Source organism: Roseovarius mucosus DSM 17069 (assembly GCF_000768555.3).
In the GTDB taxonomy this organism is placed as follows: domain Bacteria; phylum Pseudomonadota; class Alphaproteobacteria; order Rhodobacterales; family Rhodobacteraceae; genus Roseovarius; species Roseovarius mucosus.
Genome location: NZ_KN293975.1, coordinates 725,887 through 781,756, shown reverse-complemented (window position 1 = coordinate 781,756; position 55,870 = coordinate 725,887). Strand labels below are relative to the sequence as shown.

The following is a 55,870-nucleotide window of genomic DNA, read 5'->3' as shown; positions in this document are numbered from 1 at the left end:
GCGACCGCTATACACTGGCAGGGCGCGCGCAGTTCGGATCGGTCGCAGGCCCATCGGTAGGCGAAATTCCAGCTGACATGCTGTTTTACTCCGGTGGGGCAGGCACTGTGCGCGGGCAGGATTACCAATCTCTCGGCGTCGACATTGCCCCCGGTGTCACGGTTGGCGGGCGCGCTTTTGTTGGCTTCTCGGGTGAATTCCGCGCCACTGTCACTGACAACATTCAGGCCGTCGCCTTTGCCGACACGGGATTTGTCGGTCAGGATGCCCTTGGCACGGGCCGCGGAGATTGGCACAGCGGTGCCGGGATTGGTGCGCGCTACTTTACCCCAGTGGGTCCAATTCGCGTGGATATCGCCACGCCCCTAGGCGACAAGGCCGGGGAAGACCTCGAAATTTATATCGGCATTGGGCAGGCGTTCTGATGGCCCGACTGTTCTTCATCCTTTCACTGGTGCTGACTGCGTTTGCGACCCCGCTCTTGGCGCAATCCGCTGATGAGGACCGCGGCTATCTGCAGGCCCTTCTTGAAGACAACCTGTCCGGTGCAGGGCGCGAAGTGCGGATCACCGGCTTTGCCGGGGCGCTGTCGTCGCGGGCCACAATCGAGGAACTGACCATCGCCGACCGCGATGGCATCTGGCTCACGCTGCGCGAGGTGGCACTCGATTGGACGCGCACGGCGCTTTTGCGCGGCCGGGTCGAGGTCAACCGCCTGACCGCACGAGAAATCATTGTGGCACGCGCCCCGATCGCCGAAGAACCGCTCTCGCCAGAGATGGCAGAGGCCACGCCATTCCGCCTGCCAGAGCTTCCGGTCTCGGTCAATATCGGCGAAATCAGCGCCGAGACGCTCACGCTTGGCGCGCCCCTGTTGGGCGAAGAAATCGCCCTGCGCCTGCTCGGTCGGCTGTCACTGGGCAGTGGCGAAGGTGCGGCAGAAATAGACGTGACCCGGCTTGACGGGCGCGGCGCGGTCACGCTCGACGCAAGTTTTGTCAATGCGACAGAGGTTCTGGCACTTGATCTGTCGTTGCAAGAGGACGCAGGCGGCATCGCTGCCACATTGCTGCAACTGCCGGATCGGCCCGCGCTTGCGCTCGGGATCAGCGGCACGGCCCCTTTGAATGACTATACGGCCGAAATCCGCCTCGCCTCGGACGGCACACCCCGTCTGACCGGGCAAGTCACGATCCGCGACGCAGCCGCAGATGAGACGACAGCCAAGGTCTTTGGCGCGACCCTTTCTGGCGATCTCACCCCCCTCATTGCCGCCGACTACCGCCCCTTCTTTGGCACGCAAAGCGCGCTCAAAATGACCGGCACGCGCCAACAGAACGGGGCTCTGGAGATCGCGGATTTCACGCTTACGGCGGCACAAATTTCCCTCTCCGGTGCCCTGACGCTCGATGCGGCGGGTTGGCCACAGCAGTTCAGGCTCAACGGGAAATTGGGGGATGGCGAAACCCGCGTGCGTTTGCCGATCAGCGGCCCGGCAATCCATATCCGGGGCGCCACGATTGACGCCGCCTTTGATGCCGCGCGCGGCGACCGTTGGCGCGCACGGCTGGGTCTGACCGGGTTCGAGCGTCCCGACATCGCTCTTTCCACAGCGACCCTCTCAGGCCGTGGTGCCTTGGAACGCACCGCGCCACGCGGTGTCACCGCGCTGATGGAATTCGACCTGGGCGGGATGCGCATTGACGATCCAGCATTGTCCGAGGCCGTCGGAACAGAGATTGGCGGGCTCGCCTCTCTCGATTTTACCGAGGGTCGCCCGCTTGTCCTGAGGGCGCTCCGCCTTACATCAGGCGCAGCGCAGCTCATGGGCAACGGGCGAATCTCTGCCTTTGCTGACGGCTTTCCCGTCTCTGGTACCGCCACGCTGGAGGCACCCAATCTCAAACGCTTTGCTGCCCTCACCGGACAGAATATCGCAGGTGCCGCCAAGGCCACCATGACAGGATCCGGCAGCCTGCTTGGGGGTGACTTCGACATCACGCTCGATGCCGAAACAGATCAACTGGCAGTCGGCATCGCCGAGGTTGACCCCCTGATCGCAAGCGCGGGCACGCTTTCTCTCGCGGCACGCCGCGACACAACAGGCATCGCGCTCGACCGACTTCAGGTCGAGAACGAGGTTATTCGCGCCACGGCATCGGGGCGTTTGAACGGGAACAGCGGCGCGCTCAGCCTTGCAGCGCGGTTGACTGATCTCGCGCTCGCCGATCCGCGTCTGTCCGGCCCGGCGGAACTCAGCAGCAATGTTGCGTGGCAAACCGGCGGTGACGTGACACTAACCGGGCTTGACGCTGCATTCATGGGCACCCGCTTGCGCGCCGACGCATCGCTCTCGCCCGAGGCGGCGGGTTTGCCAGTCAGTGGCGAACTTCGGGCCGAGATCACCGATCTGGCGCGTTTCAACGCTCTGGTTGGTCAGCCCCTGCGCGGCGCACTTGACCTCAGGGTCGCGGGTAAAGCCAAGGATCGCGGGCAGGATGTGGAGATCAATACAGCGATTGACGGGCGTGACCTGCGGACCGGAATTGCGGACCTTGACAAGCTCATCGCCGGACGGCTCAAGCTCACGGCCGCCGGTGCGAGGCGTCTTGACCGGATCGAAATTGACACGGTCGAGCTTGAGACACCACAACTCACTCTCTCAGCAGGATCGCCCCGCCCCGACGCCCCCGTGGATTTCAATGTGCGTCTGAACAATCTCGGGCTCTTCGCCCCGGATTTTGCAGGTCCGGTGACGGCTACGGGGCGCGCCAGCCTGTCCGGAGATTTTGCACAACGGGTGGCCGTGACACTCTCAGCCGAAGGTCCGGGGGGCACGACGGCGCAGGTCTCGGGCGATATCGTAGATCACGGTGCGCGGCTTGATCTGAGCGCCAGCGGCGCGCTCCCCTTGGCGCTTGCCAATAGCTATATCCGGCCAAATGCGATTCAGGGCACGGCGCGCTATGATCTGCGGATCAACGGGGCCCCTGCCCTGCCTTCTGTTTCGGGCACGATCAGCACCTCTGACACACGTATCGCCCTGCCCGCAACCGGCCTGACGGTCGAAACCCTGAGCGGCACCGCAACCCTCGGTCAAAGCCGCGTGCAGACAGACTTCACCGCCCGGATGCGCGATGGTGGTGAGATACGAGTGACGGGGCCGATTGGCCTGACACCCGGTTTCTCGGGTGATCTGGAGGTTGGGCTTGACGGTCTCGTGCTGACCGACCAGTTGATCTACACCACCACGGTAAATGGCAACATCGGCGTTAATGGCCCCCTGACGGGCGGCGCACGGATCGGCGGGGCACTGACACTCGAGGAAACCAATATCCGCATCCCGTCTGGATTGGGGGCGTCTTCGGTCTCGCTGCCGGATCTTCAGCATCGGAACGAACCGGCCGCGGTACGCCAAACCCGCGCGCGCGCTGGCCTGATCCAGACCGAAACCGCGGGGCGCGCACGGCCCTATGCGCTCAATCTGTCGATCAGCGCGCCTAACAGGATTTTTGTTCGTGGGCGCGGGCTTGATGCCGAACTGGGCGGCAACTTGCGCCTAGCGGGAACCACCGATGCCGTTGCCCCAGACGGGTTTTTTGAACTGATCCGCGGACGGATCGACATCCTTGGTCAAAGGCTTACGATGACCGAGGGGCGCATTACCATGCAAGGCTCGCTCGATCCATTTCTACGATTTGTGGCCACCACCGATGCGGGCGATGTTGCCGTTCAGGTCATCGTCGAAGGCTTGGCAAGCGCGCCCGAGGTGCGTTTTGCCTCTGATCCCGATCTGCCACAGGAAGAGGTCGTCTCGCGCCTGATCTTTGGCCGTGGCCTCGACAATATCTCAGCGTTTCAGGCTGCACAGATGGCCTCGGCAGTGGCGACACTGTCGGGCAACAGCAACGCCGACGTGGTCGGCAAGCTGCGCGGTGCCATCGGCCTCTCGGATCTGGACGTCACCCAAACCGAAGATGGCGGCACAGAGGTCAGTGCCGGCGCGTATATCTCGGACAAGGTCTATACCGAGGTCACAGCCGACAGCGACGGGAAGCAACGCATAAATCTCAACTTTGATCTCAGCGACAGTGTCACGCTCAAGGGCGGGGCCTCTAACGATGGCTCCTCTGGGGTCGGCGTGTTCTTTGAGCGCGATTATTGAGCGAAAACCAAAACCCTTTCGCAGATTGCTAAGAATTCGTGCATAAAAGACTGACCTAAGGCCTCGGCGCTTGGAACAATTCGTGCAGCGGTCGGGCAAAAGGGAGGATCGCATGCGTTATATTCCACTGTTGCTTAGCATTTTGCTCGTGCCTGTTGGCGGGCTGCTGGCTGTCTGGTTGCCTTTTTGGGGCGGATTGCTAGCGGGGCTTGCAGGCGTGGCCGCGTTTATCGGTCTTTACGATCTGTTCCAGACCAAACGCGCCGTGCTCAAAAACTACCCGCTCTCAGCACGGCTGCGCTTTCTCTTCGAGCATTTCCGCCCCGAAATCCGGCAATATTTCCTAGAAAGCGACCACGACGAGACCCCATTCTCCCGCGAGCAGCGCGCGCTGGTCTATCGCCGCTCCAAGGGGATTGAGGGCCTACGCCCCTTTGGTACCTTGCGCAATGTCAATGCCGTGGGCCACGAGTGGATCAATCATTCCATGTCACCAAGCCATCTTGGCGACATTTCCTTTCGTCACCTTATCGGCGGCCCGGACTGCGCCCAACCCTACGACAGCTCTGCGCTCAACATCTCGGGCATGTCTTATGGCGCGCTCTCGCCCACGGCGATCGAGGCGCTGAACTGGGGCGCGAAACTGGGTGGCTTTGCGCATACCACCGGCGAAGGCTCCATCTCTCGGTTTCATCGCAAACATGGCGGCGATCTGATCTGGCAGATTGGTTCGGGTTATTTCGGATGCCGCACGGCCAATGGCGCATTTGACCCCGAGATGTTTGCCACAAATGCCGCCAACGATCAGGTCAAGATGATCGAGATCAAGCTGAGCCAAGGGGCCAAGCCCGGACACGGTGGCATCCTGCCGGGGGCCAAAGTGACAGAGGCGATTGCAGAGGCGCGCGGCGTCCGCGTAGGTCAGGACTGCATCAGCCCCGCCGCCCACTCCGAATTTTCCTCGCCCGAGGGGCTCTGTCGGTTCATAGCCCGCCTGCGCCAACTCTCAGGCGGAAAGCCTGTGGGACTCAAGCTCTGCGTGGGCCATCCCTGGGAAGTGTTCGCCATGGTCAAGGCCTTTCATGAAACCGGAATTACGCCAGATTTCATCACCATTGACGGGGCCGAAGGCGGCACGGGCGCAGCCCCGGTAGAATTCGCCGATCACAAGGGGGCCCCCATCCGCGAGGGGCTGATGCTGGTGCACAACAGCCTCGTCGGTGTGGGACTGCGCGACCGCATCCGGCTGATCGCCTCGGGCAAAATCATCAGCGCCTTTGACATGTGCCGCATGTTCGCCCTTGGCGCCGATGGCTGTAACATCGCGCGCGGATTCATGTTCGCGGTAGGTTGCATTCAGGCGCAGGTTTGTCATTCCGGCAAATGCCCCACGGGCGTCACCTCGCAGGATCCCGGGCGTTACCGTGCGATCGTCGTTACGGAAAAGCATCTGCGCGTCGCCAATTATCACCGCAACACACTCTTTGCGCTAAAGGAAGCGGTGGAATCCTCTGGTCTCCAGCGCCCACAGGAATTCACCCCGCATCACCTGATGATCCGCGTCAACAGCCGCGAAGTGCGCTCCGCCGCCAGCCAATATCTCTGGCTGCAACCGGGCGAATTGCTCAGCGGTCATGTCACTCATCCGGCCTTTGCGAAATACTGGGACCACGCCCGACCCGACACCTTCGCCTTCGCTCCCTGAGCCAGGACACCGGACAGGCAATATTTTCAGATACTGGTCAGGGAAAGCGAATGGTGCCCAAGGTGGGATTCGAACCCACACACCCGTAAAGGCGGCGGATTTTGAATCCGCTGCGTCTACCGTTCCGCCACTTGGGCACTGTTCTTTCTCTAGCCAAGCATACGACCGGCGTCCAGTGGCGAAAAGGACTCTCTTGGTGGAAATTGCACAAGAAATCTCTCGGGCCTTGACCCCGGCCAATTGGCGTGGTGTCTCGCGTCAGGCAACCCGAGAGACACCGATGATCCGCGCGCTTTATGACTGGACGATCCGCATGGCCGATCACCGCCATGCGCTTTGGGCCTTGGCGGCGGTGTCTTTTATCGAAAGCTCTATCTTTCCAATCCCGCCCGATGTGCTGATGATCCCGATGATCCTCGCCCGCCCGTCGCGCGCATGGTTGATCGCGGTCGTTGCCCTCGTCTCCTCGGTTCTGGGAGGGCTCTTGGGCTATGCCATCGGTGCCTTTGCCTTTCAGGAGATCGGCCAGCCGATCCTCGCAGCCCTCGGCAAGGGCGACGCGATGGCCGAATTCAGCGGGCGGTTCAACGATTTCGGGTTCTGGGCTGTGCTGACCGCCGGCATCACGCCCTTTCCCTACAAGGTCATCACCATTATGTCCGGCTGGACCGCGATGCCGCTTGGTGTATTCATCGCTAGCTCAATTCTCGCACGCGGCATCCGCTTCTTTCTGGTCGCGGCCCTTCTGTGGAAGTTCGGGGCCCCGGTGCGCGATTTCATTGAGCGCCGTCTTGGCCTCGTGACCATCGCCTTTGTGGTCCTGCTCTTTGGCGGCTTTTACGCGACGAGGTTCCTTTGATGAAACTAAGCCAGAAGCACCTAATTCTCCTCGCCGCAGGCGGGTCCGCAGCCCTTATGCTGGGGGCGCTTGGGTTTCAGCACTTGGGCGGCATGGCCCCGTGCAAGCTCTGCATCTGGCAACGATGGCCGCATGTGCTCGCAATCGGTTTCGGCGCTGTAGCCCTCATTGCCCTGCCCCGCCTGTTCAGCCTTGCAGGTCTCTTGGCGGCCCTGACCACTGCGGCTCTTGGTGGTTATCACACCGGGGTCGAGCGTGGCTGGTGGCAAGGTCCGACCAGTTGTTCGTCCTCCGGCACGGACGGGATCAGCGCCGATGCGCTCTTTGAACAGATCATGGCGGCCCCCTTGGTCCGCTGCGATCAGGTGCCTTGGGAAATGCTTGGCCTGTCAATGGCCAGTTGGAACATGCTCATGTCGCTGGGGTTGGCCGCACTCTGGCAGATGGCCTTGCGCGCGCGTTGAAGCTGCTTCAAGCCCCCGACTTCCAGGTATTGAGAAGCAGACTTGTCTCGGACTGGGCTATCCCTTCGAACCGCCGGATTTGCGCCAGAACTTTGTCGAGTTCCTCTAGCGTCTCGGTGCCAATCTCGACGATCACATCCCACCGGCCATTGGTGGTGTGCGTCGCGCGCACGGCACTCAACCCGTTGAGCTGACGCAAGATCCGGTCGGTACCGCGCCCTTCGATCCCCAGCATCATGAGGCCCCGCACCGGATCACGGGCCGCGTCGCCGCGCAGCACGACGGTAAAGCCAACAATCGCCCCGCTGGCACGCAGCCGCTCGATCCGCGCACGCACTGTGGTACGCGACATGCCAAGCCCGATCGCCAGATCTGACAGAGAGGCGCGCGCGTCATGCCGCAGCATGGAAATCAACCTCTGATCGGCATCATCCATTTCGCAAAATCCTTAATCCAATTTGCGCAATTACTGCCCCATTTGCGCAAAATAGCCGCTTCAAATCAACCCAATTCGGCGGCATCCTGCTTCTGAAGCGTAAAGTGAGAGCATCCGATGACCCCACAAACCATTCTTCTGATCGGTGCCCCGGTGGATAGCGGCAAGGACCGGCGCGGCTGCCTGATGGGGCCCGATGCCTATCGCACGGCCGCGCTGGCCGAGGCGCTTGGTGATCTCGGGCACAGCTTGCGCGATCTTGGCAATCTCTGCCCTGCTTCGGTCGCCGCCGATCCCGCCCTGCCCGCGCATGTTCATGCACCCGCGGAAACGGCGGGCTGGACGGCCTCCTTGATGCAGGCCGCGGAAACGGCCATGCAAGAGGGGCTGCCGATCTTTCTGGGGGGCGATCACAGCCTGTCGCTCGGCTCTGTCGCGGGTGTGGCCCGTCATGCCGCCGCCATGGGGCGCCCTCAATTCGTGCTCTGGCTCGATGCCCATAGCGATTTTCACACGCCGCAGACCACGGCCTCGGGCAATCTGCACGGCACGCCGCTTGGCTATGTCACGGGTCGTGCTGGTTTTCATGGCTTTCCCCCGGTGGCCCATCCGGTGCCCGAAGAGAATATCTGTATCCTTGGCCTGCGCTCTGTGGACCGGGCGGAACGCGAGGCGCTTCAGGCCAGCCGCATCCGCTATCACGACATGCGGGTGATCGACGAAGAGGGGATTTCCCGCCCTCTCGGGGCCTTTCTCGACCGTGTTGCTGCGGCGGGGGGCGCGCTGCATGTCAGCCTTGATGTCGATTTCATAGACCCAATCTTTGCCCCCGCCGTGGGCACCACGGTGCCAGGCGGCGTGACAATCCGCGAGGCGCATCTGACGATGGAGATGATCTGCGACAGCGGGCTCATGACCTCGCTCGATCTCGTGGAACTCAACCCGTTTCTGGACGAACGCGGACGCACCGCACAGGTGATGGTCGATCTCGCGGCGTCGGCCCTTGGCCGCCGTGTCTTTGACCGCCCGACCCAAGCCTATAGCTGAGGACTCAATCATGACGCTTGCCCCCTCTCACAAGGCGTTGGTGCCTTTTGTCTCTGTCGACGACATGATGAAGCTGGTGCATCACATCGGGATAGAGCCGATGTTGCGCGGGCTGGCCGACTATATCGAGGCCGATTTCCGCCGGTGGGAACTGTTCGACAAGACCCCCCGCATCGCCAGCCATTCCAAGGAAGGCGTGATCGAACTCATGCCCACTTCGGATGGCGAGGTCTATGGTTTCAAATATGTGAACGGCCATCCCAAGAATACCCGTGAGGGGCTGCAGACCGTCACCGCCTTTGGCCTCTTGGCCAATGTGGGCAACGGCTATCCGGTGCTGCTCTCGGAAATGACTGTGCTGACGGCCCTGCGCACGGCAGCCACCTCGGCGATGGTTGCCAAATATCTGGCCCCCAAAGGCGCGGATACCATGGCGATGATCGGCAATGGCGCGCAGTCCGAGTTTCAGACGCTGGCGATGAAGGCAATCTGCGGCCTCAAATCCGTGCGCCTCTATGACATCGATCCAGCCGCCACCGCCAAGGCCGCCCGCAATCTGCAAGGGCTTGGGCTGGAGGTGATCCCCTGCACCACCCCAGAAGAGAGCATGGAAGGCGCCCAGATCATCACCACCTGCACGGCGGACAAGCAATATGCCACCATTCTGACCGACAACATGGTTGGCGCAGGCGTGCATATCAACGCCATCGGTGGCGACTGTCCGGGCAAGACGGAACTGGCCCCCGGTGTGCTGCACCGCGCGAGCATCTTCGTCGAATATCCCGAACAGACCCGGATCGAGGGGGAAATTCAGCAGCTTGCCCCGGATCACCCCGTTACCGAGATGTGGCAGGTGATCAACGGCACCGCGAAGGGCCGGACCAGCAACGATCAAATCACGCTCTTCGACAGCGTGGGCTTTGCGATCGAGGATTTCTCGGCCTTGCGCTATGTGCGCGACCATATCGCGGGAACCGAGCTTTTCCTGGACCTCGACCTTCTGGCTGATCCGGACGATCCCCGCGACCTCTTCGGCATGCTGCAACGCGCAGCCAGACCCTGAGCGGGCGCGCCTCAGCGCCCTTTGAAGAGCCCGCCCAATATACCGCGCACGATTCGGCGCCCCGTGGTGCCGGTCAACTCCTTCATCACCGCCGAGGCAAGCGCCCCCCCGAGACTTTCGGGTTCGCGCACGCGGCGGCTCTGGCCCGAAGACGTCCCTGCACTATACCGCCGCGCCGCCTTGAATTCACGGGCGCGCTCTGCCTCCGCCTCTTCGGCTGCGGCGGCTGCAGCAATCTTGGCCTCAGCCTCTTCTGCCTCTTTGGCCGCAGCCTCGGCGCGGGCGGCAAGGATTTCATGGGCGGACTGGCGATCAATCGCCACCTCGTATTTGCCCGCCACGGGCGACCCCGCAATCACCGCGCGCCGTGTGGCGGCATCGCAAGGGCCAAGCTGTGTCGCAGGCGGACGAATGAGCGTGCGTTCCACCACGCCCGGCACACCCTTGTTCTGCAACATCGAGGTTACGGCCTCGCCCACGCCCACATCGCGGATCGCCTCGACCGTATCAAAGCGCGGATTGGGTCGATAGGTCTCGGCAGCGCGGCTGAGCGCCTTTTGGTCCCGCGCGGTAAAGGCGCGCAGCGCGTGCTGAAACCGGTTGCCAAGCTGACCCAGAATATCCTCGGGCACGTCATCGGGGTTCTGAGTGATGAAATAAACGCCAACCCCCTTGGAGCGGATCAGCCGCGCCACCTGCTCGACCTTGTCCACAAGAGCCTTGGGCGCATCGTCGAACAAGAGATGCGCCTCGTCAAAGAAGAACACGAGCTTGGGTTTCTCGACATCACCCACCTCGGGCAAGGTCTCGAACAGCTCGCTCAAGAGCCAGAGCAGGAACGTCGCATAGAGACGGGGCGAGTTGATCAACCGGTCCGCAGCGAGGATGTTGACATAACCGCGCCCCTCGGGCGTCACACGCATCAAATCCTCAAGCGCCAGGGCAGGCTCGCCAAAGAAATGCGCGCCCCCCTGATTTTCCAGCACCAGAAGCGCACGTTGAATGGCCCCGACCGAAGATGTCCCGACATTGCCATAGCGCAAGGACAGATCCGCGCTGTTCTGGCCCACCCATGTCAGCAGCGCTTGCAGGTCCTTGAGATCGAGCAGTGGCAGCCCCTCTTCATCGGCCACGCGAAACGCGATGTTGAGCACGCCTTCTTGCGCGTCCGACAGGCCCATCAGCCGCGACAACAACAGTGGCCCCATTTCGGACAGCGTGGTGCGCACCGGATGCCCTTGCTCGCCGAAGAGATCCCAGAAGATTACCGGGAAGGTATCGTAGCGAAACCCGTCAAAGCCGATTTTCTGCGCGCGTTCCATGAAAGGTGCATGCAGTTTGTGGTCGGGGCTACCCGCCACCGCCATGCCCGATACGTCGCCCTTGATATCCGACAGGATGACCGGCACGCCGGCGTCCGAAAACCCCTCGGCCAGAACTTGCAGTGTAACCGTCTTGCCGGTGCCCGTGGCCCCAGCGACAAGACCATGACGATTGCCGTATTTCAGCAAGAGTTCCTGAGGCTCAGCATACTCCACGCCACCGCCACCCACAAAAATCGAAGTCTGCACCCCTACACCCCCTGTCCAGAAAAGGTTACGGGCCGACCATACTTAATTAACCCTTTCATGCCAGTCTGAATCCATGCCCGAAACCGATTGTCCTCTGGTTGCGGGTGACTTCCTCATTGTCAGACTGGCCGCGCCTCTTGGGTGCGGCCTTTTTTCGCATTTTTGCGACCTTCCCTGTTGACGCATGCGCGCTTCTGGCCTAGCGTCCGGTTCAATAACTAAGTCGGCCAGTCCGACGGGGAGAAACGCAGGAAGAGGCCGCAAGGCCTCTTTCTTTTTGTGTTGACCCTTTTGTGCTGATCGCACAATCACGGCATATTACAAGATGGCGTAAAGCTGCTGGCAAGTCGGCGTAGATGCGGTTTTGATCCTGACTCTCCCGGCACACCATGCTAAAGCGCGCCAGAAACATAGACCGATATGGGGAAATGATGCCTAAACTATTGACCAGCTTTTCGATCATGGCGTTCCTCGCAATGGGCGGTGCCCTGAGCGCGCAGGAGGCAACACAACCGGCCCCCGAAGCCCCGGCAGAAACAGCGCAGCCGGAAACCGGGACCCCCGCCGTCGGCCTCGACATTGGGCGCCCTGTGCAAGAGGATCCAGCCTACATCAAGTCCACCCATGACGATTGGCAGATCAAGTGCTTTCGCACCGGCGTGGAAGGCCAGGAAGACCTATGCCAGATGTACCAACTTCTGACCGAGAGCGCCGGCAACCCGGTGGCAGAATTCAGCATTTATCGCCTGCCTGAAGGTGGACCGGTCATTGCCGGGGCCACGATTGCCGCCCCGCTCGGCACACTTTTGACCGAAGAGATCAAGCTGGCGGTCGATGGTGGCAATGCCAAGAGCTATGCCTATTCGTTCTGCACCATGGCGGGCTGTTTCGCGCGCATTGGTCTGACGCAAGAGGACGTCAACAACATGAAGCGCGGTGTGAAGGTGACGATTGAAATCGTCCCTGCCCAAGCCCCCGATCAAAGAGTCAAGATCGACGCATCGCTCAAGGGCTTTACCGCAGCCTTCGAAGAAGCCTCGGTTCTTCAGCAATAAACGCACGATATGCCAAACATGAACGCCGCCCCATTGGGCGGCGTTTTGCGTACCACATCTCAGCCAAAGCGCTTGAGCGCGAGCACCGCATTGAGACCACCAAAGGCAAAGGCATTGCTCAACGCCACGTTCACCCGCGCCTCACGCGCCACGTTAGGCACCACGTCGAGCGCGCATTCCGGGTCCGGTTCCTCATAGCCAATGGTCGGCGCAATGATCCCGTCACGCAGCGCCATGATACAGGCCAATAGCTCGACCGCCCCCGTGCCACCAATCAGATGCGCATGCATGGATTTGGTAGACGAAATCATAAGCCGATCGGCATGATGGCCAAACACATCCGCAACGGCAGCACTTTCCGTCTTGTCATTGGCCGCTGTGCCAGTGCCATGGGCGTTGATATACCCCACGTCCTCGCGGTTGACCCTCGCATCGTTGAGAGCACCGGTTATGGCCCTGGCCGCCCCCTGTTTCGATGGCATCACAATATCCGACGCGTCCGATGTCATCGCAAAGCCCGCGACCTCGGCCAAAATCTCGGCTCCGCGTTTCTTGGCGTGCTCCAACTCTTCAAAGACGAAGATCGCCGCCCCCTCGCCCTGAACCATACCGTTGCGATTTGCGGAAAACGGGCGGCAGGCATCGCGGCTCATGACGCGCAACCCTTCCCACGCCTTGACGCCGCCAAAGCACAGCATTGACTCCGATCCGCCCGTGACCATCACCGGCGTAATCCCGCCATGCACCATCTGAAACGCCTGCGCCATCGCGTGATTGGACGAGGCACAGGCAGTGGACACGGTAAAGGTCGGCCCCTTGAGGTTGAACTCCATCGACAAATGCGAGGCCGCGGCGTTGTTCATCAACTTGGGCACGACAAAGGGGTGCACCCGGTTCTTGCCCTCTTCGTAGACAGAGCGGTAATTTTCGTCGAGCGTGGTCATGCCCCCGCCTGAATTGCCAAGGATCACCCCTGCCCGCGCCGCCAATTCACCCGTAAACTCTAATCCCGCCTGCGCTATCGCCTGACGCGCTGCGATCAAGGTGAACTGGGTAAAGCGGTCATAGAGCGCCAGTTGCTGACGGTTGAACTGCGCTTCGGGGTCGTAATTCTTGACCTGTCCACCGATGCGAATCGACAGACGCTCGACATCCTGAAACTCCAGATCGGAAATGCCGCATCGCCCTTCGCGCATCGCCTCAAGGGTGCTGGGCACATCGGCGCCAAGCGCGTTGATCGTGCCCGCGCCGGTAATGACCACGCGTTTCACGTTTGCGCCGCCACCAGCCGCTCGATGCCAGCAATGATCGAGCGCACCGAGGAAATGTCGAAATCGCTCTCTGACGGATTGTTGGCATTGAAGGGCACGGAGATGTCAAACGCCTCTTCGATGGCAAAGATGCTCTCGACCAGCCCAAGGCTGTCGATCCCCAGATCCTCGGGGGTGCTGTCGAGGGTGACATCCGCTGGTTCGAGCACAGCCTGTTCGGCGATAATGGCGATCACACGGTCCTGAATGCTGCTCATGGCAAGGTCTTTCATTCTGACGCCCGAGAACCGGGCGGATGCTGATCTTCTGCGTCGATTTTGTAACAGTTTATTTAAGAACGGTCCCGCGCCCAGACAATCTTTTCTAGATAGCCGCGCAGTGTGCCGCATCTGAAACCTTGCGCTACCACAGGCGGGCGCATGGCAAAAGGCCCGCACCTCTCGGCGCGGGCCATGAACCGACGAACAACTAAGACTTCAGCCCCGCGGCGCGTCCAATGACACCCCTGCCTTTTCCAACGCCTCCCATATCCGCGCATCACGCCCATAGACATCGCCACGATACTGCGGGCGCCCCTGTGCCTGGGTAAAGGCCGTCCGATAAATGATATGCACCGGCACATGCTGTTCGAGCTGCACATAGGTTTCGCGCCTTGTGTCCAGCACGGATTGAAAGAATGCCTTGGGATCGCTTTCCTGCCGCGCCAAGAGCGCATAGGCAAAATCGAACGGCTGATGCAGGCGGATACAGCCATGGCTGAAATCGCGCTTTTCCAAATCGAACAGGGCCTTTTGCGGGGTGTCGTGCAGATAGATGTTGTACTTGTTGGGGAACATGAATTTCACCAGCCCAAGCGCATTGCGCTCTGATGGCGGTTGCTTGATCGCAAAGGGGAAATTCCGTGCATTATACGCGCCGAAATTGACTGCCCCCCGGCTCACCTCGCGGCCGTTGCGATTGTAGAGCTTGAGATGCGACGCCGCCCCCGGATTGCGCTGCATCTGCGGCAGGTATTCATTGACCGCGATGGAATAGGGCACATGCCAGGTCGGGTTGATGACCATATGCTCCATCTCGTCCGAGAATTCGGGGCTGCGACGGTTCTGGTCATTCTTGCCGATCACGGCGCGGGTGGCGAATGTGACCTCGTCATTGTCAAGGATCCGCGCGCTGAAATCCGTGAGATTGACAAGGATATGCCGCTCCCCCCGCTCTTCGCTCAGCCAGCGTTCCCGCTCCATCGCGACGATGACCGATTTCAGCCGATCTAGAGCGGGCGTGTTGAGCGCACCGAGCGTCGTCGTTCCCGCAACGCCATCCTGCTCAAGCCCGTGATCGGCCTGGAATGCCTGGACGGCCTGTTGCAGCCGCATGTCATAGGTCTGCGCCGCACTGCGCGCGAGATAACCCATTGCAATCAAACGGTTGCGCAAGGCAATGACTGCCGGGCCACCGTCACCGGGGCGCAGTTTTTCCGCCGTCACCGTGGGACCCCAGCCGCCATCGGCGATCAGTTTTTCCAGACGCAGTTTTTGTTTGAGCAGTCGGGCATACTCATTGCTCTGAGGCGCAAGATTGCGCATCGTGCGAGCAGGGTCGCCGGACAGGATCTCAGTCAAAAGCGCCCCCGCCTCGCGCCGCGCAACCTCACGCTTGATGTCACTGACGACCTCTGAGGGCACCAGAACCCCCGATTGCAAATCCCGCGCATAACGCAAATAGGCGCGGCTCAGCGCCACCTCGACCTGTCCAAGATCGCGCTGCGACCGCGCAGCACGCATCGCCGTCATTACTCCATCGAGATCATAGCGCTGCGTGGGCAGACCATGCACCCCTGCCCGCGCCAAGACCTGAACCAAGGCCTGACGCCGCGCAAGGTGCTCTGCACCCTCACCGGTCCAGACCGGGCGATACGTCTGTTCCTGATAGAAGGCCGCCAGATCACGATCCTGGGCCGCCGCCTCTGCCACGGCCTGCCGAAACGCCGCCTCTTGCGCCGCAGCTGGCACAGTCCATGCATACAACACGCTGACTACCGTCAACACAACCGGAACAATGCGGAAAATTTTACGGATGCAGGGATGGCCAAGCGCCAAAGTCATTCTTCTACCTCTAGGTCGCGGGATCGCGTTCAGAAAATTATATGCAGGATATCTTGTCCTTCTCAATTTTTTCCTAAGGATTCCCTGTCACATTCGACGACAAGCGCGTGACTGCGGCGAAAATACAGCGGCGACCGCGCATTCCGGCCACATTGGGGAAATTATGCGCGAAATCCCGCCGAAAGGACTTGAATATTGAACGACACGGAAAATCAGGGCTTGGTCATTGATTCCCGCTGTGCCATAAATTCCGCACATCTTGGGGATGATCGACAATGTTGCGGGACAGCAACAACAGGTAGGCTACGGGACAGGCGTTTGAAACAATGACAGAAATCAGTTCAACTGGCATCTCGCGGCGTGGCGTACTGCTGGCGTTCGCGGCAACAGCCGTGGCAGCGGCCCCCACTTTTTCCAATGCGGCCGGGTTTCTACGTGGCGCGGGCGATATCCGCCGCATCCGTCTGGTTTCGCCACGAACCGGTGAGCGGCTTGATACGATCTACTGGATTGAGGGCGACTACCTCAAGGAAGCGGTACGCGAGATTTCGCTATTCATGCGCGACTGGCGCACAAATCAGGTGCGTGACATCGATATTCGCACGATCGACATCATGGCAGCCAGTCACAATCTTCTTGACGCATCCGAGCCTTACACCCTTTTGAGTGGCTATCGCAGTCCGCAGACCAACGCCATGTTGCGCAGCCGATCCAGCGGCGTTGCCCGTAATTCACGGCATATGGTTGGCGAGGCTGCCGATCTGCGCCTTGGCAGCCGCTCAGTCAGCCAGATTTACCGCGCGGGCGTGGCCTGTGGCGGCGGCGGCGTCGGGCGCTACTCCGGTAGCAACTTCGTGCATATGGATTGTGGCCCGGTCCGCACCTGGGGCCGTTAGACACGACGTTCTGACACTGCTCAGACGAAAAACCGGCCCCTCAGGCCGGTTTTCTTTTTGATGGAACCGTCCGCAAATCGCGCTCAGGCGAATTTCGCGTTCCGCGCTGCCTGCAACCGGGCAAAATCATCCCCGGCATGATAGCTGGACCGCGTGAGCGGTGACGCCGAAACCATCAGGAACCCCTTGCCATAGGCTGCCTTTTCATAGGCGGCAAACTCGTCCGGATGCACGAAACGGTCGACCGCATGATGCTTGGGCGTTGGCTGCAAATACTGGCCGATGGTCAGGAAATCTATCCCTGCAGCGCGCATGTCGTCCATCACCTGATGCACAGCCTGCCGATCCTCGCCAAGGCCCACCATGATCCCCGATTTGGTAAACATCGTCGGGTCCATTTCCTTGACCCGCTGCAAGAGACGCAGGGAATGGAAATACCGCGCACCGGGACGCACCGTCGGATAGAGACCCGGCACAGTTTCGAGATTATGATTGAACACATCGGGTTTGGCCGCCACGACGGTTTCCAGCGCGCCTTCATCACAATGCAGGAAATCGGGCGTCAGAATCTCGATCGTCGTCCCGGGTGCACGGTGCCGGATCGCGCGGATGGTCTGGGCAAAATGCTCGGCCCCGCCATCGGCAAGGTCGTCGCGGTCGACGCTGGTCACGACCACGTGCTTCAGGCCCAATTTGCACACGGCATCGGCGACGCGCCCCGGCTCGAACGCATCGAGAGTTTGCGGCTTACCGGTCGCCACATTACAAAAGGTGCAGCCGCGTGTGCAAATCTCGCCCATGATCATCATGGTGGCATGCCCCTGGCTCCAACATTCGCCCGCATTGGGACAGCCCGCCTCCTCACAAACCGTCACCAGCTTGTGCTCGCGCATGATCCGATGCGTTTCGAAATAGGCTTTGCTGGTCGGCGCCTTGACCCTGATCCAGTCCGGCTTGCGCGGCTGGGCGTTATCGGGGCGATGCGCCTTTTCTGGATGACGTTGGTCCGGAAGTTTGAGATCGCGCACGAATTTTTCCCCGCGAATGATTTGGTAAGGCTTGGCTAGTATAAGTCATAGCGATGGAGAGTGCCAGTCACGCAGCGTTACATCCCGACGTCTGCGTCATGGGTAAAGAGTGTCCATCGCGCTTAGTGAGTGTCCCTGTAAATGTCGGCCTGCGCCGTTTGCGGTGCAGGCCGCGTTGCAACGGCGGCGTCGGGCACCTCCGCGCGTGCAAGAGCAATGAGCGCGGCCCCAACCGTTTCCAGAACCTCGGCCAGTTTCTCGAACCAGACCTCGTCTTGCGTGCTCTGACGACGCACCAGCACGATCTGGCGGGCGGGCTCTGGCGGGTCGAAGCGGCGCAGATTTATACCCGGTGCGGCCCGCACTTCGGTTGCCGCCGCAATCTCGGGCATGAGCGTCAGGCCAAATCCCGCCGCCACCAGCCGCGACAACGTGCCAAGGGATGAGGCACCCATGTCGATCTGCGCATGGCCCCGGCCCCGGCCGCAGACCTCCAGCGCCTGATCGGTCAGACAGTGCCCCTCTTCCAGCAACAAAAGCGGGCTATGGACCAGCGAAGTGGGGCGCAGCGCCTCGGCCCCTTGCCCGAGCACGGCCAGCCGCACCGCCGTTCCCGCCAGCAAGAACCGATCCTCAAAGAGCAACCGCTCGCGCAGCCCCTCGGCCCCGACTGGCCGCGCCAGAATCGCGGCGTCAAGCTGCCCGCTCTGAATATCCGCGATCAACTGGTCGGTCTTGGCCTCACGCACCTGCACATCGAGCGAAATGTCGCGACTGCGCAGCGCCTCAAGCACGCCGGGCAGGATATAGGGCGCGATGGTCGGAATGATTCCCAAGGAAAGCCGCCCTGCCAACCCACCCTGCCACCGCGCTGCCTCGGTCAGCGCCTGCATCTCGTCCAGAACCCGCTGCGCATGGGCCAGAATCAGACGGCCAAACGGGGTCAACACGACATCGCGCGCGCGGCGTTCCACCAGTTTTTGACCGAGCGTTGTTTCCAACTCCTTGATCTGAACAGATAGCGCCGGCTGCGAAATATTGACCACCTCTGCCGCACGCCCGAAATTGCGTTGTTCGGCGAGCGCCTTGAAATAGCCAATCTGTCTCAGAGTGATGTTCATATCCCCAGCTTATGGCTAACCACCCCAAGAACAACCCTGAATTATCGCATGACAGGTTTGCAGCCCGCGCGCCCATCCGCCGTCAGCCGATCAAGCCGCCCGCCTCTCCCAGCTTCTCGTAATGTCGCTTGAGCCGTTGCAGCGCGATGCGTAACACGATCTTGCCTGACCGCGCCGACCACCCCATTTTCTTCTCGGCGCGCTCCAGCCCTTCCATGTAGCAGCAGCAGCGCAGCACCACATCCCCCAACCCCGGCCCCAACTCACGCAGCGCCTCCAGAACGCGCAGGCGGGCCGCCTCGGCATCATATCCCCGAGAGACGGAGGGGCTGGCTTGGTCGTCGACATGGCTTAGGAAATGATCCCAGTTCTGCGTGACCCGCGGCGCCATCTGGGCCAGTTCGAAATCCTCTCTCAGCCGTTCACCCGCGCGCACAAGGTCCGACGTCAAGAACCGGCTACCGTCCTTGTCGCGGCGCCGGGCCAGCGCCACGAGCGGCGAGTCGACCATTCCATAACGCGCGCGCCGCCCACTTGCCCCCGAGGCGGGGCGCGACACAGCGCGCCCTGGCACCATCACCGGCCCGTCCCCGAACCCGCTTGCCTGATTTTCCGCCTCTGCCAGCATCAGGCTCAGCGCGTTGCGGCCCGTTGCGGTGATATGGTAGCGCGCGATGCGCCCCGGCGAGTCACAGGCCACCCAGCCTTTGAGCGCCATTGCCTCTGCCACTTGGCGCTCGACCACCGCCGTGCGCAGGGTTTGACCGATGCCGGTGTCACGCACCACCACGGCCTTGTCCATATCAGCAGAGACAGCCAACAGAGCCCCCGCCTCGCACAGGCGGCGCAGAACGCGCCGCGCCTCTGACTTCAACCGGAGTTCAGTCAGTTCAAGCGTTTGATCGTGTCGCGGGATGGTCTGGGATGTCATCGGAGCCTCCTTGGCAGGAGAACCGGGCATCTTGTCATGGTTGACCCTCTGGCCAAGCCGCCGCAGCGCCTCGTCCACCAAGAGATCATCGCGGCGGGTCTCATAGGCGCGGATCTGGCGCATCACGGTCGAAGCATGCCGCCCCGCGTGCCGCGCCAAGGCCCGGATCGGCGTGCCAGATTCGGTATGGGCCAGATAATGCAGTGCCGCTTCGGGTACCCAGGATGGCACGTCATGCAAAATGGTCTTGAATGCATGCCCCTCGTGCATCGCCCGTCCCCCAAACTTTCGGCCATCCGGCACCAGATCGCAACCTGGCAACTTACCCACAGAGTTATCCACAACTTAAGAGTGCAAAGATTACCGGTTCGTTAATTGTTTCCAGAAATGCAACCTTCATTGACAAATCGTAAACAAATCCAAAGCCCTGCGCGCGCCGCAGCGCCCCAAAACGCAACAGCCATCCAACCTGTGCGACGAAGTATATGCACGATCACAGGAGCCTCTCATGCATGATATTCTCGGAACCCTCCGGGCGCTGCGCCGCCCCCCGCTGCTGATCCGCGCCGCGCGCATCGGCCTGCAAGACTATCGCCGCGAGGTGCATTTGCGGCGCTTGCTCCGCGATGGCCCCCTCCCTCAGAGCGCCACGGCGCTGATCCGCCTGCTGGAGACCGAAGCCGCTCTGGATGAGGAACGCCGCCTTGCCAATTCGGCCTATTCTCCCGCGCGCCACGTTGAGGTGCTGATCGCAATGATGGGCGAGGCTCGGGATGTGGCAATCGCCCCGTCCCTGATCGGGACCTGACAAAAAAGCGCGCCGCAAACAGGTGCGGCGCGCTCTTTTTCACATCAAGTCTTGGGTCTTTTAGCTAAAGGCATCCGGCATTTCGGCCTTGCGCTTGGCGACATAGGCCGCAAGCGCTTCGGCAATCGCGGGATCAAGCGGCGGCTGCTGATAATCCGCCAAGAGCTTGTGAACCCGCGCATTGGCCAGAACCATCGTGTCGCGCTCGCCCTCATCCGCCCAGGTCTCGAACGGCTTGTAATCCAGCAAGTCAGACCGCCAGAAGGCGGATTTGAAATTCGCCTGCGTATGCGCGCAGCCGAGATAATGCCCGCCCGGTCCGACCTCGCGGATGGCATCCATCGCCTGTGCCTCTTCATCAACCTGCACGCCGCGCGCCAGATGGTGAAGCGTGCCCAACTGATCGGCATCCATCACGAATTTCTCGAACGAGGACACCAGCCCCCCCTCCAGCCAACCGCAGGAATGCAGCATGAAGTTGACGCCCGACAACAGGCCCACGTTGAGGCTGTTGGCCGTCTCATAGGCGGCTTGCGCATCCGGCAGTTTCGAGCCGTTGAACGACCCTGAGGACCGGAACGGCAGCCCCAGACGCCGCGCCAATTGACCCGCACCATAGGTGATATGTGCGGCCTCCGGCGTGCCGAATGTCGGCGCACCCGAATTCATGTCGATCGAGGTCACAAAAGCGCCAAAGATCATCGGCGCGCCGGGGCGCACAAGCTGGCTATAGGCAATGCCCGCCAGAACCTCGGCCAGAACCTGCGTCAGAGTGCCCGCCACCGAAACCGGTGCCATGGCCCCGCCCACGATAAAGGGCGACAGGATGCAGGCCTGATTGTTGGCAGCATAGATTTCCAGCGACCCCATCATGACATCGTCAAACGTCATCGGCGAGTTCACGTTGATGAGCGACGTCATGACAGTGTTGTTCTGCACGAACTCCTCTCCAAAGAGGATGTTGCACATATCGACGCTGTCTTGCGCGCGGCTAGGCTCTGTCACCGATCCCATAAAGGGCTTATCCGACAGGGTCATATGCGCCAGCAGCATATCAAGATGGCGTTTATTCACCGGAATATCGGTGGGCTCACACACCGTGCCGCCAGAATGGTGCAACCATTTCGACATATAGCCCAGCTTCACGAACTTGCGAAAATCCTCCATCGTGGCATAGCGGCGGCCGCCTTCCATGTCGCGCACGAAGGGTGGACCATAGACCGGTGCCAGAACCAGCGACTTGCCACCGATTTCCACCGTGCGCTCGGGGTTGCGCGCATGCTGGATGATCCGCGACGGGGCGGTCGCGCAGAGTTGCCGCGCCAGACCGCGCGGAATACGCACGCGCTCGCCCTGCACATCGGCACCCGCTGCGCGCCAACGCTCCAGCGCCGCCGGGTTCTGCACAAAGTTCACGCCAACCTCTGCCAGCACCGTTTCGGCATTGGCTTCGATTATCTCTAGCGCCTCTTCGGTCAGGACCTCGAAATTGGGAATGTTGCGCTCGATATAGCGCGCGGTCTCGATGCTGACGGCGGTGCGTTCGGCGCGGCGCGCGGCCCCGCCGCCGCCCCGGGACCGTCTGCTGCTCAGTGCTGCTTCTGACATGGATGCACCCTTCGTGTGTGGTCAATTGCAATAGCCAAGGCTCCCGCCTCAGGGCAGGTCTACTGTGGTCATACCTGTTTGCCCGCCGCCTTCAGGCGAAGATTCCGGCGATTGCGGGGAAAAAGCGACACGCGTCGCAGATCAATTCCCCCCAGAACGCGATTGATTTCGACACACAGAAAAGTGAATGTCTGAATATATTCACAAACCCTAATGGTTTAGCCTGAGCCTGATCTTTCCAGCACCAACACTTCTGGTCTGGAAAAGCGCGGGACAAACTGACAGATGCGGTTAAACTGCACTGCATCGCGAGGGATTGTATGATGAAAATAGGTTTCGGCCATTTGGCCAAGGTGTGTGCCCTGATCAGTGTGGCAACGCTCGCCAGCCCCGCCACGGCCACCAACGGCTATTTCGCAAACGGATATGGCGGCCAGTCCAAGGGCATGGCCGGGGCAGGTGTCGCGGTACCCACGGGCGTTCTGGGCATGGCACAGAACCCGGCGACGGGCGTCAAGGTGGGCAATCAGGCCGGCTTTTGCCTGACCACGTTTTCACCCAACCGCGACGTGGAAATCGCGCCGGGTGGCCCGCTGACCCCCGGCACTCACAAGAGCCAGAATGACGTCTTCTTCATCCCCTGCGGCGGCGCCAACTGGAAGCTCGATGACCGCTCATCGCTTGGTGCCTTCGTCTTTGCCAATGGCGGCATGAACACGGAATACGACACGAATTTTCTTGCCGGTCTCGGTGCCGGATCCGCACCGCTTGGGGTCAATCTCGAACAGGCGTTCATCACCCTGAACTACGCCCGCAAGGTGAATGACCGCCTGTCCTTCGGAATTGCCCCCATTCTTGCGGTCCAACGGTTCAAGGCGCAGGGCTTGCAGGCTTTTTCGGGCCTCTCGGTCAGCCCCGGCGATGTGACCAATCGCGGTCATGACTGGTCCACCGGCTTTGGCGTGAACCTTGGCCTTCTCTACGAGGCCAGCCCCGAGTGGACCATCGGCGCGGCCTACCGCAATGAAATCCAGATGTCCAAGTTCAGCCGCTACAAGGGCCTTTTTGCCGAGGGCGAATTCGACGTGCCCGCCATGTTGACCCTTGGCGCGGCCTATACCCCTGCTTCTGCGCCGCAATGGACGATCACGGGCGAGTATCAGCGCATTTTTTATGGCAATGTAAAATCCATCGCCAACCCGAGCGCGCCTCCGAATGGCCCTCTTGGCGCGCCGAATGGTGTAGGCTTTGGCTGGCAGGATATTGATGTCTGGCGTCTCGCCGCCATCTGGCGGACATCGGACAAGCTTACGCTGCGCACCGGCGTCAGCTATTCGACCGAGTTCATCAAGAACGATGGCGACGTAGTGATCAACACCATCGCACCCGCAACACCGCAATGGCATCTCTCTGCGGGCGGCACATACAAGATCGACGAGCGGTGGTCGTTCACCTTTTCCTACACCCACGCATTTTCCAACAGCTTCTCCGGGGCCAACCCCGCGCTGACGGGTGTGGCACAACCGGTGAAAATCCGCATGCACCAGCACGAGATTGCAACCGGCCTCAGCTATCGCTGGTAAGGCGCGCTGCTTTCGCTTGCACAGGCGCGGGACGCCAATTACTAGGCAGGACATGAGCCAGATATCCCATGACCGCCTCCTCATCATCGACTTTGGCAGCCAGGTGACGCAGCTGATCGCGCGGCGCCTGCGCGAGCTGAATGTCTATTGCGAAATACACCCTTATCAAAAGGTGACGGATGCCTTTTTGAGGGAAATGGCGCCGCGCGCGATCATCTTTTCCGGCGGCCCTGACAGCGTGATGCGCGAGGGCAGCCCGCGCCCGCCACGCGCAGCCTATGATCTTGGCGTACCGATCCTGGGCATCTGCTATGGCCAACAGGTGATGATGCAGGATCTGGGCGGCAAGGTGGAAGCCGGAGAGCACGCCACCGCCGAGTTCGGGCGGGCCTATGTGACCCCCACCGGGGTTGCCAGCGGCTTTGTCGAGGGCTGGTTCGACGCCGGCGCGCGTGAGCAGGTCTGGATGAGCCATGGCGATCATGTCTCTGAAATCGCTCCCGGATTCGAGGTTTTGGGCACTTCGCCCGGCGCCCCCTTCGCGATCACCGCCGATCAGGCCCGCCGCTTTTACGCGGTGCAGTTTCACCCAGAGGTGCACCACACCCCGAACGGGGCGCGGCTGTATGAGAATTTCGTGCGTCTGGCCGGTTTTAAAGGCGACTGGACGATGGGCGCCTATCGCGAAGAGGCGATTGCCAAAATCCGCGCCCAGGTGGGCGACAAGCGGGTGATCTGCGGCCTCTCGGGCGGGGTGGACAGCTCGGTTGCCGCCGTGCTGATCCACGAGGCCATCGGCGATCAGCTGACTTGCGTCTTTGTCGATCACGGTCTGCTGCGACAGGGCGAGGCCGAAGAGGTCGTGGCCATGTTCCGCGACAATTACAATATCCCCCTCATCCACGCTGATGAGGCCGATCTTTTCCTGGGTGAGCTTGAGGGCGTAAGTGACCCGGAAATAAAGAGAAAAACCATCGGCCGCCTGTTCATTGACGTATTCCAGAAATACGCCGGGCAAATCGAGGGGGCCGAGTTTCTTGCCCAGGGCACGCTTTACCCCGATGTGATCGAAAGCGTCAGTTTTTCCGGCGGTCCCTCAGTGACCATCAAGTCGCATCACAACGTCGGCGGCCTGCCCGAGAAAATGGGCCTGAAACTGGTCGAGCCGTTGCGCGAGCTTTTCAAGGACGAGGTCCGCGCCTTGGGCCGCGAGCTTGGCCTGCCCCAGAGCTTCATCGGCCGTCATCCTTTCCCCGGCCCCGGTTTGGCGATCCGCTGCCCCGGCGAGATCACCCGCGAAAAGCTCGAGATCCTGCGCAAGGCCGATGCGGTCTATATCGACCAGATTCGCAAACACGGGCTTTACGATGAAATCTGGCAGGCCTTTGTCGCAATCCTGCCGGTGCGCACCGTGGGTGTCATGGGCGACGGGCGCACCTATGATTTCGCCTGCGCGCTGCGCGCGGTGACGAGCGTTGATGGGATGACGGCGGATTACTACCCCTTCACCCACGACTTTCTGGGCGAAACCGCAACGCGCATCATCAACGAGGTCAAGGGCATCAACCGTGTGACTTATGACATCACCTCGAAGCCTCCGGGAACAATCGAGTGGGAGTGATCCGGCTCACCGGCACGCTCACTTGCGCGCTCGAAGAGGTCGAAACCGTGCGCGCCGCCCTGCCCGAGCATATCCGCCTCAGTCGCGCCGAACCGGGTTGCCTCGCGTTTGACGTGACCGAAACCGCCCCCGGAGAATTCAGCGTGTCCGAGCGGTTTGTAGACCGCAGCGCCTTTGATGCGCATCAGACCCGCACACGCGCCAGCGACTGGTGGCGCTTCACCGCTGATATGCCCCGCCACTTCGAGATTTCCGAGGAATGAGTCTGGCGGCACCAGCCCCCGCACCACAGGCCCTGCGCGCAGGGCTCTGGATGCTGGGCGCAGTCGCTTCTTTCTCCTCCATGGCGGTCGCGGGGCGCGCGGTCAGTTTTGAACTCGATACGTTCGAAATCATGATGTATCGCAGCATCGTGGGCTTTGTTCTCGTGCTTGGCGTCGCCCGCCTGACCGGCCAGATTGGCACCATCACCACGCGCAGCCCGCGCACGCATATCATTCGCAATCTGTGCCATTTCACCGGCCAGAACCTGTGGTTCTACGCCATCACCGTCATTCCACTGGCCCAGGTCTTTGCCCTCGAATTCACTGCACCCCTCTGGGTTCTGATCCTCTCGCCTCTTGTCCTCGGCGAACGTCTGACCGGCACCCGCGCGCTCGCCGCCGTCATCGGCTTTGCCGGTATCCTCATCGTCGCCCGCCCCAGCCCCGAGACCCTCAACATGGGCACGATCGCGGCTGCGGCTGCGGCCATCGGCTTTGCCGGCTCGATCCTGATGACCAAGCGCCTGACCCGCACCGAAACCCTCACCTGCATCCTCTTCTGGATGACTCTCCTGCAAATCGGCCTCGGTCTGGCCTGCGCCGGGTATGACGGCGACATCGCTTTGCCCTCGCTCACCTCTGCCCCATGGCTGGTGCTGATCGGCTGCGCGGGACTCGTGGCGCATTTCTGTTTGACCACGGCACTCTCGCTCGCCCCCGCCACCCTGGTCACGCCGGTAGATTTTTTGCGCCTGCCCGTGATCGCGATCATCGGTGTTTTGGTGTATGCGGAACCTGTTGACGCATTTGTGATCTTGGGTGCGCTTGTAATCTTTGGCGCGAATTATCTCAATCTTTGGCGCGAAACGCGCAAAAGCGCCTGAATACGCACTTTTTTCCCTTATAAGGTGTGTCCCCCACGCCACCCGCCGCCACGTCTCAATTCGTGACGCCGCGTCAAAGATTGACCAGATTCGGCGTAACGGTAATGTGACGTCAATAACTCTGGAGGAGAGGGACATCATGAAGACAACCTGGCTTGCGGCGACAGTGATCGCCGCCACCGCATCAACAGCCTTTGGCGGCGAAATCGAACGTCGGGGCGATCCCTCGATGATCCTGTTCGAAAAGGGTAAGAACTATCTCGAGTTTTCGGCCGCGACCGTCGATCCCTCTGTTTCGGGGACCGCGCTTCCGGGCATCCCAACAGCGCCCACAGGCAATATCCAGAACCGCTATCAGTCCTTTGCAGGCGGCTACAAGCACGAACTGAATGACCGGATTGCGCTCGCTTTCGTCGTCGACGAGCCGGTCGGCGCTTCGGTCAACTACCGTACGCCCCCGGCGGCTTTGGGCGGCGCTTTCTTCGGCGGCTCGAATGCAGAGGTCAGTTCCATTGCCTTCACGGCACTTGCAAAATACAAGGCCACCGAGCGTTTCAGCATCTATGGTGGTCTGCGTTATATCGGCCTCTCGGGGAACCTGACCGTGATCTCTCCTGCCACACTGGGCAGCGCGGTTCCTGCCCCAAACAATCCCTATACACTGGGTGTGAGCAAGGATTTTCAGGTCGGCTATCTATTGGGTGCCGCCTATGAAATCCCCGACATCGCGCTGCGCGTTGCCCTGACCTACGAATCCAAGACCGAGCACGACTTCAAGGACAACACCGGCGCAGGCTTCAAGGTGGAAATTCCGCAGGCGTTCACCCTGCATGCCCAGTCGGGCATTGCCAAGGACACGCTGCTCTTCGGCTCCGTCAAATGGCGGGAATGGTCGAAATTCGCTGTGCAGCCGGGTGACTTTTTCTCGGTGGCCACCGGCGTTCCGGTCAACGTGCCCATCGCCAGCGGCCCGAGCGACATCTGGACCTATGAGCTGGGTCTCGGTCGGCGGTTCAACGAGAACTGGAGCGGCGCGCTCATCCTTGGCTATGAAAAAGACGAGGGCGACGTTGTAGGTAACCTCTCTGGCAAGGACGGCTATTTCAGCTACGGGCTTGCGGCCACATATGAAACCGAAGCATGGGAAATCACCGCGGGTATCAAGTATTTCGACATCGGCGATGCCAATTCGAGCGTGACCGCCTTCTCTGGCAGCGATGCCATTGCCATCGGCACCAAGGTTGCCTTCCGCTTCTAAGCGATCTGACCAAGCAAATTCAGGCCCCACCCCTCATCCGGGCGGGGCTTTTGCATGATTGCATTTGACCCCGCGCCACGCGCTTTGTACCAAGCCCGCGAGAGGGAGCGGTGATGATCTATACTTCAGCACAAGACTGGCGCGAGGCCACAAACAAACGGGTGCTGTTCTATGGCATGTCCGGGCTTGGCAAGACGCATCTGTCGAACATGTTGCGCGACGCCGGGGACTGGTTTCATTATTCCATCGACTACCGCATCGGCACACGCTACATGGGCGAACTCATCGCGGACAACGCCAAGGCACATGCGATGCAGGTGCCCTTTTTGCGCGACCTCCTGCTCAGCGACTCGATCTATATCGGCTCCAACATCACCTTTAACAATCTCACTCCGGTTTCGACCTACCTGGGCAAGCCGGGGAACCCGGCCAAGGGCGGTCTGCCCATCGACGAATATCGCATCCGGCAGGAACAGTTCCGGCAGGCGGAAATTCACGCTCTTATGGATACCGCCTACTTCATCCGCCGAGCGGGTGCCCTTTATGGCTATCCTCATTTCATCTGCGACACCGGCGGTTCGATCTGTGAATGGGTGGACGGGGACGATCCCGCCGATCCGATCCTGACCGAACTTTCCGAGCATTGCCTGCTCATCCATATCGAAGGGTCCGAGGCGCATACCGCCGAACTCATTCGCCGTTTTGATCGCGCCCCCAAACCGATGGCCTATCAGCCCGAGTTTCTTGACGCGGCATGGACGGAATATCTAAGCGAAAACAAATGCCAAGAGAGCGAAGTTGATCCTGACAGTTTCATTCGCTGGACCTATGCGCGCGCGCTCGCCCATCGTCAGCCGCGCTATGAGGCGATGGTTAAATGGGGCGTGAGCGTGAGCGCCAATGAGGTAGCGGCGGTCAAGACCGCGCAAGACTTCGAAGGGTTGATCGCCACCGCCCTTGAGCGCCGCGCCGCCACGCCTATCTAAGGCCAGACAATCAAGGAAACCCGCCCTATGCCCATCAAGATCCCCGCAGACCTGCCCGCCTATGACGTGCTGACGCGTGAAGGGGTAATGGTGGTGGATCCGGATCAGGCCGCGCGGCAGGATATTCGCCCCCTGCGCATCGGCCTCCTCAACCTCATGCCGAAAAAGATCCAGACCGAAAACCAGTTCGCCCGGTTGATCGGGGCCACGCCGCTGCAGATCGACTTCGACCTGATCCGCATGAGCGAGCATCAGACCAAGAACACCGCCGCCGAGCATATGGAGAGCTTTTATCGCCCTTTTGACGAGGTCGCCGCCTCTGGCGACAAATACGATGGCCTCATCATCACCGGCGCGCCAATCGAGCATCTCGATTTCGACGCCGTGACCTATTGGGCAGAGCTGGAGCGCGTGTTCGCCTGGACCCAGTCCCATGTGCATTCCACCTTTGGCGTATGCTGGGGCGGCATGGCCATGATCAACCATTTCCACGGGGTTAAGAAGCACATGCTGCCCGCCAAGGCCTTTGGGTGCTTTAGGCACCGCAACATGGCACCCGCCTCGCCTTATCTGCGTGGGTTTTCCGACGATTGCGTGATCCCCGTCAGCCGCTGGACCGAAATGAAGCGCGCCGAGATCGATGCTGTGCCAGGCCTCAGGATCCTTCTCGACAGCGACGAGGTTGGCCCCTGCCTGGTCGAAGATACCACGCGCCGTGCGCTCTACATCTTCAACCACTTCGAATATGACAGCGACACGCTCAAACAGGAATATGACCGCGACGTGGCCAATGGCACGCCCATCAATGTGCCCTGCAATTACTACCCCGGCGACGATCCCGCACGCCCGCCGCAAAACCGCTGGCGCAGCCACGCGCATCTTCTCTATGGCAACTGGGTGAACCAGATCTATCAAACGACCCCTTTCGACATGAATGCCATTGGCGGTTAAATCCCTGATCCTGCTCGCGGCCTGCCTGACCGCGCTCTGGGGCTGGACCCAGCATCGCGCGCGCAGCCATGAGGCACGCGCCGAGGCGGCCTTTCCCCCCGAGGGCCAGATCATCACGGTCCAAGGCCACCCCGTGCATGCGGTGGTGATGGGCAAGGGCCCCGATCTCGTGCTCATTCACGGGGCCTCTGGAAACACCCGCGACCTGACCTTTGATCTTGCCCCGCGTCTGGCGCAGGACTACCGCGTGATCGTCCTGGACCGTCCCGGTCTCGGATATACTCCGCGGATCAACCGCACCGGTGCCACGATCACCCAGCAAGCGGCGCTCCTGCAAGAGGCGGCGGCGCAATTGGGAGCCGACAAACCGATCGTGCTGGGACACAGCTATGGGGGCGCCGTGGCGCTTGCATGGGCTGTGACGCAGCCCGATCACATCGCGGCCCTGGTGAACATCGCCGGTGCTGCGGAGCCCTGGGATACGGGCCTTTCCACCTACTACCGCGTGCTCTCGCATCCCGTGCTGGGGCCGCTTGTGATCCCGCTCCTCACCGCCTTTGTCCCCGACAGCCGCGTCGAAAAGGCTGTGCAAGAGATTTTTGCGCCGCAAGAACCGCCCGCCGGTTACATGGATCATATCGGCGCGGGCCTGACACTCCGCCGCCATTCCTTGCGCGCCAATGCCCTGCAACGCGCCAACCTTCTGGGTGAGATCGAGGCGCTGCACACGCGTTACGCCGAGATTAGCGTGCCCGTTGAAATCGTGCATGGCACCGCCGATACCACCGTAGGTGTCTCGATCCACTCCGAACCGCTTGCGGCGCAGGTCAAAGACGCGCATTTGACCGTTCTCGACGGCGTCGGCCATATGCCGCATCACAGCGCCCCCGAGGCGGTCGTTTCCGCTATAAATCGCGCTGCAACCCGCGCCGGATTGCGCCCCGCCGATTGAGCCGCCATACTGGCCCGAAACCATTGCGAGAGGCCCCATGGACCTGCCCTTTGACGGCGCAATCAGCGCCTTTTTCGAAACCGAAGCCCCCGATGCGATCCGCAAGGAAATCCGCCGCGCCGACAAGGATGACATCTTGGGCGGCGATTTCCCCTATTCCGAGGGGCTTTCGAAAAAGACCTACGAGAAAGAGATCGCAAAGCTGCAAATCGAACTGGTCAAGCTTCAGCATTGGGCCAAGGAAAGCGGCGCGCGCATTGCCATCCTCTTTGAGGGACGTGACGCGGCGGGAAAAGGTGGCACGATCAAGCGGTTCCGTGAATATCTCAACCCGCGCGGCGCGCGCGTCGTGGCGCTCAGCAAACCCTCAGACGTCGAAGCAACGCAATGGTATTTCCAGCGCTATATCGACCATTTGCCCTCGGGTGGCGAAATCGTCTTCTATGACCGAAGCTGGTACAACCGCGCCGTGGTGGAAAAGGTCTTTGGCTTTTGCACTGACGCACAGCGCGAGCACTTTTTTGCCCAAGTGCCGGATTTCGAGCGGATGCTCATTGATGAGGGCATTCATCTCTTCAAGATCTGGCTCAATGTCGGGCGCGCCGAACAACTCCGCCGCTTTCTCGACCGCGAACAGGATCTGCTCAAGCAATGGAAACTCAGCTGGATTGATGTCGAAGGTCTCAAGAAATGGGACAGCTACACCGCCGCCATCGCCGAAACCCTGACCCGCAGCCATACTGATCACGCGCCTTGGACCGTGGTGCGCTCGGATGACAAACGGCGCGCCCGGATCGAGGCCATCCGCCATGTCCTCAGCCAACTGGACTATGCCCGCAAGGACGTCCGCGCGGTGGGCGTCTGTGATGCGGGCATCGTTGGCGGCCCTGAAGTCTGGCATGGGTAAACAGGGCTATCACCACGGCAATTTGCGGCAGGCTCTGGTCGAGGCCACGCTGGCCCTTATTGCCGAAAAAGGACCGCAGGGCTTTACCATGGCCGAGGCCGCCAAGCTGGCCGGCGTGTCGACCGCCGCCCCCTACCGGCATTTTTCAGGCCGCGAGGCTCTGATTGCCGAGGCCGCCCGCCAAGGCTTTGAAATCTTTGTCACCCGGATGGAAGCCGCGTTCAACGATGCCCGCCCCAATCCGCTGACGGCTTTCATGGCGACGGGGCGTGCCTATCTGGCCTTTGCCCGCTCGAATGCGGGGCATTATGTGGCGATGTTCGAATCCGGTCTCTCGGTCAACACCAACCCGGAACTGGCCGACGCGGCGGGACGCGCGCAAGCGATCCTCACCCGCGCCGCGGCCGCCCTCTCTGCGCATTTGCCACCCGACCGCCGCCCGCCTGCGGCGATGTTCGCGGCCCATGTTTGGGCGATGAGCCACGGGGTGGTCGAACTTTACGCACGCGGTGCTCCGGGCGCGCGCGCGCCCTTCCCTCCCGAAGACCTGCTCGAATCCGGGATCAGCGTCTATCTGCGCGGTCTGGGCCTCATTCCACCTGACAGCGGCTCCTGATTCAAAAAATCCGAATACACCTCTTGCATGGCAAAATTGGCACCCCACTTATGTAAATGTAAGTAACATTTACAACTGAGAAGGAGACCACATGTCCGCCATCGCCACCTGGCCTTCACAGGCCGAATCTTGGCTTGATCGCCAAGGCAAACCCGCTTGGATCATCGCGATGATCCTTGGTTTCATCGTCTTTTGGCCAATCGGCCTCGCCCTACTCGGCTATATGATTTGGAGCAACCGCATGACCTGTCGCAGCGCAACACCCCGCTTTCAACGCCGCCACGCCACGCGCAACACCGGCAACGCCGCCTTTGACGCCTACAAGGCCGACACGCTGCGCCGGCTCGAAGAAGAGCAAGAGCAATTCGAAGCCTTCCTGCAACGCCTGCGCGATGCACGCGACAAGGCCGAATTCGATCAGTTCATCGACGAACGCCGCAACCCCACACCGGCGCAGCCCACCGCCTGAAACCTCTGTCACATACGAAAGGGCCGCCCAGTGGGCGGCCCTTTGAGTGTATAATCCGAAATGGATCAGCGCTTCGAGAACTGGAAGCTGCGGCGAGCCTTGGCCTTACCGTATTTCTTCCGTTCCACGACGCGGCTGTCACGGGTCAGGAACCCGGCCGCCTTGAGCGCGCCGCGCAGGCTGGGATCATAAAGCTGAAGTGCCTTGGACACACCATGCTTGACCGCACCGGCCTGACCCGACAAACCACCACCGGCAACCGTTGCCATCACGTCGAACTGGCCTTCGGTGCCAGAAACCGTGAACGGCTGCTTCAGGATCATCTGAAGCACGGGACGCGCGAAATACTCGTTCATCGGCTTGCCATTGACCACAACCTTGCCCGAACCGGGCTTGATCCAAACGCGGGCAACCGCATCTTTCCGCTTGCCCGTGGCATAGGACCGGCCAAGCGCATCGCGCACCGGCTCACGCGGAGCTTCCATCGCCACGGCTGCGGCGCTCACACCGCCAGCGACGGCTTCGAGACCTTCGAGGGATTTGATTTCGTCAGCCATCAGTAAGCCACCCGCGTATTCTTGGAGTTCATGGATTTGACGTCCAGCACCTCGGGGCTCTGCGCCTCGTGGGGGTGCTCGCCGCCTGCATAGACGCGCAGGTTGGTCATCTGCGTGCGGCTCAGGCGATTGCCCGGCAGCATGCGCTTGACCGCCTGCATCACGACGCGCTCGGGGTATTTACCCTCGAGGATCTCGCCGGTGGTGCGGGATTTGATGCCGCCCGGATGGCCAGTGTGCCAATAGTTGGGCTTGTTACGCTTGTTGCCGGTCAGCTGAACCTTGTCGGCATTGATGACGATCACGTTGTCACCCATGTCCATGTGAGGGGTAAAGCTGGCCTTGTGTTTGCCGCGCAGACGCATGGCGATGATCGAGGCAAGACGGCCCAGAACAACGCCCTCGGCGTCGATCAGGATCCATTTCTTGTCGATATCTGCCGGGGTAGCAGAGAATGTTTTCATGTCAGGCAGAACCTTGTGCTTGGTCTTTGGTCTTGATCAGTTTTGGCCACCCAGCGGGCGCCTCTGATGCGATGGACGGGTTATAATCAGTTCGATGCACAGGTCAACCGCCATATGTTCAAATTATACCTTAGAAAACAATGCCTTAAAAAATAGGTATTATGTTACCCCATGCAATTCGCGCCTCGCCCGTCGTAAAATACCTTCGGGGTGATCCGAAGGGCAGACCGGCCGCCGCCCGCGCCCTCACTTGGGGGGGATCGAATAGGTCAAACTCGCGCGTGCCACCGGCGCGCTCAGCCCGTCGGAATAGATCAGCACATCGCCCACCGCCAGCACCCGCCCCAGCTTGAGCAACCGGCACTCGGCAATCAGATCCACCCCAGCCGCCGGTTTGCGCATGAAATCAATGCTGCAATTGGTGGTCACGGCCAGCCCCTGCGGCCCAATCATCGCAAGAATCGCCAGATAGACCGACACATCGGCCAGAGCAAAGATCGACGGCCCCGAGACCGTGCCACCGGGCCGCAAATGCCGCTCTCCCACGAGGAGCCGCGTGCGCACCCGCATGGCGCCCACCTCTTCAATCGCAAACTCGCCCGAGACCTGCGGAAATTCCCGGTCCAGAAATTCCATCAGGTCTTCGGCGGTCATCTTGACGCTCATGCTTTGCTCCCTGCCTCGTTCCACGCTAGAATGGCCCTAACGCACAAAAGGTTACAAGATGGCAATTCTCGACCGCACCGACGAGGGCGCAATCGCCCGGCTTACGCTCAATTCACCCGAAAATCTCAACGCGCTTTCGGATGCGATGCTGGCGGCCCTTCAGGCCGAATTCGACCGGCTGGCACAGGATCGCAGCATACGCGTGATCACGATCCTGGGCGCCGGCAAGGCGTTTTGCGCGGGCCACGATCTCAAGGAGATGACAGCCGGGCGACAGGCAGAGGATGGCGGGCGCGCCTATTTCGCAGATCTCTTCGCACGCTGCGCCCGGATGATGACCACGATCCGCGCCCTGCCTCAGCCCGTCATTGCCGCCCCGCATGGCATCGCCACGGCAGCGGGCTGTCAACTGGTGGCCAGTTGCGACATGGCCGTGGCGGCGCATGGCACGCGCTTTGGCGTCAATGGCGTCAACATCGGCCTTTTCTGCTCCACCCCGATGGTGGCGCTCAGCCGCAATATACCGCGCAAACAGGCCTTCGAGATGCTGACCACAGGGCACTTTATCGACACCACCCGTGCCGCAGAGCTTGGCCTCATCAACCGGGCCGTTCCGGCCGAGGATCTGGAGACCGAGACCATGGCCCTCGCCCAGACCGTCGCGGCCAAACTCGGCTCTGCCGTGCGCATCGGCAAACGCGCCTTTTACGAGCAACTCGAAATGGGGTTGGAGGCGGCCTATGCCCATACCGGCGCAGTGATGGTCGAGAACATGCTCGACCGCGACACCGCCGAAGGCATCGCCGCCTTCATCGACAAACGCGCGCCCGATTGGGATCAGTGACGCCCCTTTCCAAACCAGACTCAATGGCCTAGATCGCAGCTCATGGACAAGACATTGCATATCATCGGCGGCGGCATGGCCGGGTCAGAGGCGGCGTGGCAAGCCGCCAACATGGGCGTCGACGTGGTCATCCACGAAATGCGCCCAAACGTCAAAACCTTTGCCCATCGCACAAGTGATCTGGCGGAAATGGTCTGTTCCAACTCCTTTCGCTCGGATGATGACGAGCAGAACGCCGTGGGCCTGTTGCATTGGGAAATGCGCGCGGCGAACGGGCTGATCATGGCCATGGCCCATGAAAACCGTCTGCCCGCCGGGGGGGCCCTGGCGGTGGACCGGGACCGCTTTTCCCAATCGGTCACGGCGCGGCTCTTGGATCACCCCAAGATCACCGTGCAACACGATGAAATCACGGAACTTCCCGATAGCGGCCATTGGATCATTGCGACCGGCCCACTGACCTCGGAAGGCTTGGGTCGCGCAATCGCCGCCGAGACCGGCACCGAGGCACTCGCCTTCTTCGACGCCATCGCACCGATTGTCTATCACGAGAGCATCGACATGTCGCGCGCCTGGATGCAGTCGCGCTATGACAAGGGCGAAACCGAGGCAGAGCGCACCGCCTATCTCAACTGCCCGATGGACCGCGATCAATACGAGGCCTTCATCGACGCGCTGCTGGCCGCCGACAAGACCGAGTTTCACGAGGGCGAAACGGCGGGGTATTTCGACGGCTGCCTGCCCATCGAGGTCATGGCCGAACGTGGCCGCGAGACCCTGCGCCACGGCCCGATGAAGCCCGTTGGCCTGACCAATCCCCACGCGCCGGACGTCAAACCGCATGCCGTGGTGCAGCTGCGCCGCGACAACGCGCTTGGCACGCTCTACAATATCGTAGGCTTTCAGACCAAGATGAAATATGGCGCGCAAACTGCTGTTTTCAAAATGATTCCTGGCCTCGAAAACGCACAGTTCGCCCGCTTGGGCGGCATCCATCGCAACACATTCCTCAATTCTCCGACGCTGCTTGACGCGCAGATGCGCCTGCGTTCACGCCCGCATATCCGCTTTGCCGGGCAGATCACCGGGGTTGAAGGTTATGTCGAATCCGCCGCCATGGGCCTCTTGGCGGGGCGTCTGGCCGCTGCGGAGATCCTGGGACAAAACCTGCCCCCCGTGCCGCAGGACAGCGCCATGGGCGCGCTCATCCACCACATCACCGGCGGGGCCGAGGCCAAGACCTTCCAGCCGATGAACGTGAATTTCGGCCTCTTCCGCCCGATTGATGGCTTCAAAGGCGGGCGGCGCGGGCGCATTGACCGATACAAGGGGTATACCGACCGCGCCAAGGCGGCATGGGGTGAATGGCTGGCCGCGCAGAACATGAGCATTGCCTCATAAGTCTTTGAAAAATGTTCATAACGCGCTTCGCCCCCTCGCCGACCGGCCCGCTGCATCTGGGGCACGCCTATTCTGCGATGCTGGCGCATGACCGGGCACAGGCTGAGGGTGGCTCCTTCCTTCTACGCATCGACGATCTGGATCAAACCCGCTGCCGCCCCGAATGGGAGGCACAGATTTTCGACGATCTCGCATGGCTCGGTCTCGACCGGCCCCGGCCCGTGCTGCGCCAATCCACCCGCCTGCCCCGCTATCGTGCAGCGCTCAAAATGCTTTGGAGTCAGGGGCTTCTCTACCAATGCTCCTGCAGTCGCGCCGATATTCGCGCCGCCGCCTCTGCCCCGCAAGAGGGCGCGCCGCTCTTGGGGCCCGATGGCGTGATCTATCCCGGCACCTGCCGCCCCTCGACCCCGCCGCAGGGCCCGATGCCCGAAGATTGCGCTCTGCGTCTCGACACGGCCCAAGCCTGCAAAATGCTAGATAACCCTTTGTCTTACATAGAAAAAGACCAGATCATCACACCCCGTAACCTGCCTCACACCGTTGGTGACGTGGTGCTGGCCCGGCGCGAGATGGGCGCCTCTTACCACCTCTCGGTGGTCGTTGACGATGCCGATCAGGGGATCACCCATGTGATACGAGGCGAAGACCTGCAAGAAGCCACGCAAATCCATGTGCTCTTGCAGCGCCTGCTGGGCCTGCCTACACCCGCCTATCACCACCACGCGCTGATCCGCGATGACGCGGGCAAGCGGCTGGCCAAACGCGACGACGCGCGCGCCATCTCCACCTACCGCGCCCAGGGGGCGAGCCCCAGAGACATCCGCGCGATGGTTGGCCTCTAGACGTTCGGCGGTCCGAATCCACTCAGCCCATCGGTGCCATGATCTCTGTCTCGTGACCTTCCCGCACCGCCGTGTAGAAACACGAGCGCCGGTTGGTGTGACAGGCGGGGCCACTCTGACGCACCTGCACCAACAGGCAATCGCGGTCACAATCAACACGCATCTCGACCAGCTCCTGCACATGACCCGAGGTTTCGCCCTTGATCCAGAACGCCTGCCGCGAGCGGCTCCAATAGGTCACGCGGCCTGTTGCCAGCGTGCGCGCCACGGCGTCCGCGTTCATCCAGGCCATCATCAGCACCTCGCCCGTTTCGGCCTCTTGGGCGATGGCAGGAATCAGGCCGTTTGCATCATACTTTAGTGTCGCCGGATTGAAGGGCATGGCGGATTTCCTTTTGCATCTGCGCGTCACGCGCCTATTTATGGGGCAACACACGAAAGGGAAAGCCATGAGCGGCGAAACCGACCTTATCAAGCTTTATTCCGCGCGGATATTGGAACTGGCCTCTGACATACCGCATCACGGGCGTCTGGCCGATCCGCAGGCCAGCGTCAAACGCCGCGCGCCGCTCTGCGGCTCGACCGTGACGGTGGATATCCGCTGCGAAGACGGGCGGATTTCGGACTACGCCGCCGAGGTGAAGGCCTGCGCCCTTGGTCAGGCCGCCGCGAGCGTTGTGGGCCGCGCGATCATCGGCTGCGATCTGGCACAGGTGACGGCGGCGCGCGATGCCCTGCGCGAGATGCTGAAATCCGACGGTCCCACCCCGCCCGCACCCTTTGACGGGCTCGAAGTTCTTCGCCCCGCGCGCGACTACAAGAACCGTCACGCCTCGATCCTCCTCACGCTAGAGGCTTTGGTCGAGGCGATGGAGACAGTCCGCGCGCAAACCTCCTGCGCCTGACCGCCCCCTCGCGGCAAAGCGATCCTTTCTGAGGGCCACACCCCTTACCTTTCCCAAAATTTGCGCTACCTCCCCTGCAGAAACGCCGGGGACAGCGCCATGACAGGGCAGAAACTCGACCAGAACAGCCCTCTGATCGGGCGATTTGATCAGTCCTTTTTGATCCACATGATCCGCGACTTCTTCATCATCCTGTTGATGGTGACGGTGCTGGAATTCGCGCTCAAGGCGGGGATGGTCTATTACAAGTTCCGGGTGCATGGCCCCTCCGACGCCCAAGAGGCGGCGCAGGATCTGGCGGACAACGTGCGCTCGATCATGCGCAACGAGGGCGGGCCGGTGGCCGCGCGCACGGTCTATCCGATCCTTCAGGACAATTGGGACGGGCTGGGTTATCGCATCGCGATCATTCCCTCGGATGTGACGATCCGATCCATCCAGCAGGGATTCGAGTTTACCCCCGAGGGGTTGCCGCGCGGCCAGTGGCCCGACACCGCCCATGCAAGTGCGACGCTCGCCATCACGGCAGAGCCCTTTTGCCTTGCCTGCCATACCGAGGCGGCGGTGGGCGATGTGCTGGGCGAGGTGACGGTGCGGCGCGATCTGGCCACCGATTTTTCGCAATGGATCGAGGATATGCGCCTGACTGGCCTCTTGGCCTTAGCCAAGATCGTGCTGCACTCGGTCCTTTTGTTCCTGATCCTGCGCGCGCGGCTCGAGCCGCTGTTGGGCCTGCGTACGGTGGTCAGCAATCTGGCGCGCGCCTACGGCGGCCTCAACCACCGCGCTGACATCCGCAGCGCCGATGAATTCGGCGTATTGGCGCGCGATCTCAACCTCTTTCTTGACCGCATTACCCGGTTGATGGGCGAGCTTGACGAGGTGCTGCAACGGGTGGTCACGGTCAATGATGACATCGTCACCATCCAGAGCGATCTTCGCGACCGGATCGACACGCTGACCGGGCGCATCCGAAGGCTGGAACGCGCCGCGATGCTGAGCGCCAAGTCAGAGCCGCGCCTCTCACAAGCGTGGTTTGATACAGCACGCCGGGCGGTATCAGACCTGCGCAACCAAACCCCTGAGGATGCAGGTGCCCTGATCGAGGATCTGCGCGCCGTGGTCGCCAATGCCGAGGCGCAGATTGCCGGAAGCGAGGCGCTCTTTTCCGATCTGGGCGCCCTGGGAGATGAGAGCGAGCGCCTGCGCCATGTGATGTCCGAAATGATCCGTCTGGAAGAGCGGATGAAAGGCATCGTCGACACCGGGAGCGTGCTGGTACAGCGCCTGCGCCCTGCCCCCATGCCCTCGGAATGAAAAAACCGCCGCACGCTTGGGACAGCGGCGGCGGCAAAGTTGAGCGGGTCACAGGCCCCGGACATTCGGGAGGAATGAGGCAATTCCCGAAAACCGGTTAGGACAGGTGGTGTGGCGCATCCCCAGAGTTGGGACAGGAGGGATGCCGCCATCGCCGGGACAAACCCGCAGGCAGAAACTCAGGCAGAAATCACAAAAGGCCGGGCAGATAGAGCGCACCCACAAGCGTGACCATGAGCGCAAGCGCGCCAATCGCATCGCCGATAATCGTATCCTGCGCACGGGTCGCAGTCGTCTTGATCTGGTGCAACATCTGGGGGCTCCTTCTGAAAACCTCTGTGTTGCTGCTTTGTTCTCATATCGACCCACTCAAGTAAAGAACTTTTTGAGAACATAAGTGAACAAAATATCTAACCTACTGAAATCAAACGGATCGCCTGATCCTGCTCCATCAACCACAAGAGCACCCGCGCCGCCCGCCCCCGGTCTGACACGAGGTCGGGATCGTCATGCAACAGCTTGCGCGCGTCCGATTGCGCCACCGCCATCAGCGCCGATTGCGATTCGAGATCGGCAATCCGAAACCGCGGCAACCCCGATTGTGCCGTGCCAATGAGATCACCCGCACCGCGCATCTCGAGATCGACCTCGCTGATCCGAAATCCGTCCTCGGTGTCGCGCATTGTCGTTAACCGCCGCTCACCGCCTTCGCTCAGCGGCGCCTGATACATCAAGAGACAGGTCGAGGCCACCTGCCCGCGCCCCACGCGCCCGCGTAACTGGTGCAACTGCGCGAGACCGAAACTTTCGGCGCGCTCGATCACCATGATCGAGGCATTGGGCACATCCACCCCCACTTCGATCACCGTGGTCGAGACCAGAACGCTGGTCTCACCGCGTTGAAAGGCGGCCATGGCGGCATCCTTGTCCTCGGGCGGCATCTGGCCATGCACCAGCCCCACGAGCCCATCACCCAAGGCCGCGCGCAGGCGTTTGAACCGCTCCTCGGCGCTGCTGAGGTCCACCACCTCGCTTTCCTCGACCAGGGGGCAGACCCAATAGGCCTGCCGCCCTTCGGCGATGGCGCGGCGCAGATGGTCGACCACCTCGTCAATCCGCCCCATGCTGATGAGTGCCGTCTTGATCGGTTGCCGGCCGGGCGGTTTTTCGTCCAGCACCGAGACATCCATATCGCCATATTGCGCAAGGGCCAGACTGCGCGGAATCGGCGTCGCCGTCATCACCAGCACATCCGCCTGCGCGCCCTTCTGGCCCAGTTCAAGACGTTGGCGCACGCCAAATCGGTGTTGCTCATCGACAATCGCCAGACGCAGATCGGCGAATTCGACGTCCCTTTGGAACACCGCATGGGTGCCCACCAGAATCTGAATATCGCCGCGCGCCAAGGCGGCCAGCTTGGCGCGCCGCTCCGCCCCCTTGTCGCGCCCCGTCAGGATTTCGAGCACGACACCGGCACTCTCGGCCAAGGGGCGCAGCCCCTGCAGATGCTGTCGTGCGAGGATTTCCGTGGGGGCCATCATCACCCCCTGCCCACCCGCCTCGACCGCAATCAAGAGCGCCTTGAACGCCACCAGCGTCTTGCCCGCGCCTACATCCCCCTGCAGCAGCCGGTTCATCCGTTGGGGTGCGGCCATATCGGCGGCAATCTCGGCAATCGCCCGTGTCTGCGCCCCGGTGAGCGCATAGGGCAGCGCCGCGAGCACCCGCGCCTGCAAGCGCCCGGTGCCCACCGTCGCGCGTCCCTTGGCACGGCGCAGTTTCGAACGGGCCAGGGCCAGCGTCATCTGATGCGCCATCAACTCGTCATAGGCCAGCCGCTCGCGCGCGGGATATGCGGGCGACAGATCCCGCGCCTCTTGCGGCCGGTGGACAGCGCGTATCGCATCCGCCCAATCGGGCCAGCCCGCCTGCGCCTTTTGCACCGGGTCGATCCATTCGGTCAGATCGGGCAGACGCGTCAACGCCGATTGCACCCCCTTGGCCATGACCCGCTGCGTGACACCGGCGGTCAGTGGATAGACCGGCTCGAAATCCGGAATCTCGCCCGCATCCTCAACGGGCAGCATATGGTCGGGATGCACCATCTGCGCGATCCCATCGAAAAGCTCGGCCTTGCCCGACACGATCCGCCGCGCGCCGGTGGGCAGCATTTTGCGCAGGTATTCATCCCGCGCATGAAAGAAAATAAGGTGAAAACTGGTCGCGGCATCCTCGACCACCACGCGATAGGGGCCCCCTTTGCGCGCGGGCGGGCGATGCTGGCCCACCGTCACTTCGACCGTCACTATGCCCGGTAGCTCTGCCCCCTGCACCGTAGCCCGACGGCGGCGATCCACACCCGTATGCGGCAACGTCAGCAACAGGTCTCGTGGCCGCGCAATCTCGAGCGCGGTAAGGCTCTGCGCGGTCTTGGGGCCGATCCCTTCCAGCGTTTCCAGTCCCGCAAACAGCGGAAAGAGGATTTCCGGCCGCCCGCTCATGCGTCCCCGATGAGGGCGAGCCAGCCATCCTCGTCAATCGTCTCGATCCCCAATTCCTCGGCCTTCTTCGCCTTGGACCCGGCCCCCGGACCGGCCACCAACAGGTCCGTCTTGGCACTGACCGAGCCTGCAACCTTCGCCCCGAGGCTCTCGGCCCGCGCCTTGGCCTCGGCCCGCGTCATCTTTTCCAGCGTGCCGGTGAAAACTACGGTCTTGCCGGCCACCGGGCTGCCCTCGGTCCTGGGGCGCGCGGCCTCTTCCACCGTGAGATGTTTGGTCAAACGCTCGATGCTGTCGCGCTCATGTGGCTCTGCAAAGGCTCCGACAAGGGCGCGCGCCATCACCGTGCCCACCCCGTCGATGCCAAGCAGGCGCTCCCATTCCGGCCCGTCAAAACCCTTCGCCGCATCCATCGCGGCGATGAACTCCTCCCAAGTACCGTAATTGCGCGCAATGAGCGTGCTGGCCTGCTCGCCCACATGCCGGATGCCAAGCGCAAAGAGCAATCGGCCAAAGGGGATTTTTCTTTTTTCTTCGATCGCTTCAAAGAGGTTCTTCGCGCTCTTTTCTCCCCAGCCTTCGCGGTTCTTCAGCTGTTGCAGGCCAGAGCCATAGCGCTCTTGCAGGGTAAAGATATCCGCAGGTTCCTTGATCCAACCATCGCGGTAGAATTGTTCCACCTGCTTGGCCCCCAGCCCCTCGATGTCAAAGGCGGCGCGGGACACGAAATGCTTGAGCTTTTCGACCGCCTGCGCGGGGCAGATAAGGCCGCCCATACAGCGGCGCACGGCGTCGCCCTCTTCGCGCACCGCATCCGATCCACATTCCGGGCATGAGGTGGGAAAGACGAACGGTGCCGCATCCTCTGCCCGCTTCGTCAGGTCCACATCGGCCACCTTGGGGATCACATCGCCTGCGCGATAGACCTGCACCCAATCGCCCACGCGAATATCCTTGCCGCCGCGGATGACCTCGCCCTTGCTGTCGCGCCCGGCGATGTAATCCTCATTATGCAGCGTGGCATTGCTGACCACGACCCCGCCAACCGTGACGGGCGTCAGCCGCGCCACCGGGCTCAGCGCCCCGGTGCGCCCCACTTGAATGTCGATCGCCTCAAGCCGCGTCCAGGCCAGTTCGGCGGGGAATTTATGCGCAATCGCCCACCGTGGCGTGGTCGAGCGAAACCCAAGCCGCGCTTGCAGCCCCAGATCATTGACCTTGTAGACCACACCGTCGATGTCATAGCCCAAGGTGGCCCGTGCCTGCTCGATCCGCGCGTAATGCTCAAGCAGCGCCTCCACCCCATCACAGAGCACCGTCAACGGATTGGTTTGAAACCCGAGCGCCGCCAGCCGTTCAATCGCCCCCATCTGCGTTTCGGCCAGGGGCGCGCTCACCTCGCCCCAGCTATAGGCAAAGAACCGCAGCGGCCGCGCGGCTGTGATCGACGCATCCAGTTGCCGCAATGATCCGGCGGCGGCATTACGCGGATTGGCAAAGACCTTGTCGGATTTGGCTGATTGCCGCGCGTTCAGCGCCTCAAAATCGGCATGGCTCATGTAAACTTCGCCGCGCACTTCCAGAACCTCGGGCGCATCCTTCAAGGTCTCGGGAATATCGGTGATCGTGCGGGCGTTGGCGGTCACGTTCTCACCCACCTCGCCATCGCCGCGGGTCGCCGCCTGCACCAACCTGCCGCTTTCATACCTCAGGCTCAGGCTCAGCCCGTCGATCTTGGGCTCTGCGGTATAGGCAAGCGGGGCGTCATCGGACAGGCCCAGATACCGGCGGATGCGGGTATCGAACTCCGCCACATCCTCGGCTTCGAACGCATTGCCAAGGCTGAGCATCCGGACGCTATGCGCCACCTTGGCAAAGCCCTCGGACGGGGCCGCACCCACCTGTTCAGATGGGCTGTCCGGCCGCTTGAGCGCGGGAAACCGTGCCTCGATGGCCGCATTGCGCGCCTTCAGCGCGTCATAGTCGGCATCCGTGATCTCGGGCGCATCCTCGGTGTGATAGGCCCGGTTCGCCGCCGCCAAGAGCGCGGCAAGCCGCGCTAACTCGGCCCCCGCCTCACCTTCGGTCAGATCCTCAACGGCAATCCTGTCGGTCATCGGCCCCTCTCTGATCGCGGTTGCGGCGGCCATTGCCTGCCCGCCCCATGCCTGATCAGAGTGATAGTGCCCGACCCGTCCAGCGTCCAGAGCCTGCGCAGCCTTCAGGCCCCGATCGCCAGCGGCCGCCCCCCCAACGTTGCCTGTTCGGGGTCGCGCAGCACATAACCGCGCCCCCAGACCGTCTCGATGTAATTGACACCGTCCGTGGCCTCCGACAGCTTCTTGCGCAGTTTGCAGATGAACACGTCGATGATCTTGAGCTCCGGCTCATCCATGCCGCCATAGAGATGGTTGAGAAACATCTCCTTGGTCAGCGTGGTGCCCTTGCGCAGGCTCAACAGCTCCAGCATCTGATATTCCTTGCCGGTCAAATGCACCGGCTTTCCGCCCGCATCCACCGTCTTGGCGTCGAGATTGACATTGATCTTGCCGGTGCGGATCACCGATTGCGAATGTCCCTTGGACCGTCGGATGATCGCGTGGATACGCGCCACCAGCTCATCGCGATGAAACGGCTTGGTCAGATAGTCATCCGCGCCAAATCCGAACCCCTTGATCTTGCTGTCCGTGTCATCCGCCCCCGAAAGGATCAGGATCGGCGTGGCAATCCGCGCCAGCCGCAATTGCCGCAGCACCTCATGCCCGTTCATATCCGGCAGGCCCAGATCGAGCAGGATCAGGTCGTAATCATAGAGTTTGGCCAGGTCGATGCCCTCTTCCCCCAGATCGGTGGTGTAGACATTGAGATTGGCATGGGTCAGCATCAACTCGATGCTTTTGGATGTCGTCGGATCGTCCTCGACCAAAAGTACGCGCATTGGGAACTCCTTGGAACATTGCTTCGATACCGATCACACTGGTCAAAAATGGTTAACTACCCGTTACCATTGTTTTGACCTCCCATTCACTCAACTTCCGGTTACCGGTATGTACCCAGGGCCGTGACCTTGAGCGCCGCCTCGCCATGCTTGGCCACCGCCGCGATCCATGTGTCAAATTCCTCCTCGCTGAGCCCATAGGTCTCCAACGCCTCGCGCCGTGAGATCAGCCCATAGGCCACCCCCCGCACCACTTTGAGCTTGCGCGACGCAACCCATCGCACCGTATCGCTGGGCGGCAAATCCGCCCTGCTGAACACCGTTCCATCCGCCAGGGTCACAGCCCTTGGCCCTTCCACTTTCTTCAGATACATGACGCTCACCCCTTTGGTCTGATACGCCCAGAATGACGGTTTCAGGCTTAATGCGGGGTGAAACCGGGCCTTGAGAGTGTTTAGGATTTTCCTATATTCTGAAGAACCTTCGCGGAGACCGCCATGCCACTGGATACGAACAAACCCCTGAATTCGCTTGGATTCCCCAAGTCTCCGGCGGAAACGCGGGTGGTGGTCGCCATGTCAGGCGGTGTCGACAGCTCTGTCGTGGCCGCGCATCTGGCCGCAGAGGGCTATGATGTGGTCGGCGTCACGCTACAACTTTACGACCATGGCGCGGCCCTGGCCAAGAAGGGCGCCTGCTGCGCCGGGATCGACATTCACGACGCCCGCCGCGTGGCCGAAGAGATGGGCTTTCCGCATTACGTGCTGGATTACGAGAACATCTTTCGCGATGCCGTGATTGACGAATTCGCCGACAGCTATCTTGCGGGGGCCACGCCCGTCCCCTGCATCCGCTGCAACGAGCGGGTGAAGTTCAAGGACCTCTTGGAAACCGCCCGCGATCTTGAGGCTGATTGCATGGCCACCGGCCATTATATCCAGCGCAAGATGGGCGCGCAGGGGCCGGAACTGCATAGCGCCACTGATTCGGCGCGCGATCAGTCCTATTTCCTCTTCTCCACCACGCCCGAACAGCTCGAGTTCCTGCGCTTCCCGCTGGGGCATCTGCCCTCGAAACAAGCGACCCGCGATCTGGCCGCACAATACGGCCTGCAAGTCGCGGACAAGCCCGACAGTCAGGACATCTGCTTTGTCCCGAACGGCAATTACGCCAGCGTTATTGAAAAGCTGCGCCCCGGTGCCGCCGAACCGGGCGAGATTGTCCATGCCGATGGCCGCATCCTTGGCACCCATGAGGGCGTGATCCATTACACCATCGGACAGCGGCGCGGTCTGGGTATCGGCGGGCTGGAAGAGCCGCTTTATGTCGTGCGCCTTGATGTCGATGCCCGCCGCGTCATCGTCGGCCCCAAGGAGATGCTCTCGACCCGCACCGTGCCCCTGCGCGAAATCAACTGGCTGGGCGATACACCCCTCACCTCTCAGGCGGAATGGCATATCTCGGTCAAGGTCCGCTCCACCCGCCCCCCGCGCGAGGCGGTGCTGCGGCCCATTTCCGCCACCGAGGCGACCGTCGAATTGCTGACACCGGAAGAAGGCGTGTCCCCCGGTCAGGCCTGCGTGTTCTATGAAACCACCGGCACGCGCGTGCTCGGCGGCGGCTGGATCTGGCGCGGGGTCTAAGCCGCGCCTTCCGCCTGTCGCCCCGCTCAGGTGTTGAATAGAAAGTGCAAAACGTCGCCATCCTTGACGACATAGCCCTTGCCCTCGGACCGCATCTTGCCCGCGTCCTTGGCCTTTTGCTCGCCGCCCAAGGATACGAAATCGTCATAGGCAATGGTTTCCGCCCGGATGAACCCGCGCTCGAAATCACCATGGATGACCCCCGCCGCCTTGGGCGCGGGCGTGCCCGCCGGGATGGTCCAGGCACGCGCCTCCTTGGGGCCGACGGTGAAATAGGTCTCTAGATGCAAAAGGCCATAACCGGCCCGGATCAGCCGATCCAGCCCTGCCTCTTCCAGCCCCATTTCCGTCAGAAACATCTCTGCCTCTTCCGGATCGAGCTTGGATATTTCCTCCTCGATCTGGGCTGAAATCACCACCGACGCCGCACCCTGTTCGGCCGCCATTTTGGCCACCGCATCCGAATGGGCGTTGCCCGTAGCGGCATTGGCCTCATCCACGTTGCAGACATAGAGGATCGGCTTGGCGGTCAGAAGTTGCAGCATTTTCCAAGCCTTGGCATCTTCGGCATCTACCGCCACCGTGCGCGCGGGGCGTCCGGCCTCAAGTGCGGCCTGCGCCAGCCCCAGAAGCCGCTCGGCTTGTGCTGCGTCCTTGTCGCCCCCCTTGAGCTTGCGTTGCAGGCCCGCGCGGCGCTTTTCGACCGACTCGAGATCGGCCAGCATCAGTTCGGTCTCGATCACCTCGGCATCCGCCACCGGATCGACGCGCCCCTCGACATGGGTCACATCTCCATCCTCAAAGCAGCGCAGCACATGGGCAATCGCATCCGTCTCTCGGATATTGGCCAGAAACTGATTGCCGAGCCCCTCGCCCTTGGAGGCGCCCTTGACCAACCCGGCGATGTCCACAAAGGTCATGCGCGTGGGAATGATCTGTTTCGATCCGGCAATCTCGGCCAGTTTGTCGAGCCGCGCATCGGGCACGGCCACCTCGCCCACATTGGGCTCGATGGTGCAAAAGGGAAAATTCGCCGCCTGCGCCGCAGCGGTGCGGGTGAGCGCGTTGAAGAGCGTGGATTTGCCCACATTGGGCAGGCCCACGATTCCCATTTTAAAGCCCATCTCAGACCCTCCATGCCTTGAATTGCGCGCATCTACGGGTTTGCGCGGCCCAAGGTCAAGCCGGGCATTGATTTCCCGCGCGCTTTGCGCCAAACCCGCACGGACCCATTCAGAGGACAAAGCCGCATGACACGCATCGACGCCAAATTCGCAGAGCTGAAGGCCGCCGGAAAGAAGGCCTTCGTTTCCTATATCATGGCGGGCGATCCGGATTATGACACCTCTCTCGCGGTGATGCAGGGGCTGCCCGGCGCGGGCGTGGATATTATCGAATTGGGCGTGCCCTTTACCGACCCGATGGCCGATGGTCCGACGATCCAACTGGCCGGCCAGCGGGCACTGGCCGCCGGCATGACGCTTGAGAAAACGCTGGCCATGGCGCGCGAATTCCGCAAGGGCGACGATACAACGCCCATCGTGCTGATGGGCTATTACAACCCGATCTACAATCGTGGCGTGGACAAGTTCCTGACCGATGCCAAGGCCGCTGGGATCGACGGGCTGATCGTGGTCGACCTGCCCCCCGAAGAGGATGACGAACTCTGTGTTCCGGCTTCGAAGGCGGGAATGAACTTCATCCGCCTCGCCACACCGACCACCGATGACAAACGCCTGCCCAAGGTGCTCGAAAACACCTCCGGCTTTGTCTACTATGTGTCGATCACCGGCATCACCGGGGCGGCGGCGGCAGAGGCGGCGGATGTCGCCCCCGAAGTCGCGCGCATCAAGGCACAAACCGATCTTCCGGTGATCGTGGGCTTTGGCATCCGCACGCCCGAAACCGCCCAAACCATCGCCAGCGTCGCCGATGGCTGCGTCGTGGGCTCGGCCATCGTGGGCGAGATTGCCAAAGGCAGTTCGGTTGACGAGGTGCTGAGCTTTGTCAAAGGTCTGGCCGACGGCGCACATCGCGCCTGAGCGCCACGCCGAATAGTTAACAAAACGTAAACATACCGGATACTTGCGGGCCGAAGCTAAAGCGCTGAAACTTGACTCGGCGCGCGGTCTCTCGTATAGGTTGTGACATGCTGGACGAATTGGGCAACGGCCCCGGGGGAAACCCCGGCGGCCGTTTTTTCGTGCCGTTCAGCCAGAGGGGCCCACCGAAACACACCACTCATGAGGCAAGAGCACGCATGGTTTTGATCACCCCCGACGAGGGGCCCACCGGCCTGACCACCTCGATCAACGCGCTGGAACAGCAATTGGCCGATATGCGCGCGGATCTGGCAGAGATCTATCAACGGATCAGGTCCGGCAACCTCGATGAACTGAAAAACGCGACCAAGGCCACCACCGAAATCCGGCAATGGCTCAAGATCGCACTGGAAGCGGAGACACAGCTTGAACGACGCAGAAAAGAAGACCTTGGCATTGTCCATGGATACGCCCTCGATTTCGACGACGCCCGGCATCAGATCGGGTGCCGACTGGATCGTCTCAAACGGGCCAGTTGTAAGGGAAGACTTCCTCGATGCCCTGAGTGACGGCGAACTCATGGCCCTGCCCTATCTCTTTGAATTCTGGGCGCTGCCGCATCAACTGCCCCCTTCGGGCGAGTGGCGGACATGGGTCATCATGGGCGGGCGCGGGGCGGGCAAGACGCGCGCCGGGGCCGAATGGGTGCGGTCCGAGGTCGAAGGCGCGCGCCCCATGGATGCAGGCCGCTGCAGGCGGATCGCACTTGTGGGTGAAACCATCGATCAGGTGCGCGAGGTGATGATCTTTGGCGAGAGCGGGATTCTCGCCTGTTCGCCCCCCGACCGCCGCCCCGAGTGGCAGGCCACGCGCAAGCGACTGATCTGGCCCAACGGCGCCGTGGCACAGGCCTTTTCCGCCCATGATCCCGAGGGGCTGCGCGGCCCGCAATTCGACGGGGCCTGGGTCGATGAGCTGGCCAAATGGAAACGCGCGCGCGAGACTTGGGACATGCTGCAATTCGGCCTGCGCCTGGGCGACAATCCTCGCGTCTGTGTCACAACCACACCGCGCAATGTCGGCGTGCTCAAGGATATTCTCGCCGCCTCCAGCACCGTCACCACCTCTGCCCCAACCGAGGCCAACAGCGCCTATCTCGCCGAAGGCTTCCTTGACGAGGTGCGCGCGCGCTACGCGGGCACGCGGCTTGGGCGACAGGAACTGGACGGGCTGCTGATCGACGAGGCCGAGGATGCGCTCTGGACCCCCGCGATGATCGAGGCGACCCGGATCGAAACCCTGCCCGAATTTGACCGGGTGGTGGTGGCGGTCGATCCGCCCGTCACGGGCCATTCGGGATCGGATGAATGTGGGATCATCGTGGTGGGCGCGATCACGCGCGGCCCGGTGCAGGACTGGCGCGCCTATGTGCTGGCCGATGCCAGCGTCAACGCCGCCAACCCCGCCCGCTGGGCGCGCGCCGCGATCCGCGCGCGCGAACTCTGGGGGGCAGAGCGCGTGGTGGCCGAGGTCAACCAGGGCGGCGATCTGGTGGAACAGGTGATCCGGCAGGTCGATCCCCTCGTGCCCCTGCGCAAGGTCCACGCCAGCCGGGGCAAGGTGGCACGGGCCGAACCTGTGGCAGCACTCTATGAACAGGGCCGGGTGCATCACGCGCGCGGGCTTGGCGCGCTCGAGGATCAGATGTGCGCCATGACCGCGCGCGGCTATGAGGGGCGCGGCAGCCCCGACCGTGTCGATGCCCTCGTCTGGGCGCTCACCGATCTGATTGTCGAACCGGCCTCGAAATGGGTCCGCCCACGGGTGCGGGGGGTGTGATTGGGTGCCTCCGTAGGGTGCGCATTCATTGCGCACCAACACTCTCACGGCCGATAACCATCCCTTAACCCTGCCGTGGTTCTCTGAACCCATGTCCGACTATATCCGCCCCCGGTTTCCCGGTGCCTGCGTCTTTTTCACCGTGACGCTCGCCAACCGCCGCTCAGACCTGCTCACCCGTGAAATCGCGGCTCTGCGCGCGGCGGTCCGACGCACCAAGACCGAGCGGCCCTTTACGATCAACGCTTGGGTCGTCCTGCCAGACCATATGCACTGTGTCTGGACCCTGCCCGAGGGGGATTGCGATTTCTCGACCCGCTGGAGCGTGATCAAGGCCCGGTTCTCGCGCGCCATGCCCCCCGCGCCCCGCCGTGCCAGTCACGTGGCCCGACGCGAGCATGGGATCTGGCAACGGCGGTTCTGGGAGCATCACCTCCGCAGCGATGCGGACAAAAGCGCCGCAATCCGCTATTGCTGGATCAATCCGGTGAAACATGGGTTGGCCGCGCGACCAGAGGATTGGGCCTATTCCTCGATCCACCGCGATGGCCCGGTGCATTGGCCGTAGGGTGCGCATTCATTGCGCACCATTGTCACCGGCGAAAACCCCACCCCACACCCCGGCTCTCTCGACCGGACCGGTGCGCAATAAATGCGCACCCTACGCAGACCCTTTCACAACTCCCTCGAACTCCCGCCATTCGCCCTTGCTCATGCCCGAAGTCTCTTGCGTCACGACCTCGCCCTTCAGCATCCGCCGCACACAATCCAGCGCGGTAGCTGACAACGTCGCCCCGCCCATGCGGTAATCCTCGAACGCCTTATAGGCATAGGGCACCCAATCGGCCACAAGGCGGCAAATCTCCTCGGCATAGACGCGGATTTCGTATTGGGCGTGCGCGTCGGCGCGCAGGCGCAGGAAATGCAATAGGTTGTGCAGATCGACCTTCCAATACCATTGCGTATAGATATTGGCGGGCAGGTTCATACGCGCCAGTTCGCGCGCCAGCCCCTGCTGGCCTTCCTGCGAAATCATACCCTCGTAATGGTCATAGCAGCGCATCGCGTCCTCGGTCAGGATGCGCAACACGCGCTGCGCCTCTTCCCCTTCGAGCGCGGCCCCCCGCCCCTGATTGTTGGTCGTCGATTGCGCCGCCAGCATATCGGGCGCAGGTATGTAGAACTCGCGATCCAATATCGAATAGCGCGCCGAATATTCATTCACATTCGCGGTGCGGTGCCGGATCCACTGTCGCGCCACGAATACCGGCAGCTTCACATGCAGCTTCAATTCGCACATCTCGAACGGGGTCGAATGCCAGTGCCGCATGAGGTAGCGAATAAGCCCCTCATCGTTCTGCACATGCTTGGTCCCCGCGCCGTAACTCACGCGCGCCGCCTGCACGATGGCAGCATCATCGCCCATATAGTCGATCACCCGGACAAAGCCGTGATCGAGCACCGGATAGGCGGTGTAGAGATGCTGTTCCATCCCCGCCGCCGTGGCGCGCAGGGTGCTTTGGCTCTGCGCGCGCTGCGCGTCGATTTCGGCCTGTTGGTCGGGGCTGAGGGGCATGGCGAGGCCTTTCATCACAAGAACGAGTCGGAGATCACTATATCTTGGGGATCACCCATGCGCCAAGCCCATATCGGGTGCTTGCCCATGCGCCACAGGGGGGCAGTTTTTGCAATCCGCAGATGTATCGGGAATTGACTTTTAAAGGCAATGGCCTGAACGTCGCTGCAAAACAACTATAAAACATATTGAGGGCAGTCTCATCATGAAACATATCGTGGCAGGCCTGATGGCCGCTGCCCTATTGGGCGGCTGTGGGGGTGGCGGATCGTCCAACCCGTTTGACGGCGCAGGAGAGGATACAACAACGCCTCCCCCTGAGGACGGCACCATCACAAGTACAACCCCGGTGTCTGTGCCAGCAGGATTGGCAGGAGACATCGACAGTGTCTCCTTTGATCCGGTGAGTGGCACGGTATCCGTTGTCGGGCTTACCCTCGACGAAGTACCTTTTACCGCAGTCTATCGCCGCCGTCCGGGACTGGACCGAGACGGATATTTGGCGTTTACCGCGCAAGACGATCCTCTTGACCGACATTTCACGCTATACGCAGGGCAGTCCAACAACAGCGGCGCTGTCCGTGCGGCTGTCGCGAGCAGCCCCGGACCACGAAACCGCTCTTTTATGGGCGGCTTCTTTGAGCGCGATGGCGGTTACACGCCGCCTACGGTTTCTCCCACATCTGGCCTTGTCAGCTACGCTGGTAAATATGTCGGCGTAACCAACACAACAGATTCAGTCGGTGCCGATCTCTTGCCACAACCCCCGGGGACGCCTACGCCTCTCATTGTGCCGCAGGCCAGCTCTGTCACCGGTGATGTCTTTATAAACGCTGACTTCGCTGACAACAGCGTTGAGGGGAATATCTTCAACCGCGTGCTGATAAGAGATGCGTCAAATCCGTCAAACCCGTTAGCGCCTGCAACAGAGTTGCCAAACTTGGTTTTGATAACAGCAGGGATTGCCGCGAATGGCACATTTAACGGAACGGTTGAGTATGACCCAAGGGATCCGCGATCAAATACCGACACACAAGTCCAAACAGGCTCCTACGGGGGCGTCTTCGGCGGCCCCAATGCTGAAGGGGTCGCAGGTGTCGTGAACCTGACGGGCTTCGACGGCGATGGCGACCCGCTGGGATTTGAGAACGAACTCGAATCTGGGATTTTCGTTCTGGATCAGTGTGGTGCGGCCGTAAGCGACGCAATTTGTGCGCTTGTAAACCCGGGCGCTGGCACGCCGTAACATGCGGCGTCTTTGTGCCAGTCTCGTCTTGATCGTCATGGGCCTTGCCGCACATGGCGATCAACTCAACCTCACCCTAGCCCAGGCCGATGCGCTGGCGGCCCAAGCCCTGGGCGCAGGTCAGCCGCGCTTGGCCTATGACCTCAGCAAAGGTCTCTTGCAGGCCGACCGCCGCAACCCCCGCGCGCATTATTATCAGGCCTTGGCCCTCGCTCAGGCCAAGGCCTATGGGGCCGCCGAAAAGAAAGCGGCCCTCGCCTATTGGCATGCCAAGACGGACGATCAGCGCTTTCAGGCCGCCAATCTCGCGGCCCAACTCAGCTTTGCGGATGACAGATTCACCGGCTCGCAATTCTGGCTGCGCCGCGCGGTCGATCACGCCCCCGATGAGGTGGCCCGCGCCCAGACCGTCACCGCCTTTCAGAACGTGCGCGCGCGCAACCCGTTGCGGTTCGATTTCCGCTTTTCCACAACCCCCTCGGACAATGTGAACAACGGGGCCAACAGCCCGCTCAACGTGATCGACGGCGTGCCGGTGGTGGGCACGCTCAGCCCCTCGGCACAGGCGCTTTCGGGCTGGATCACCACGGCGCAAGCCGCCCTCTCCTACCGCCTTGCCAAAAGCGACGGGCGCGAGACACGGGCGCGTGCCCGCGTCAACGCCCGGCGGGTCGATATTTCAGACTCCGTGCCGGGGCTGAGCGGCGATGACCTCTCCTCGACGGTCGCGGAACTGGGATTGACCCAATATCTGCGCGGCACGAGCGCAGCGGTGACATGGAAATTCGACCTCGACGGCGGGCGCGTCTGGTATGCGGACAATCCGCTCTATGATTTCGCACGGGTCGGCGCCACGCGCCATCACCGGTTGACCGACCGCCTGATGCTGAGCTTTGGTGGCAGCTTCGAGGATCAACACTACGAGAGCGCGCGCGGCGCCGACAGCACTGTTGCCAGCGGCTTTGCCGGGGTCGGCCTGACCCTTGAGAGTGGCGCGCAGATCGGCTTTCAGGTGCAATATCGCGACACCGACAGCAACGGCATCAACCGCGCCTCGGATCAATGGACCGGCATTGCCAGCTATCAGCTGGGCCGCGACATCGGCCCCGCCAGCCTCGAATTTTCGCTTGGGCTTAGCCAGCTGGACTATTCCAGCTATCAGGTCGGCTTTATCAGCGTGCCGGGCGGGCGTGACGACCGATCCGTGTTCGGCGGCGTCACAGCCACGTTCAACGACTGGGGCTACATGGGCTTTGTCCCCACCCTCACCGTGACCAGCGAACGCAGCGACTCCAATATCAGCCGCTTCGACGTCGAGGAAACCTCGATCACCCTCGGTATCCGGTCCGAGTTCTGAGCCACCGCGCCCCAGATTGCCCTCGACACCGGCGCACGCGCCACTATCCTCCGACCCATTGCAATCACGGAGGATGACCATGCGCATCAAATATCTGCACACGATGGTTCGGGTCAAAGACCTTGAGGCGACGCAGCGGTTCTTTGCCCTTCTTGGGCTCAAGGAAACCCGCCGCTGGGACAACGAGGGCGGGCGCTTCACGCTCGTGTTCATGGCCCCCGAAGGACAAGAGGACTGCCCGGTGGAACTGACCTATAACTGGGACGGCGACGAAGGCCTGCCCTCGGACAGCCGCCATTTCGGCCATCTCGCCTATGCAACCAGCAATATCTATGAGCTCTGCCAGCACCTGATGGACAATGGCGTCACCATCAACCGCCCGCCGCGCGACGGGCGTATGGCCTTTGTCCGCAGCCCCGACAACATCTCGGTCGAGCTTTTGCAAGAGGGTGACGCCCTGCCCCCGGCAGAGCCTTGGACCAGCATGGAGAATATCGGCCATTGGTGAGGCTCGCTGCCCTTCTTGCGGCCGCACTTCTCGCGGCCCCGGCCCAAGGCGCCTGCCGCCTTGCGCTGGTGCTCGCCCTCGATGTGTCCTCTTCGGTCGATGAGGCCGAATATGCCCTGCAACGGGTGGGCCTCGCCTCGGCCCTTGATGCGCCCGAGATCCGCGATGCCATCCTGCGTGGCGGCACGGGCGATGTGGCGCTGGCGGTCTATGAGTGGAGCGGCCGCTTTCAGGACAGGCTGCATCTCGACTGGACCTTTCTGCGCTCTGACGCCGATATAACGGGCGCGGTGGCGGTGCTGGCGGGCATGCAGCGCTCGACCAGCGATTACCCCACCGGCCTCGGCTCGGCGCTGGGCTATGGCGCGGCGCTGATGGCGCGCGCGCCCCGCTGCGATCGGCAGGTGATCGACGTCTCGGGTGACGGGATCAACAATCAGGGCTTCGGCCCGGCGCTCGCCTACAAGCATTTTCCGTTTGACGACATCACCGTCAACGGCCTCGTGATCGAGGGGCACGACCCGCAGGTCACCCAATATTACCAGCGAGAGGTGCTCTTCGGGCCGGGGGCCTTTCTCGAAATCGCCCAAGGTTTCGAGGA

Annotated in this window: 54 protein-coding genes, 1 tRNA gene and 1 pseudogene (2 of these 56 running past the window's edge); 35 read left to right on the top strand and 21 right to left on the bottom strand. The window is 61.8% G+C overall.

The genetic code is table 11. From position 1 onward, the window contains the following. The 3 genes from ROSMUC_RS03940 to ROSMUC_RS03930 all read left to right on the top strand — a co-directional run. Nucleotides 1-425, top strand: partial view of an autotransporter assembly complex protein TamA gene (locus ROSMUC_RS03940; protein WP_037269699.1) — the final stretch only. The gene continues 1,384 nt to the left of window position 1, outside the view; the window shows 425 of its 1,809 coding nt (coding positions 1,385-1,809); its start codon lies off the left edge, out of view; the stop codon is at nt 423-425. Beyond that, entirely contained in the window at nt 425-4,165 is a 3,741-nt protein-coding gene (locus ROSMUC_RS03935; protein ID WP_037269697.1) for a translocation/assembly module TamB domain-containing protein, read from the top strand. The genes ROSMUC_RS03940 and ROSMUC_RS03935 overlap by 1 nt, the downstream gene beginning before the upstream one ends. Before the next feature lie 112 nt (nt 4,166-4,277). Next, the gene (locus tag ROSMUC_RS03930; RefSeq protein ID WP_037269944.1) at nt 4,278-5,870 is read left to right on the top strand and encodes an FMN-binding glutamate synthase family protein; all 1,593 of its coding nucleotides are present in this window, start codon (nt 4,278-4,280) and stop codon (nt 5,868-5,870) included. Between the two features lie 51 nt (nt 5,871-5,921). Here ROSMUC_RS03930 and ROSMUC_RS03925 read toward each other — a convergent pair. Then, a tRNA-Leu gene (locus tag ROSMUC_RS03925) sits at nt 5,922-6,007 on the bottom strand. Nucleotides 6,008-6,150: 143 nt separating this feature from the next. Between ROSMUC_RS03925 and ROSMUC_RS03920 the strand changes: the two genes are divergently transcribed. Next, nucleotides 6,151-6,729: a YqaA family protein gene (locus ROSMUC_RS03920; protein ID WP_037269695.1), complete on the top strand. Its 579-nt coding sequence runs from the start codon at nt 6,151-6,153 to the stop codon at nt 6,727-6,729. Continuing rightward, nucleotides 6,729-7,193, top strand: a complete 465-nt coding sequence (locus tag ROSMUC_RS03915) for a disulfide bond formation protein B (protein WP_037269693.1) — start codon at nt 6,729-6,731, stop codon at nt 7,191-7,193. Before ROSMUC_RS03920 ends, ROSMUC_RS03915 begins: the two co-directional genes overlap by 1 nt. Nucleotides 7,194-7,200: 7 nt before the next feature. Here ROSMUC_RS03915 and ROSMUC_RS03910 read toward each other — a convergent pair whose 3' ends face one another. Next, nucleotides 7,201-7,629, bottom strand: coding sequence for an Lrp/AsnC family transcriptional regulator (locus tag ROSMUC_RS03910; protein WP_037269691.1), 429 nt, complete (start codon nt 7,627-7,629; stop codon nt 7,201-7,203). Between the two features lie 117 nt (nt 7,630-7,746). Between ROSMUC_RS03910 and rocF the strand changes: the two genes are divergently transcribed. Together rocF and ROSMUC_RS03900 are read left to right on the top strand one after the other, a co-directional pair. Further along, entirely contained in the window at nt 7,747-8,676 is a 930-nt protein-coding gene (gene rocF, locus ROSMUC_RS03905) for an arginase (protein ID WP_037269689.1), read from the top strand. Nucleotides 8,677-8,686: 10 nt separating this feature from the next. Continuing rightward, nucleotides 8,687-9,739, top strand: coding sequence for an ornithine cyclodeaminase (locus ROSMUC_RS03900; protein ID WP_037269688.1), 1,053 nt, complete (start codon nt 8,687-8,689; stop codon nt 9,737-9,739). An 11-nt stretch (nt 9,740-9,750) separates the two neighbouring features. On the opposite strand, the gene ROSMUC_RS03895 is transcribed toward ROSMUC_RS03900, so the two are convergent. Then, nucleotides 9,751-11,310 (bottom strand): helicase HerA-like domain-containing protein, encoded by a 1,560-nt coding sequence (locus ROSMUC_RS03895; protein WP_037269687.1) that lies wholly within the window; start codon nt 11,308-11,310, stop codon nt 9,751-9,753. Nucleotides 11,311-11,741: 431 nt separating this feature from the next. On the opposite strand from ROSMUC_RS03895, the gene ROSMUC_RS03890 reads away from it, so the two are divergent. After that, nucleotides 11,742-12,365: an invasion associated locus B family protein gene (locus ROSMUC_RS03890; RefSeq protein WP_037269942.1), complete on the top strand. Its 624-nt coding sequence runs from the start codon at nt 11,742-11,744 to the stop codon at nt 12,363-12,365. A 59-nt stretch (nt 12,366-12,424) separates the two neighbouring features. Here ROSMUC_RS03890 and ROSMUC_RS03885 read toward each other — a convergent pair whose 3' ends face one another. The 3 genes from ROSMUC_RS03885 to ROSMUC_RS03875 form a co-directional block, all read right to left on the bottom strand. Next, nucleotides 12,425-13,636, bottom strand: a complete 1,212-nt coding sequence (locus ROSMUC_RS03885) for a beta-ketoacyl-[acyl-carrier-protein] synthase family protein (protein WP_037269686.1) — start codon at nt 13,634-13,636, stop codon at nt 12,425-12,427. Further along, complete coding sequence (locus ROSMUC_RS03880) at nt 13,633-13,893, bottom strand: acyl carrier protein (protein ID WP_037269940.1); 261 nt, start codon at nt 13,891-13,893, stop codon at nt 13,633-13,635. The genes ROSMUC_RS03885 and ROSMUC_RS03880 overlap by 4 nt, the downstream gene beginning before the upstream one ends. Nucleotides 13,894-14,112: 219 nt before the next feature. Next, the gene (locus ROSMUC_RS03875; protein WP_102105843.1) at nt 14,113-15,738 is read right to left on the bottom strand and encodes a L,D-transpeptidase family protein; all 1,626 of its coding nucleotides are present in this window, start codon (nt 15,736-15,738) and stop codon (nt 14,113-14,115) included. Between the two features lie 326 nt (nt 15,739-16,064). On the opposite strand from ROSMUC_RS03875, the gene mepK reads away from it, so the two are divergent. Further along, on the top strand, nt 16,065-16,634 hold the full coding sequence (gene mepK / locus ROSMUC_RS03870; protein ID WP_037269685.1) for a peptidoglycan L,D-endopeptidase MepK: 570 nt from the start codon (nt 16,065-16,067) through the stop codon (nt 16,632-16,634). An 83-nt stretch (nt 16,635-16,717) separates the two neighbouring features. Here mepK and lipA read toward each other — a convergent pair whose 3' ends face one another. The 3 genes from lipA to ROSMUC_RS03855 form a co-directional block, all read right to left on the bottom strand. Continuing rightward, the gene (gene lipA / locus ROSMUC_RS03865) at nt 16,718-17,662 is read right to left on the bottom strand and encodes a lipoyl synthase (RefSeq protein ID WP_037269684.1); all 945 of its coding nucleotides are present in this window, start codon (nt 17,660-17,662) and stop codon (nt 16,718-16,720) included. A 122-nt stretch (nt 17,663-17,784) separates the two neighbouring features. Continuing rightward, nucleotides 17,785-18,783, bottom strand: a complete 999-nt coding sequence (locus tag ROSMUC_RS03860) for a hydrogen peroxide-inducible genes activator (protein ID WP_037269683.1) — start codon at nt 18,781-18,783, stop codon at nt 17,785-17,787. Between the two features lie 82 nt (nt 18,784-18,865). After that, a complete protein-coding gene (locus ROSMUC_RS03855; RefSeq protein WP_052115238.1) occupies nt 18,866-19,984 on the bottom strand; it encodes a DUF6456 domain-containing protein in 1,119 nt (372 codons plus the stop codon). A 238-nt stretch (nt 19,985-20,222) separates the two neighbouring features. On the opposite strand from ROSMUC_RS03855, the gene ROSMUC_RS03850 reads away from it, so the two are divergent. After that, nucleotides 20,223-20,522: a DUF6477 family protein gene (locus tag ROSMUC_RS03850; RefSeq protein ID WP_037269682.1), complete on the top strand. Its 300-nt coding sequence runs from the start codon at nt 20,223-20,225 to the stop codon at nt 20,520-20,522. 60 nt (nt 20,523-20,582) lie between these two features. Here ROSMUC_RS03850 and ROSMUC_RS03845 read toward each other — a convergent pair whose 3' ends face one another. After that, a complete protein-coding gene (locus ROSMUC_RS03845; RefSeq protein WP_037269681.1) occupies nt 20,583-22,130 on the bottom strand; it encodes a trimethylamine methyltransferase family protein in 1,548 nt (515 codons plus the stop codon). Nucleotides 22,131-22,453: 323 nt separating this feature from the next. Between ROSMUC_RS03845 and ROSMUC_RS03840 the strand changes: the two genes are divergently transcribed. From ROSMUC_RS03840 to ROSMUC_RS03790, 11 genes are all read left to right on the top strand, one after another. Next, complete coding sequence (locus ROSMUC_RS03840) at nt 22,454-23,713, top strand: OmpP1/FadL family transporter (protein WP_037269680.1); 1,260 nt, start codon at nt 22,454-22,456, stop codon at nt 23,711-23,713. Nucleotides 23,714-23,765: 52 nt separating this feature from the next. Further along, nucleotides 23,766-25,334, top strand: a complete 1,569-nt coding sequence (gene guaA, locus ROSMUC_RS03835) for a glutamine-hydrolyzing GMP synthase (RefSeq protein WP_037269678.1) — start codon at nt 23,766-23,768, stop codon at nt 25,332-25,334. After that, nucleotides 25,331-25,597 (top strand): putative quinol monooxygenase, encoded by a 267-nt coding sequence (locus ROSMUC_RS03830; RefSeq protein WP_037269934.1) that lies wholly within the window; start codon nt 25,331-25,333, stop codon nt 25,595-25,597. Before guaA ends, ROSMUC_RS03830 begins: the two co-directional genes overlap by 4 nt. Next, nucleotides 25,594-26,481, top strand: a complete 888-nt coding sequence (locus tag ROSMUC_RS03825) for a DMT family transporter (protein WP_052115237.1) — start codon at nt 25,594-25,596, stop codon at nt 26,479-26,481. The genes ROSMUC_RS03830 and ROSMUC_RS03825 overlap by 4 nt, the downstream gene beginning before the upstream one ends. A 139-nt stretch (nt 26,482-26,620) precedes the next feature. Further along, nucleotides 26,621-27,739, top strand: coding sequence for an OmpP1/FadL family transporter (locus ROSMUC_RS03820; RefSeq protein ID WP_037269676.1), 1,119 nt, complete (start codon nt 26,621-26,623; stop codon nt 27,737-27,739). A gap of 113 nt (nt 27,740-27,852) precedes the next feature. Next, a complete protein-coding gene (locus ROSMUC_RS03815) occupies nt 27,853-28,725 on the top strand; it encodes a hypothetical protein (RefSeq protein WP_037269674.1) in 873 nt (290 codons plus the stop codon). Between the two features lie 27 nt (nt 28,726-28,752). After that, entirely contained in the window at nt 28,753-29,676 is a 924-nt protein-coding gene (gene metA, locus ROSMUC_RS03810) for a homoserine O-acetyltransferase MetA (protein ID WP_037269672.1), read from the top strand. Beyond that, nucleotides 29,660-30,628, top strand: coding sequence for an alpha/beta fold hydrolase (locus ROSMUC_RS03805; RefSeq protein WP_037269671.1), 969 nt, complete (start codon nt 29,660-29,662; stop codon nt 30,626-30,628). The genes metA and ROSMUC_RS03805 overlap by 17 nt, the downstream gene beginning before the upstream one ends. A 37-nt stretch (nt 30,629-30,665) precedes the next feature. Further along, nucleotides 30,666-31,535 (top strand): polyphosphate kinase 2, encoded by an 870-nt coding sequence (gene ppk2, locus ROSMUC_RS03800; protein ID WP_037269669.1) that lies wholly within the window; start codon nt 30,666-30,668, stop codon nt 31,533-31,535. Further along, complete coding sequence (locus ROSMUC_RS03795; RefSeq protein ID WP_037269930.1) at nt 31,528-32,151, top strand: TetR/AcrR family transcriptional regulator; 624 nt, start codon at nt 31,528-31,530, stop codon at nt 32,149-32,151. Before ppk2 ends, ROSMUC_RS03795 begins: the two co-directional genes overlap by 8 nt. Nucleotides 32,152-32,242: 91 nt before the next feature. Next, nucleotides 32,243-32,620 carry a DUF2852 domain-containing protein gene (locus tag ROSMUC_RS03790; protein ID WP_037269667.1) on the top strand — a complete coding sequence of 126 codons (378 nt, stop codon included), beginning with the start codon at nt 32,243-32,245 and terminating at the stop codon, nt 32,618-32,620. 65 nt (nt 32,621-32,685) lie between these two features. Here ROSMUC_RS03790 and rpsI read toward each other — a convergent pair whose 3' ends face one another. The 3 genes from rpsI to ROSMUC_RS03775 all read right to left on the bottom strand — a co-directional run bounded on the left by rpsI (nt 32,686) and on the right by ROSMUC_RS03775 (nt 34,307). Continuing rightward, nucleotides 32,686-33,177 (bottom strand): 30S ribosomal protein S9, encoded by a 492-nt coding sequence (rpsI, locus tag ROSMUC_RS03785; protein ID WP_037269666.1) that lies wholly within the window; start codon nt 33,175-33,177, stop codon nt 32,686-32,688. Beyond that, complete coding sequence (rplM, locus tag ROSMUC_RS03780; protein WP_037269663.1) at nt 33,177-33,641, bottom strand: 50S ribosomal protein L13; 465 nt, start codon at nt 33,639-33,641, stop codon at nt 33,177-33,179. Before rplM ends, rpsI begins: the two co-directional genes overlap by 1 nt. Nucleotides 33,642-33,887: 246 nt before the next feature. Further along, a complete protein-coding gene (locus ROSMUC_RS03775; protein WP_037269661.1) occupies nt 33,888-34,307 on the bottom strand; it encodes a PaaI family thioesterase in 420 nt (139 codons plus the stop codon). A 58-nt stretch (nt 34,308-34,365) separates the two neighbouring features. Here ROSMUC_RS03775 and ROSMUC_RS03770 point away from each other — a divergent pair, with 58 nt between their 5' ends. The 3 genes and pseudogenes from ROSMUC_RS03770 to gluQRS all read left to right on the top strand — a co-directional run bounded on the left by ROSMUC_RS03770 (nt 34,366) and on the right by gluQRS (nt 37,397). Continuing rightward, complete coding sequence (locus tag ROSMUC_RS03770) at nt 34,366-35,151, top strand: enoyl-CoA hydratase (protein ID WP_037269659.1); 786 nt, start codon at nt 34,366-34,368, stop codon at nt 35,149-35,151. Between the two features lie 27 nt (nt 35,152-35,178). Beyond that, a pseudogene (trmFO, locus tag ROSMUC_RS03765) lies at nt 35,179-36,552 on the top strand (methylenetetrahydrofolate--tRNA-(uracil(54)-C(5))-methyltransferase (FADH(2)-oxidizing) TrmFO); the annotation flags it as partial. An 11-nt stretch (nt 36,553-36,563) separates the two neighbouring features. Continuing rightward, on the top strand, nt 36,564-37,397 hold the full coding sequence (gene gluQRS / locus ROSMUC_RS03760) for a tRNA glutamyl-Q(34) synthetase GluQRS (RefSeq protein WP_037269655.1): 834 nt from the start codon (nt 36,564-36,566) through the stop codon (nt 37,395-37,397). Between the two features lie 22 nt (nt 37,398-37,419). On the opposite strand, the gene hisI is transcribed toward gluQRS, so the two are convergent. Next, nucleotides 37,420-37,779 carry a phosphoribosyl-AMP cyclohydrolase gene (gene hisI, locus ROSMUC_RS03755; protein ID WP_037269653.1) on the bottom strand — a complete coding sequence of 120 codons (360 nt, stop codon included), beginning with the start codon at nt 37,777-37,779 and terminating at the stop codon, nt 37,420-37,422. A gap of 67 nt (nt 37,780-37,846) precedes the next feature. On the opposite strand from hisI, the gene ROSMUC_RS03750 reads away from it, so the two are divergent. Next, on the top strand, nt 37,847-38,302 hold the full coding sequence (locus ROSMUC_RS03750; RefSeq protein ID WP_037269928.1) for an iron-sulfur cluster assembly scaffold protein: 456 nt from the start codon (nt 37,847-37,849) through the stop codon (nt 38,300-38,302). Nucleotides 38,303-38,401: 99 nt separating this feature from the next. Beyond that, entirely contained in the window at nt 38,402-39,619 is a 1,218-nt protein-coding gene (locus tag ROSMUC_RS03745; RefSeq protein ID WP_037269651.1) for a HAMP domain-containing protein, read from the top strand. Nucleotides 39,620-39,809: 190 nt separating this feature from the next. Here ROSMUC_RS03745 and ROSMUC_RS21545 read toward each other — a convergent pair whose 3' ends face one another. The 5 genes from ROSMUC_RS21545 to sciP all read right to left on the bottom strand — a co-directional run bounded on the left by ROSMUC_RS21545 (nt 39,810) and on the right by sciP (nt 45,432). Then, nucleotides 39,810-39,932, bottom strand: coding sequence for a hypothetical protein (locus ROSMUC_RS21545; protein WP_281256573.1), 123 nt, complete (start codon nt 39,930-39,932; stop codon nt 39,810-39,812). 97 nt (nt 39,933-40,029) lie between these two features. Continuing rightward, nucleotides 40,030-42,120, bottom strand: coding sequence for an ATP-dependent DNA helicase RecG (gene recG, locus ROSMUC_RS03740; RefSeq protein WP_037269648.1), 2,091 nt, complete (start codon nt 42,118-42,120; stop codon nt 40,030-40,032). Then, complete coding sequence (gene ligA / locus ROSMUC_RS03735) at nt 42,117-44,237, bottom strand: NAD-dependent DNA ligase LigA (protein ID WP_037269926.1); 2,121 nt, start codon at nt 44,235-44,237, stop codon at nt 42,117-42,119. The genes recG and ligA overlap by 4 nt, the downstream gene beginning before the upstream one ends. A 104-nt stretch (nt 44,238-44,341) precedes the next feature. After that, a complete protein-coding gene (ctrA, locus tag ROSMUC_RS03730; RefSeq protein ID WP_037269646.1) occupies nt 44,342-45,058 on the bottom strand; it encodes a response regulator transcription factor CtrA in 717 nt (238 codons plus the stop codon). A gap of 101 nt (nt 45,059-45,159) precedes the next feature. After that, nucleotides 45,160-45,432: a CtrA inhibitor SciP gene (gene sciP, locus ROSMUC_RS03725; protein WP_037269644.1), complete on the bottom strand. Its 273-nt coding sequence runs from the start codon at nt 45,430-45,432 to the stop codon at nt 45,160-45,162. A 123-nt stretch (nt 45,433-45,555) separates the two neighbouring features. On the opposite strand from sciP, the gene mnmA reads away from it, so the two are divergent. Beyond that, on the top strand, nt 45,556-46,701 hold the full coding sequence (mnmA, locus tag ROSMUC_RS03720; protein ID WP_037269642.1) for a tRNA 2-thiouridine(34) synthase MnmA: 1,146 nt from the start codon (nt 45,556-45,558) through the stop codon (nt 46,699-46,701). 26 nt (nt 46,702-46,727) lie between these two features. Here mnmA and ychF read toward each other — a convergent pair whose 3' ends face one another. Further along, on the bottom strand, nt 46,728-47,825 hold the full coding sequence (ychF, locus tag ROSMUC_RS03715; RefSeq protein ID WP_037269924.1) for a redox-regulated ATPase YchF: 1,098 nt from the start codon (nt 47,823-47,825) through the stop codon (nt 46,728-46,730). Nucleotides 47,826-47,951: 126 nt separating this feature from the next. On the opposite strand from ychF, the gene trpA reads away from it, so the two are divergent. From trpA to ROSMUC_RS03695, 4 genes are all read left to right on the top strand, one after another. Next, the gene (gene trpA, locus ROSMUC_RS03710) at nt 47,952-48,743 is read left to right on the top strand and encodes a tryptophan synthase subunit alpha (RefSeq protein WP_037269640.1); all 792 of its coding nucleotides are present in this window, start codon (nt 47,952-47,954) and stop codon (nt 48,741-48,743) included. Between the two features lie 218 nt (nt 48,744-48,961). Further along, nucleotides 48,962-49,312, top strand: coding sequence for a hypothetical protein (locus ROSMUC_RS03705; RefSeq protein ID WP_037269922.1), 351 nt, complete (start codon nt 48,962-48,964; stop codon nt 49,310-49,312). After that, nucleotides 49,206-50,582: a DNA-packaging protein gene (locus ROSMUC_RS03700; RefSeq protein WP_483880250.1), complete on the top strand. Its 1,377-nt coding sequence runs from the start codon at nt 49,206-49,208 to the stop codon at nt 50,580-50,582. Before ROSMUC_RS03705 ends, ROSMUC_RS03700 begins: the two co-directional genes overlap by 107 nt. A gap of 91 nt (nt 50,583-50,673) precedes the next feature. Next, complete coding sequence (locus ROSMUC_RS03695; protein WP_037269638.1) at nt 50,674-51,150, top strand: REP-associated tyrosine transposase; 477 nt, start codon at nt 50,674-50,676, stop codon at nt 51,148-51,150. 93 nt (nt 51,151-51,243) lie between these two features. On the opposite strand, the gene thyX is transcribed toward ROSMUC_RS03695, so the two are convergent. Continuing rightward, entirely contained in the window at nt 51,244-52,158 is a 915-nt protein-coding gene (thyX, locus tag ROSMUC_RS03690; RefSeq protein ID WP_037269919.1) for an FAD-dependent thymidylate synthase, read from the bottom strand. 205 nt (nt 52,159-52,363) lie between these two features. Between thyX and ROSMUC_RS03685 the strand changes: the two genes are divergently transcribed. The 4 genes from ROSMUC_RS03685 to ROSMUC_RS03670 all read left to right on the top strand — a co-directional run. After that, on the top strand, nt 52,364-53,404 hold the full coding sequence (locus ROSMUC_RS03685; RefSeq protein WP_075571704.1) for a HupA family protein: 1,041 nt from the start codon (nt 52,364-52,366) through the stop codon (nt 53,402-53,404). Between the two features lies 1 nt (nt 53,405). Beyond that, the gene (locus ROSMUC_RS03680; RefSeq protein WP_037269634.1) at nt 53,406-54,761 is read left to right on the top strand and encodes a hypothetical protein; all 1,356 of its coding nucleotides are present in this window, start codon (nt 53,406-53,408) and stop codon (nt 54,759-54,761) included. A gap of 79 nt (nt 54,762-54,840) precedes the next feature. After that, the gene (locus ROSMUC_RS03675; protein ID WP_037269917.1) at nt 54,841-55,269 is read left to right on the top strand and encodes a VOC family protein; all 429 of its coding nucleotides are present in this window, start codon (nt 54,841-54,843) and stop codon (nt 55,267-55,269) included. Beyond that, a protein-coding gene (locus ROSMUC_RS03670; RefSeq protein ID WP_037269632.1) for a DUF1194 domain-containing protein crosses the window boundary here: on the top strand, nt 55,263-55,870 show its 5' portion. It continues 73 nt past the right edge of the window; 608 of the gene's 681 nt are visible here — the first part of the coding sequence; the start codon lies at nt 55,263-55,265; the stop codon falls past the right edge of the window. The genes ROSMUC_RS03675 and ROSMUC_RS03670 overlap by 7 nt, the downstream gene beginning before the upstream one ends.

What these genes read in the sequence shown, in the direction of transcription:
- ROSMUC_RS03935 (WP_037269697.1), top strand. Translation starts at nt 425, where the DNA reads ATGGCCCGACTGTTCTTCATCCTTTCACTGGTGCTGACTGCGTTTGCG.
- ROSMUC_RS03930 (WP_037269944.1), top strand. Translation starts at nt 4,278, where the DNA reads ATGCGTTATATTCCACTGTTGCTTAGCATTTTGCTCGTGCCTGTTGGC.
- ROSMUC_RS03920 (WP_037269695.1), top strand. Translation starts at nt 6,151, where the DNA reads ATGATCCGCGCGCTTTATGACTGGACGATCCGCATGGCCGATCACCGC.
- ROSMUC_RS03915 (WP_037269693.1), top strand. Translation starts at nt 6,729, where the DNA reads ATGAAACTAAGCCAGAAGCACCTAATTCTCCTCGCCGCAGGCGGGTCC.
- ROSMUC_RS03910 (WP_037269691.1), bottom strand. Translation starts at nt 7,629, where the DNA reads ATGGATGATGCCGATCAGAGGTTGATTTCCATGCTGCGGCATGACGCG.
- rocF (WP_037269689.1), top strand. Translation starts at nt 7,747, where the DNA reads ATGACCCCACAAACCATTCTTCTGATCGGTGCCCCGGTGGATAGCGGC.
- ROSMUC_RS03900 (WP_037269688.1), top strand. Translation starts at nt 8,687, where the DNA reads ATGACGCTTGCCCCCTCTCACAAGGCGTTGGTGCCTTTTGTCTCTGTC.
- ROSMUC_RS03890 (WP_037269942.1), top strand. Translation starts at nt 11,742, where the DNA reads ATGCCTAAACTATTGACCAGCTTTTCGATCATGGCGTTCCTCGCAATG.
- ROSMUC_RS03880 (WP_037269940.1), bottom strand. Translation starts at nt 13,893, where the DNA reads ATGAGCAGCATTCAGGACCGTGTGATCGCCATTATCGCCGAACAGGCT.
- ROSMUC_RS03875 (WP_102105843.1), bottom strand. Translation starts at nt 15,738, where the DNA reads ATGACTTTGGCGCTTGGCCATCCCTGCATCCGTAAAATTTTCCGCATT.
- mepK (WP_037269685.1), top strand. Translation starts at nt 16,065, where the DNA reads ATGACAGAAATCAGTTCAACTGGCATCTCGCGGCGTGGCGTACTGCTG.
- ROSMUC_RS03860 (WP_037269683.1), bottom strand. Translation starts at nt 18,783, where the DNA reads ATGAACATCACTCTGAGACAGATTGGCTATTTCAAGGCGCTCGCCGAA.
- ROSMUC_RS03855 (WP_052115238.1), bottom strand. Translation starts at nt 19,984, where the DNA reads ATGCACGAGGGGCATGCATTCAAGACCATTTTGCATGACGTGCCATCC.
- ROSMUC_RS03850 (WP_037269682.1), top strand. Translation starts at nt 20,223, where the DNA reads ATGCATGATATTCTCGGAACCCTCCGGGCGCTGCGCCGCCCCCCGCTG.
- ROSMUC_RS03845 (WP_037269681.1), bottom strand. Translation starts at nt 22,130, where the DNA reads ATGTCAGAAGCAGCACTGAGCAGCAGACGGTCCCGGGGCGGCGGCGGG.
- ROSMUC_RS03840 (WP_037269680.1), top strand. Translation starts at nt 22,454, where the DNA reads ATGAAAATAGGTTTCGGCCATTTGGCCAAGGTGTGTGCCCTGATCAGT.
- guaA (WP_037269678.1), top strand. Translation starts at nt 23,766, where the DNA reads ATGAGCCAGATATCCCATGACCGCCTCCTCATCATCGACTTTGGCAGC.
- ROSMUC_RS03825 (WP_052115237.1), top strand. Translation starts at nt 25,594, where the DNA reads ATGAGTCTGGCGGCACCAGCCCCCGCACCACAGGCCCTGCGCGCAGGG.
- ROSMUC_RS03820 (WP_037269676.1), top strand. Translation starts at nt 26,621, where the DNA reads ATGAAGACAACCTGGCTTGCGGCGACAGTGATCGCCGCCACCGCATCA.
- ROSMUC_RS03815 (WP_037269674.1), top strand. Translation starts at nt 27,853, where the DNA reads ATGATCTATACTTCAGCACAAGACTGGCGCGAGGCCACAAACAAACGG.
- metA (WP_037269672.1), top strand. Translation starts at nt 28,753, where the DNA reads ATGCCCATCAAGATCCCCGCAGACCTGCCCGCCTATGACGTGCTGACG.
- ROSMUC_RS03805 (WP_037269671.1), top strand. Translation starts at nt 29,660, where the DNA reads ATGCCATTGGCGGTTAAATCCCTGATCCTGCTCGCGGCCTGCCTGACC.
- ppk2 (WP_037269669.1), top strand. Translation starts at nt 30,666, where the DNA reads ATGGACCTGCCCTTTGACGGCGCAATCAGCGCCTTTTTCGAAACCGAA.
- ROSMUC_RS03795 (WP_037269930.1), top strand. Translation starts at nt 31,528, where the DNA reads ATGGGTAAACAGGGCTATCACCACGGCAATTTGCGGCAGGCTCTGGTC.
- ROSMUC_RS03790 (WP_037269667.1), top strand. Translation starts at nt 32,243, where the DNA reads ATGTCCGCCATCGCCACCTGGCCTTCACAGGCCGAATCTTGGCTTGAT.
- rpsI (WP_037269666.1), bottom strand. Translation starts at nt 33,177, where the DNA reads ATGGCTGACGAAATCAAATCCCTCGAAGGTCTCGAAGCCGTCGCTGGC.
- rplM (WP_037269663.1), bottom strand. Translation starts at nt 33,641, where the DNA reads ATGAAAACATTCTCTGCTACCCCGGCAGATATCGACAAGAAATGGATC.
- ROSMUC_RS03775 (WP_037269661.1), bottom strand. Translation starts at nt 34,307, where the DNA reads ATGAGCGTCAAGATGACCGCCGAAGACCTGATGGAATTTCTGGACCGG.
- ROSMUC_RS03770 (WP_037269659.1), top strand. Translation starts at nt 34,366, where the DNA reads ATGGCAATTCTCGACCGCACCGACGAGGGCGCAATCGCCCGGCTTACG.
- gluQRS (WP_037269655.1), top strand. Translation starts at nt 36,564, where the DNA reads ATGTTCATAACGCGCTTCGCCCCCTCGCCGACCGGCCCGCTGCATCTG.
- hisI (WP_037269653.1), bottom strand. Translation starts at nt 37,779, where the DNA reads ATGCCCTTCAATCCGGCGACACTAAAGTATGATGCAAACGGCCTGATT.
- ROSMUC_RS03750 (WP_037269928.1), top strand. Translation starts at nt 37,847, where the DNA reads ATGAGCGGCGAAACCGACCTTATCAAGCTTTATTCCGCGCGGATATTG.
- ROSMUC_RS03745 (WP_037269651.1), top strand. Translation starts at nt 38,402, where the DNA reads ATGACAGGGCAGAAACTCGACCAGAACAGCCCTCTGATCGGGCGATTT.
- ROSMUC_RS21545 (WP_281256573.1), bottom strand. Translation starts at nt 39,932, where the DNA reads ATGTTGCACCAGATCAAGACGACTGCGACCCGTGCGCAGGATACGATT.
- recG (WP_037269648.1), bottom strand. Translation starts at nt 42,120, where the DNA reads ATGAGCGGGCGGCCGGAAATCCTCTTTCCGCTGTTTGCGGGACTGGAA.
- ligA (WP_037269926.1), bottom strand. Translation starts at nt 44,237, where the DNA reads ATGACCGACAGGATTGCCGTTGAGGATCTGACCGAAGGTGAGGCGGGG.
- ctrA (WP_037269646.1), bottom strand. Translation starts at nt 45,058, where the DNA reads ATGCGCGTACTTTTGGTCGAGGACGATCCGACGACATCCAAAAGCATC.
- sciP (WP_037269644.1), bottom strand. Translation starts at nt 45,432, where the DNA reads ATGTATCTGAAGAAAGTGGAAGGGCCAAGGGCTGTGACCCTGGCGGAT.
- mnmA (WP_037269642.1), top strand. Translation starts at nt 45,556, where the DNA reads ATGCCACTGGATACGAACAAACCCCTGAATTCGCTTGGATTCCCCAAG.
- ychF (WP_037269924.1), bottom strand. Translation starts at nt 47,825, where the DNA reads ATGGGCTTTAAAATGGGAATCGTGGGCCTGCCCAATGTGGGCAAATCC.
- trpA (WP_037269640.1), top strand. Translation starts at nt 47,952, where the DNA reads ATGACACGCATCGACGCCAAATTCGCAGAGCTGAAGGCCGCCGGAAAG.
- ROSMUC_RS03705 (WP_037269922.1), top strand. Translation starts at nt 48,962, where the DNA reads ATGGTTTTGATCACCCCCGACGAGGGGCCCACCGGCCTGACCACCTCG.
- ROSMUC_RS03700 (WP_483880250.1), top strand. Translation starts at nt 49,206, where the DNA reads ATGGATACGCCCTCGATTTCGACGACGCCCGGCATCAGATCGGGTGCC.
- ROSMUC_RS03695 (WP_037269638.1), top strand. Translation starts at nt 50,674, where the DNA reads ATGTCCGACTATATCCGCCCCCGGTTTCCCGGTGCCTGCGTCTTTTTC.
- thyX (WP_037269919.1), bottom strand. Translation starts at nt 52,158, where the DNA reads ATGCCCCTCAGCCCCGACCAACAGGCCGAAATCGACGCGCAGCGCGCG.
- ROSMUC_RS03685 (WP_075571704.1), top strand. Translation starts at nt 52,364, where the DNA reads ATGAAACATATCGTGGCAGGCCTGATGGCCGCTGCCCTATTGGGCGGC.
- ROSMUC_RS03680 (WP_037269634.1), top strand. Translation starts at nt 53,406, where the DNA reads ATGCGGCGTCTTTGTGCCAGTCTCGTCTTGATCGTCATGGGCCTTGCC.
- ROSMUC_RS03675 (WP_037269917.1), top strand. Translation starts at nt 54,841, where the DNA reads ATGCGCATCAAATATCTGCACACGATGGTTCGGGTCAAAGACCTTGAG.